43 protein-coding genes and 1 tRNA gene are annotated in these 57671 nt (G+C 65.4%); 22 read left to right on the forward strand and 22 right to left on the reverse strand.

Annotated features, from left to right (window positions below; genetic code table 11):
- Positions 1-1172: 1172 nt before the first annotated feature.
- Positions 1173-1727, forward strand: coding sequence for a nucleoside 2-deoxyribosyltransferase (locus tag DVT68_RS09765; RefSeq protein WP_114824879.1), 555 nt, complete (start codon positions 1173-1175; stop codon positions 1725-1727).
- Positions 1728-1751: 24 nt separating this feature from the next.
- Here the strand turns inward: DVT68_RS09765 and DVT68_RS09770 are convergent, their stop codons facing one another.
- On the reverse strand, positions 1752-3320 hold the full coding sequence (locus DVT68_RS09770; protein WP_114824880.1) for an alpha/beta hydrolase: 1569 nt from the start codon (positions 3318-3320) through the stop codon (positions 1752-1754).
- A gap of 723 nt (positions 3321-4043) precedes the next feature.
- On the opposite strand from DVT68_RS09770, the gene DVT68_RS09775 reads away from it, so the two are divergent.
- From DVT68_RS09775 to DVT68_RS09790, 4 genes are all read left to right on the forward strand, one after another.
- Positions 4044-6371 (forward strand): TonB-dependent receptor, encoded by a 2328-nt coding sequence (locus DVT68_RS09775; RefSeq protein ID WP_158543487.1) that lies wholly within the window; start codon positions 4044-4046, stop codon positions 6369-6371.
- Between the two features lie 247 nt (positions 6372-6618).
- Positions 6619-8037, forward strand: a complete 1419-nt coding sequence (locus tag DVT68_RS09780; RefSeq protein WP_114824882.1) for a metallophosphoesterase family protein — start codon at positions 6619-6621, stop codon at positions 8035-8037.
- A gap of 301 nt (positions 8038-8338) precedes the next feature.
- Positions 8339-9103 (forward strand): SDR family oxidoreductase, encoded by a 765-nt coding sequence (locus DVT68_RS09785; protein ID WP_114824883.1) that lies wholly within the window; start codon positions 8339-8341, stop codon positions 9101-9103.
- Positions 9104-9201: 98 nt separating this feature from the next.
- Positions 9202-10137, forward strand: coding sequence for an alpha/beta fold hydrolase (locus DVT68_RS09790; protein ID WP_114824884.1), 936 nt, complete (start codon positions 9202-9204; stop codon positions 10135-10137).
- 174 nt (positions 10138-10311) lie between these two features.
- Here DVT68_RS09790 and DVT68_RS09795 read toward each other — a convergent pair whose 3' ends face one another.
- The 9 genes from DVT68_RS09795 to DVT68_RS09835 all read right to left on the reverse strand — a co-directional run bounded on the left by DVT68_RS09795 (position 10312) and on the right by DVT68_RS09835 (position 24620).
- Entirely contained in the window at positions 10312-10752 is a 441-nt protein-coding gene (locus DVT68_RS09795) for a hypothetical protein (protein WP_147281702.1), read from the reverse strand.
- A gap of 98 nt (positions 10753-10850) precedes the next feature.
- A complete protein-coding gene (locus DVT68_RS09800) occupies positions 10851-11117 on the reverse strand; it encodes a hypothetical protein (RefSeq protein WP_147281703.1) in 267 nt (88 codons plus the stop codon).
- Between the two features lie 448 nt (positions 11118-11565).
- Positions 11566-12411, reverse strand: coding sequence for a sulfotransferase family protein (locus DVT68_RS09805; RefSeq protein ID WP_114824887.1), 846 nt, complete (start codon positions 12409-12411; stop codon positions 11566-11568).
- 51 nt (positions 12412-12462) lie between these two features.
- Complete coding sequence (locus DVT68_RS09810) at positions 12463-13470, reverse strand: LacI family DNA-binding transcriptional regulator (RefSeq protein WP_114824888.1); 1008 nt, start codon at positions 13468-13470, stop codon at positions 12463-12465.
- Positions 13471-13486: 16 nt separating this feature from the next.
- Positions 13487-16198: a glycoside hydrolase family 2 protein gene (locus DVT68_RS09815; protein ID WP_233523418.1), complete on the reverse strand. Its 2712-nt coding sequence runs from the start codon at positions 16196-16198 to the stop codon at positions 13487-13489.
- A 4-nt stretch (positions 16199-16202) separates the two neighbouring features.
- Positions 16203-17591 (reverse strand): APC family permease, encoded by a 1389-nt coding sequence (locus DVT68_RS09820; protein WP_114824890.1) that lies wholly within the window; start codon positions 17589-17591, stop codon positions 16203-16205.
- Positions 17592-17752: 161 nt separating this feature from the next.
- A complete protein-coding gene (locus DVT68_RS09825; protein WP_114824891.1) occupies positions 17753-21037 on the reverse strand; it encodes a TonB-dependent receptor in 3285 nt (1094 codons plus the stop codon).
- A 197-nt stretch (positions 21038-21234) separates the two neighbouring features.
- Entirely contained in the window at positions 21235-23571 is a 2337-nt protein-coding gene (locus DVT68_RS09830; protein WP_114824892.1) for a beta-N-acetylhexosaminidase, read from the reverse strand.
- The gene (locus DVT68_RS09835; RefSeq protein WP_233523419.1) at positions 23568-24620 is read right to left on the reverse strand and encodes a glucokinase; all 1053 of its coding nucleotides are present in this window, start codon (positions 24618-24620) and stop codon (positions 23568-23570) included. The genes DVT68_RS09830 and DVT68_RS09835 overlap by 4 nt, the downstream gene beginning before the upstream one ends.
- A gap of 331 nt (positions 24621-24951) precedes the next feature.
- On the opposite strand from DVT68_RS09835, the gene DVT68_RS09840 reads away from it, so the two are divergent.
- Positions 24952-25209, forward strand: coding sequence for an FxLYD domain-containing protein (locus DVT68_RS09840; RefSeq protein ID WP_114824893.1), 258 nt, complete (start codon positions 24952-24954; stop codon positions 25207-25209).
- Positions 25210-25603: 394 nt separating this feature from the next.
- Here the strand turns inward: DVT68_RS09840 and DVT68_RS09845 are convergent.
- Positions 25604-25679 (reverse strand) — tRNA-Ile (locus DVT68_RS09845).
- Positions 25680-25848: 169 nt separating this feature from the next.
- Here DVT68_RS09845 and DVT68_RS09850 point away from each other — a divergent pair.
- The gene (locus DVT68_RS09850; protein ID WP_114824894.1) at positions 25849-26220 is read left to right on the forward strand and encodes a nuclear transport factor 2 family protein; all 372 of its coding nucleotides are present in this window, start codon (positions 25849-25851) and stop codon (positions 26218-26220) included.
- Between the two features lie 159 nt (positions 26221-26379).
- Here the strand turns inward: DVT68_RS09850 and DVT68_RS09855 are convergent, their stop codons facing one another.
- A complete protein-coding gene (locus tag DVT68_RS09855) occupies positions 26380-30954 on the reverse strand; it encodes a DEAD/DEAH box helicase (RefSeq protein ID WP_114824895.1) in 4575 nt (1524 codons plus the stop codon).
- A 483-nt stretch (positions 30955-31437) separates the two neighbouring features.
- Between DVT68_RS09855 and DVT68_RS09860 the strand changes: the two genes are divergently transcribed.
- Positions 31438-32262 carry an alpha/beta hydrolase gene (locus DVT68_RS09860; protein WP_114825327.1) on the forward strand — a complete coding sequence of 275 codons (825 nt, stop codon included), beginning with the start codon at positions 31438-31440 and terminating at the stop codon, positions 32260-32262.
- A gap of 42 nt (positions 32263-32304) precedes the next feature.
- Here DVT68_RS09860 and DVT68_RS09865 read toward each other — a convergent pair whose 3' ends face one another.
- Both DVT68_RS09865 and DVT68_RS09875 read right to left on the reverse strand, forming a co-directional pair.
- Positions 32305-33207, reverse strand: a complete 903-nt coding sequence (locus tag DVT68_RS09865) for a cation diffusion facilitator family transporter (protein ID WP_114824896.1) — start codon at positions 33205-33207, stop codon at positions 32305-32307.
- 331 nt (positions 33208-33538) lie between these two features.
- Positions 33539-34474: an AraC family transcriptional regulator gene (locus tag DVT68_RS09875; protein ID WP_114824898.1), complete on the reverse strand. Its 936-nt coding sequence runs from the start codon at positions 34472-34474 to the stop codon at positions 33539-33541.
- Positions 34475-34604: 130 nt separating this feature from the next.
- Between DVT68_RS09875 and DVT68_RS09880 the strand changes: the two genes are divergently transcribed.
- Positions 34605-35141: a carboxymuconolactone decarboxylase family protein gene (locus DVT68_RS09880; protein ID WP_114824899.1), complete on the forward strand. Its 537-nt coding sequence runs from the start codon at positions 34605-34607 to the stop codon at positions 35139-35141.
- A gap of 269 nt (positions 35142-35410) precedes the next feature.
- Positions 35411-36430, forward strand: coding sequence for a glucokinase (gene glk, locus DVT68_RS09885; RefSeq protein WP_114824900.1), 1020 nt, complete (start codon positions 35411-35413; stop codon positions 36428-36430).
- A 25-nt stretch (positions 36431-36455) separates the two neighbouring features.
- On the opposite strand, the gene DVT68_RS09890 is transcribed toward glk, so the two are convergent.
- Complete coding sequence (locus DVT68_RS09890) at positions 36456-36755, reverse strand: hypothetical protein (RefSeq protein ID WP_114824901.1); 300 nt, start codon at positions 36753-36755, stop codon at positions 36456-36458.
- Between the two features lie 237 nt (positions 36756-36992).
- Between DVT68_RS09890 and DVT68_RS09895 the strand changes: the two genes are divergently transcribed.
- Complete coding sequence (locus tag DVT68_RS09895; protein WP_114824902.1) at positions 36993-37676, forward strand: HAD family hydrolase; 684 nt, start codon at positions 36993-36995, stop codon at positions 37674-37676.
- A gap of 122 nt (positions 37677-37798) precedes the next feature.
- A complete protein-coding gene (locus DVT68_RS09900; RefSeq protein ID WP_114824903.1) occupies positions 37799-38122 on the forward strand; it encodes a hypothetical protein in 324 nt (107 codons plus the stop codon).
- A gap of 707 nt (positions 38123-38829) precedes the next feature.
- Here DVT68_RS09900 and DVT68_RS09905 read toward each other — a convergent pair.
- From DVT68_RS09905 to secB, 3 genes are all read right to left on the reverse strand, one after another.
- Positions 38830-41856, reverse strand: coding sequence for a DEAD/DEAH box helicase (locus tag DVT68_RS09905; protein ID WP_114825328.1), 3027 nt, complete (start codon positions 41854-41856; stop codon positions 38830-38832).
- Positions 41857-42024: 168 nt separating this feature from the next.
- Positions 42025-43050, reverse strand: a complete 1026-nt coding sequence (locus tag DVT68_RS09910) for an NAD(P)H-dependent glycerol-3-phosphate dehydrogenase (RefSeq protein ID WP_114824904.1) — start codon at positions 43048-43050, stop codon at positions 42025-42027.
- A 10-nt stretch (positions 43051-43060) separates the two neighbouring features.
- On the reverse strand, positions 43061-43552 hold the full coding sequence (gene secB / locus DVT68_RS09915) for a protein-export chaperone SecB (RefSeq protein WP_114824905.1): 492 nt from the start codon (positions 43550-43552) through the stop codon (positions 43061-43063).
- A 312-nt stretch (positions 43553-43864) separates the two neighbouring features.
- Here secB and rpmB point away from each other — a divergent pair, with 312 nt between their 5' ends.
- Together rpmB and rpmG are read left to right on the forward strand one after the other, a co-directional pair.
- Entirely contained in the window at positions 43865-44101 is a 237-nt protein-coding gene (rpmB, locus tag DVT68_RS09920; RefSeq protein ID WP_026033649.1) for a 50S ribosomal protein L28, read from the forward strand.
- A gap of 10 nt (positions 44102-44111) precedes the next feature.
- The gene (gene rpmG / locus DVT68_RS09925; protein ID WP_008211962.1) at positions 44112-44279 is read left to right on the forward strand and encodes a 50S ribosomal protein L33; all 168 of its coding nucleotides are present in this window, start codon (positions 44112-44114) and stop codon (positions 44277-44279) included.
- A gap of 439 nt (positions 44280-44718) precedes the next feature.
- On the opposite strand, the gene DVT68_RS09930 is transcribed toward rpmG, so the two are convergent.
- A complete protein-coding gene (locus DVT68_RS09930) occupies positions 44719-45912 on the reverse strand; it encodes a DesA family fatty acid desaturase (protein WP_114824906.1) in 1194 nt (397 codons plus the stop codon).
- Positions 45913-46088: 176 nt separating this feature from the next.
- On the opposite strand from DVT68_RS09930, the gene DVT68_RS09935 reads away from it, so the two are divergent.
- The 6 genes from DVT68_RS09935 to mutM all read left to right on the forward strand — a co-directional run bounded on the left by DVT68_RS09935 (position 46089) and on the right by mutM (position 51939).
- Complete coding sequence (locus tag DVT68_RS09935; protein WP_114824907.1) at positions 46089-46844, forward strand: ABC transporter ATP-binding protein; 756 nt, start codon at positions 46089-46091, stop codon at positions 46842-46844.
- Positions 46841-47635: an ABC transporter permease gene (locus DVT68_RS09940; RefSeq protein ID WP_114824908.1), complete on the forward strand. Its 795-nt coding sequence runs from the start codon at positions 46841-46843 to the stop codon at positions 47633-47635. Before DVT68_RS09935 ends, DVT68_RS09940 begins: the two co-directional genes overlap by 4 nt.
- A complete protein-coding gene (locus DVT68_RS09945; protein ID WP_114824909.1) occupies positions 47635-48993 on the forward strand; it encodes a GldG family protein in 1359 nt (452 codons plus the stop codon). The genes DVT68_RS09940 and DVT68_RS09945 overlap by 1 nt, the downstream gene beginning before the upstream one ends.
- The gene (locus DVT68_RS09950; RefSeq protein WP_114824910.1) at positions 48990-49481 is read left to right on the forward strand and encodes a hypothetical protein; all 492 of its coding nucleotides are present in this window, start codon (positions 48990-48992) and stop codon (positions 49479-49481) included. The genes DVT68_RS09945 and DVT68_RS09950 overlap by 4 nt, the downstream gene beginning before the upstream one ends.
- A gap of 158 nt (positions 49482-49639) precedes the next feature.
- Positions 49640-51049, forward strand: a complete 1410-nt coding sequence (gene gndA / locus DVT68_RS09955; RefSeq protein WP_114824911.1) for an NADP-dependent phosphogluconate dehydrogenase — start codon at positions 49640-49642, stop codon at positions 51047-51049.
- A 62-nt stretch (positions 51050-51111) separates the two neighbouring features.
- Positions 51112-51939: a bifunctional DNA-formamidopyrimidine glycosylase/DNA-(apurinic or apyrimidinic site) lyase gene (gene mutM / locus DVT68_RS09960; protein WP_114824912.1), complete on the forward strand. Its 828-nt coding sequence runs from the start codon at positions 51112-51114 to the stop codon at positions 51937-51939.
- 270 nt (positions 51940-52209) lie between these two features.
- Here mutM and DVT68_RS09965 read toward each other — a convergent pair whose 3' ends face one another.
- Entirely contained in the window at positions 52210-52974 is a 765-nt protein-coding gene (locus DVT68_RS09965) for a hypothetical protein (protein ID WP_114824913.1), read from the reverse strand.
- A gap of 29 nt (positions 52975-53003) precedes the next feature.
- The gene (locus DVT68_RS09970; RefSeq protein WP_114824914.1) at positions 53004-53636 is read right to left on the reverse strand and encodes a thymidine kinase; all 633 of its coding nucleotides are present in this window, start codon (positions 53634-53636) and stop codon (positions 53004-53006) included.
- Between the two features lie 135 nt (positions 53637-53771).
- Between DVT68_RS09970 and DVT68_RS09975 the strand changes: the two genes are divergently transcribed.
- On the forward strand, positions 53772-55751 hold the full coding sequence (locus tag DVT68_RS09975; RefSeq protein WP_114824915.1) for a UvrD-helicase domain-containing protein: 1980 nt from the start codon (positions 53772-53774) through the stop codon (positions 55749-55751).
- Between the two features lie 5 nt (positions 55752-55756).
- Entirely contained in the window at positions 55757-56470 is a 714-nt protein-coding gene (gene bluB / locus DVT68_RS09980; protein ID WP_114824916.1) for a 5,6-dimethylbenzimidazole synthase, read from the forward strand.
- A gap of 15 nt (positions 56471-56485) precedes the next feature.
- Here bluB and DVT68_RS09985 read toward each other — a convergent pair whose 3' ends face one another.
- Positions 56486-57514 (reverse strand): AI-2E family transporter, encoded by a 1029-nt coding sequence (locus tag DVT68_RS09985; protein ID WP_114824917.1) that lies wholly within the window; start codon positions 57512-57514, stop codon positions 56486-56488.
- Between the last annotated feature and the right edge of the window lie 157 nt (positions 57515-57671).

Here is a 57671-nt window from a genome sequence, read left to right on the forward strand (position 1 = left end):
ACCGGTCACGGTGATGGTTTCGAGCTTCTTGGCCGAATCAGGGTTGGCCTGGGTGTCGCCCGCATCTTGTGCGTACACCGAACCCGCGACGGCGATGGCGCCCATCGCAAGGCCAAGACGGATGGCCGTCGACAGCTTGCTGTTTCCGAAATGCTTCACGTATTTACTCCCCTAAACGACGTGTTCGACTGAAAGTAAGGAGCCAGGCGTCGTCCTGGCTTTTCGAGCGCACAGGTCCCCGCGGCGCTGTCCGTGAAGACAGCCCCGTCGCCCCATAAATCAAGCATGAACTTGCGGATTCTCCTGCCGCCTGTCGTCAAACTTACGCAGCGTCATCACAAAAAGTCAACGAATTTCGTCAGGCCGACGTAAGCTGCATTGTAAACAATTGCTTACGCAGCTACTTGTGGGGCTGAAAACGCACCAAATTTCAATGAAACCTCTGCTTTCGGCGGGGGCTTACGTCGCTCATAAGGCAAGTTGGCGTCGCAAGAATGTGCCCACCCCCTGGGGCGACCGAAAACTTGCGACCGCCTTGCATGGCCCGGGCTTGCTCCGCCAAGGAGGCGCGGCCAGTACAGGAAAATCCGGCGACGGATCGGTCTCAACAAACCCGTCGTGACGAGAAGTGCAGGTCCAGCGAAGCTCGAATGGCGTTCGCCGAACCAGGTAGAGACGCTCGTCCCGCGCAACGACGCGAGCGCGTACGGCCGGGGGCGGACTTCATTGGGGCCTCGCCAGCGGCCCGACCGAAACGCGCTTTTACCGAGGGCTCGGGGACTTCGTGCTGGCGTGGTCGCTGGGTGCCTGGCGCTGCCCGTGATCGAGTCGCTGGCCTGCGCAACGGCCTCACCAACGCCTGCAGCTCGCTTTTCCAACCAAGTGGCGGCCGAATCACTGCCAGCTACGGCGACCGTCAGGAATACGTCCGGAAATTTCTCCAGTGCAAAAGTTCACTCGGATGCCGACGCTTTGGAGCCCTGCCATAGATAGACCTGGCTGCACAGTCGTGATGAACCACGTTGGAGGCAAGGGACTCCATGACCGACGCACCGTTACCACCGCACGCCTGCCCCGCGCCGGATTGGATCCAGGTCAGTGGAACGACGCCGAACTGTCCCTATGCTCGTATCACCTGAAGACTTTTCCTGGCGATACGCCAATTTCAAGCGATGCCATCGATCAAAGCCTATATGGCCGGCCCTGACGTGTTCCTGCAAAACGCCCGGGAGAGAGCCGACGAGGTACGTGCACTGTGCAGGCAATACGGCGTTGTAGCCTTGCTCCCTGCCGACAACGATGGCGAGGCCGCCGAAACTCAGGCGCCATCCGACGAAGCGCTGTCTCTCCAGATCTTCCGAAAGAATGTGGCTCTCATTGATCGGGCCGATCTGGTGATCGCCAACCTGGAACCGTTTCGCGGTCCTTCGGCGGACGTAGGGACGGTCTGGGAAATCGGCTATGCGTTCGCTCAGGGGAAGAAGATCTTCGCCTACTCATCGGCCATCTCCCATTACCTGAGCCGTGTCAGCCCGAAGCAGAGCCTTCAAGCGAAGGGCTGGGTCGACGAGGAAGGCATGCTGATCGAGAACTTCGGCTTGTTTGACAACCTCATGATCCACCACTCGCTGGATGGCGTCTTTCCCAGCCTGCAAGCCTTGCTGCTCTCCAAAGCGGTTCAAGCTCTTCTGGGCCACACGGTGCAACAGAGCGGTTGGGCGGGATAGGCCTGCGGGCAATGAAGGTGCGCCCTACCAAGGCAGCTGCGCGCCGCCGGCGTCAATGTCGCCGTCCTCCTCGAATTCTCTTTCCATGGCTTCCATTTCAGTCTCCGAGGGCGGCTTCTGGTCCCTGGTTTCGCCGTGGGACGGCGGAGGCGCCGGGCTGGCGATCTGTTCGCGAACGCGATCCAGCACGTAGCTGAAGAAGGGATTCGATGCCATGCGCATCATGGCGTCAATATTCAGCACGAGCGTCCCGCGCTCACCACGAGGTGTCTGGACGCCAAGATGGGTGCCGTAGAACTCATCCGGATTGGGTGTCGTTCCGTAGAGCGAATCGTCCAGCGGAAACGGCAGCGACACGTGCGACATGGAGAACACGCCGGGCGGGTAGTGCAAGGACAAGGGCCGTATGCGCTGCTCGGTCGTGTGGGGTGCGATGGTTATTTCCGCGATCTCGTTATCCGGCGGCACGCTCCCCAACACTGTGATGCGGAAGCGCTGCGGCCCGTTGGGCAGCACACGGGTCAGCGCGGTCGACGAAGACCTGCGCATCAGCACGTCAAACAAATGATCCCGATTGACGTCGAACAGCACGATCTCACTGCCGTTGTCAGGCAGCAGCCCGTACAGGGAGCGTATGACGGCACGTGTGCTCACCGTGAAGTCGACCACCGACTGGAAGGTCAATATGGGCGCGATATCGCCCAGTTCGTTGTCCCGCGCCAGGCGTTGCAGCTGGCCCTGCAGCGCGTCGGTGAGCCGATAAGCCTGGCGCGCACCGTTGACCGGGAAGGAGTTGTACTTGAACGGGTTGAATTCGGGGACCACGTCCAGCCATGAGGCCCGCGCAAACGGTGGCAACATGGCGGGCAAGCCTGCGATGCCGGCGAAACGGGCAAAGCGCGTGATGCCGATCATGGGCGATATGAGGATCAGGCGATCCGGCCGGGCGAGCCGATGGTCTTCGATCGCGTCGAGCGCGTATTTCAGCGCCAGCGAACCACCATTGGAGAATCCCACCAGGTGCAGAGGCGCATGGGGGTCGGTATGCGTGCGCGCTTCGCGCACCGCCAGTCGCGTTGCGGCCGCCCAGTCCTGCCATTGCACATGGCTGAGCCCGGCCGGCACCGTGCCATGTCCGGGCAGACGTATGGCGACGACGTAGAAACCGGCGTCATGGTAGACGCGGGCGATGTGGCGAAGGCTGTACGGCGAGTCGGTCAGCCCGTGCAGCAGCACCACGGCGCCGACAGGTGTTCCCGTCGGGGCCATCTGATAGGAGCGGTTCCAATCGGTGGCGAAATGCCCCGGGTAGATAGGGGCATTGGCGTAGTAACGATTGGTCGCAACCTGGTCGCTAGCCGGAAGCTTCTCGGTGACGTTGCGCCTCACCTGATCAAAGATCGCTTGTTCAGCGGCGAGGTAGCCTTTCCAGTCGGTGGCGTCGAGCTGAGCGGCGGTCAACTCGCGCGGCTCAAAGGTGTGCCAGGCGTGTAGTGGCGGGCCGCGCCACGCATCCCATGCGCGCATGCCGACCGCGGTGGCAAGCACCACCAGGAGCAGGATGACCAACCGCTTGAGAGCCCGAATGATCATGTCGTTTGAGGCCTACGGCGATGGACGACGTCAGCGTTGCCCGGACGATACGCTTCAACTCCCCTGCGCCGATGTTGCCATGCCGGGCGTCCGATGCGGAGATCAAAGCCTCCAAAACGTCCTCACGCACTACAGCGGCTCGACTCCTGGAGTCGACCTAACCGTGGAATGTGGCGACTCTCGGGGCCTGTACCCGTCAACTCACCAGACGCCAGGCCGCAGTGTCGCGAAGGCGCCCTGCCCGAGTGCGCATGAGGCGAGTGATGGCGAAGCCGACCGAGGTGCGCCCATGAAGATGTCGTCATGTCACTGCGCTGGCGGCGCCAGAGATCACGGCCACACCCCTGTCCGCGAACCCGTGAAGTCCCTTCTCGATTAATGGCGCCCAATGAGCCGACTTAGTAACGTCTTGGGCAAATCGTCGATTTACGATTTCCAATGACACGAATTACAAATGACCTGGCCTGAGAGCGACGATATCCAAGATATTCCGGCGAATGAACAAACTTAGGAAGTACTTAGAAAACCCCTGAAATATGGATGCCTGGTGACAAGAGTTACGAACGACTTAGCTCGAATCAGGCGAACCACGATAATCAGACGCGCGTCATTAACTTCGATAAAGAAGTCGATTATTTAATAATCCATTTGTTACGAAACTGTCATGCAGCCCTCCTAGCGTTGCAGGCCTTCACGCCTTATCAACAATCACAAGGGCTTCACATGACACCGCACTCCAGGGCGCTCCGTCTGCGCTCTCGCACGACGCTCGCTCTTTGCCTGGCTTCCGCGCTCGCAGCGCCCGTCTGGGCCGCCGATGTCGCGACGACCGACGTCGCTACCGGTACCGCGCTAACCCAGGGAACCGAGGGCAGTGGCCCCAGCGACAAGAGCGGCGCTGCATCGAATGTCACCGATCTCGGTTCGGTGAACGTGCAGGCGACCACCAGGAAGGACACCGCGGCGGCGGTGGCGCCGACGCAGGCTTCCTTGACGATCACGCAGCCGCAGTCGGTCATCAGCCGCGACTTCATTGAGAACTCGAAGTCGCCGGTCGCCGACTTTTCGTCGATCGCCGCGATTGCGCCGAGCGTGACCGGCGGCATCAGCTCGAACGGCCCGGGCCTTGGCGAAACCAAAAACAGCATTCGCGGCTTCCAGGACGGTCAGTTCAACATCACCTGGGACGGTATTCCGTTCGGTGACACCAACGGCCCGACGCACCACTCGACCGCGTACTTCCCGGCTTCGGTCATCGGCGCGGTGGTGGTCGAGCGCGGCCCCGGCACGGCGAGCGACATCGGCCAGGCGACGTTCGGCGGTTCCATCAACCTGCTGTCGCGCGAACTGCTCAACGAGCAGAACTTCGAGGCGTACACCGCCTACGGTACCTGGAACACCCAGCTCTATGGCTTTCACGCCGACACGGGCGCCATTTCCGCCTTTGGCGACACCAAGATCGGCGTGAACCTGCAGCATCAGAGCACCGATGGTGCTCGCACCGACAACTCGGTCAGCAGCAACAACGGCTCGCTGAAGATGGAAACGCCGCTCGGCGACAAGACGCTGCTCACGGTCAACCTGAACTACAACCGTGAATCCATGAACGCGCTGGACAAGGACAACGGCCTGACCATGGCGCAGGTGGCTCAGTGGGGCAAGGACTATTCGCTGAGCGGCAACTCCTTCCTGGCGAACTGCACCTGCTACAACCCGATCCAGAAGACCACGACGATGGACTACGTGCGTCTGCAGAGCGATCTGGGCAACGGCTGGGGCATCGACAACCAGACCTACTACTACGACTACACCAACAACACGATTTCCTCCAACACCGGCAACGTGCCGGGCAGCGGCCTGGGCAGCGTGACGAACTCGGCGGGCAAGAAGATCGCCAACCAGATGCCGGGCTACGTCAAGCTCAACGCATACGATGTGTGGGGCAACGTTTTCCGCGGCACCAAGCAGTTCGACGCCGGCCTGGCGCGCGCCGGTATCTGGCTGGAGTACTCGGACACGCACCGCGCCCAGTCGGACTACAACCTGCTGGACATGACGCCCAACTACGACCAGAAGGCCATCCCGGGCGTCATCAATGGCATCAACAACATCAAGTTCGACCAAAAGTCGAACTGGTTCATCACGCAGCCGTTCGCCGAATTCGAATGGTCCGTCACCAAGGACCTGACGGTGACGCCGGGCGTGAAGTACAACTCGACGAAGCTTGACGTGGACGCCCCGGTCAACCAGACCGCGCGCATCCCGATGAACTTCTCCAAGACGTTCGACGCCACCCTGCCCTTCCTGACGGCCAACTACAAGCTCAACGCGAACTCGGCGATTTACGCTCAGTACGCGCAGGGCATGCTGGTGCCGGACGTCAGCCTGTTCCAGAGCACCAATGCCACGGAAACCAACATCAAGCCGCAGCGCTCCACCAACTACCAGTTCGGTTACGTGCGCCAGACCGACCAGTGGGTGTTCGACACCGATGTGTACCTGATCGACTTCAGCAACAAGTTCGCCGTGGTTCCGGGCACCACTTCGCAGCCGGTCTACTACAACCAGGGCGGCGTGCGGTACAAGGGCATCGAAGGCCAGATCACCTACATGATCGGTTACGGCTTCTCGGCCTACGCCAACGGCTCGATCAACCGCGCGACCTCGAATTCGACTGGCCAGACCATCGCCAACGCACCCGACTCGACCGCGGCAGCCGGCATCCTGTACAACCAAGGCAACTGGAATTCCTCGCTCATCTGGAAGCGCACGGGCACGTACTATGCGCTCGATAACAACGCTTACAAGATGAACGCCGTGTCCCAGGCTGACTTCAACATCGGCTACACGTTCCTGCATCCGGGCCTCGGCGCCAAATCGCTGAAGGTGCAGCTCGGCATCTTCAACATCTTCGACAAGCAGGACCCGATCGCGGTCAACCCGGTCAACGCGACGGCTGGCACCGCCACCTACGGTCAAGCCAACGCCGGCGATACGTTCCTGTTCCAGGCGGCACGCAGCTTCATGCTGCAGCTCAAGGCCGACCTGTAATTGAGGCGACACCGGCCCCGGGGCGATAGCATCGCCTCGGGGCCTATTTTTTTGGACATCGAAGGGATGGGCCGCTTCGGAAGCGCCGCTATCCGGGCGTTCTCGCGACGATCCATTCAAGCGGCCAGCGCCGGCCGCCGTCACCAACGCCGCCGTGCCGCGCATCCCGCAGCGCTTCAAGGGAAAACCATGACGCATCAGGTCACGGCCCTACTCCAGTCGAACACCCGCTGACATCGAAGGTCGCATGACATCGTCCACCCTTTTCAGCCGCTTGGCCGCCGTCGCCCTGTCACTCGCCTTGTTCGGCTGCGCGCCGACCACCCGTACGGCGCACCAGGAAGCGCAAACGTTTTCCGCGTTCGTGGTGCTGGGCGAAAACGGCGTCCCCATGGCGCGCGTACTGACGTCTGCAGGGCAATGCCCCAAGCTGACCCTGGATGGCCGGGACACACCCATGCACGTGCGCGTGGGCGCGCAAATCATTCCGCAGCGACCGACGCGCTCCGCTCCCGAAGATTCCAAGCCCTCGGATTTTCCGCTGCTGACCTGCGAACTTGCGATTCCGCCACACACCATGACGGCGCAAGTCGAGGGCCGGACACTGCCGCTGCCGCGTGCGGAAATCAGGCGCATCGTCGTGATCGGCGATACGGGGTGTCGGCTCAAGAAGAGCGACCACGCCTTCCAGTCGTGCAACGACCCGGTGCAATACCCGTTCGCCAGGGTCGCCGCGGCCGCCGCGGCGTGGAAGCCTGACCTCGTGATCCATGTCGGCGACTATCTGTACCGCGAGAATGCCTGCGGCGCCGACCACCCGGGCTGCGCCGGGAGCCCCTGGGGTTACGGGTGGGATGCCTGGCACGAAGATTTCTTCACGCCGGCTGCTCCCCTGCTGCAGGCCGCGCCGTGGGTCGTGGTGCGCGGCAATCACGAATCGTGCGAGCGCGCCGGACAGGGCTGGTGGCGCATGATGGATCCGCGCCCGCTGGCGCCCGGCCGCGACTGCAACGACGCCGCCAACGACGACATCGGCGACTACAGCGATCCTTATGCCGTGCCGTTGGGTGGCGACGCCCAGGTGATTGTGCTCGATACGTCCAACACGGCCGGCAAGCCGATTCCTGAAGGTGACGTGCGCGCCGCGAAGTATCGCGACATGTACCGCAAGCTCGATGCCTTGTCGCAACAGGCGTCCTACAACATTGGCGTCAACCACCACCCCATCCTCGGCTTCGAAACGGCGCGGGATGAGTCGGGCAAGGTCAAGGTGCTGACCGGCAACCGTGGCCTGCAGTCGGTGTTTGGCGCGATCAATCCGCTGTTGCTGCCGCCGGGTGTCAGCGTGATGTTGTCCGGCCATGTGCACGCCTGGCAGGAAGTGAGCTACTCCACGCCGCATCCGACCCAGTTTATCGCCGGCTTCTCCGGCACGCAGGAAGACGTTGTGCCCTTGCCGGCGAGCCTGCCGGCCGATGCGACACCCGCCGCGGGCGCCGTTGTCGAACATCACAGCTCCTGGGTGGACGCGTTTGGTTTCATGACGATGGAGCGCAGCGGCGCCAGTACCTGGACCGTCAAGGTGTGGGACCCCGATGACCGTCTGGTCAACACGTGCCACATCGATGGGCGCAAGTCCCAGTGCGATCTGGACCTGGCGAAATAGCGGCACCGCCACGAAGGAACGCGAAAGGCGCGTTCCCTCTGGATAGCAGGGGGTCGCCATAGCCCGGGGCGCCCCTGGCCATTGGGGCCTCACTTGTAGCCGAAGCAAAACGAACCTGCGAACTCCTGTCGACGGCGATGGCGCCGCCGTCGACCGGGCAAGGTACGGCCACCCGGTCTGAACTCGTTCGAAACATTCGAACATCTCCGTCGCGCGCCTGGCACGTCATCGGGGTGGTCCGGACGCAATGTATCTCGAGCGCCGCCACAGGCGTTCATCGTCCACCTGCTGGAGAACCCACATGTCGCGTCTGAAAGATAAGGTTGCACTCGTCGTTGGCGCCAGTTCCGGCATCGGCCGGGCCACCGCCAAACTGTTTGCCGCAGAAGGGTCGAAGGTCGTGCTCGGTGCGCGCCGCGATACGGAACTGCAATCGCTGGTCGCCGAGATCGAGGCGGCCGGAGGTTTTGCCGTGGCCCTGGCGGGCGACGTCCGTTCCGAGGCCTACGCCAAGGCGCTGGTTGATCTGGCCGTGGCGCGCTTCGGACGGCTGGATATCGCCTTCAACAATGCCGGCACGCTGGGCGAGACGGGAACGAGTACTGACGTAAGCGAGGGTGGCTGGAGCGATACCCTGGCCATCAACCTCACCGGATCGTTTCTCGGCGCGAAGCACCAGATCGCGCAGATGCTGAAGAACGGTGGCGGCTCGGTGATCTTCACTTCCACCTTCGTCGGCCACTCCTTTGCGTTTCCCGGCGTCGCTGCCTATGCAGCCAGCAAGTCCGGGTTGATCGGGCTTACCCAGGCCCTGGCCGCGGAGTTCGGGCCGCAGAACGTGCGCGTGAATGCGGTGTTGCCCGGGGCTGTGGACACGGACATGTATCGGGACATGAACGATACGGCCGAATCCCAGGCATTCGTGACGAACCTGCATGCGCTCAAGCGTGTCGCCACACCGGATGAGTTGGCCCGCGCGGTGCTGTACTTCGCGTCCGACGACTCCGCCTTCGTCACCGGCACGGCGTCCCTGGTGGACGGCGGAGCCTCGATCACGCGCACATAACGGGCCCTGCCTTGAACTAAACCCTGGACGAGGTTGCCAGCGGCTTCGTCCATCCAGGGGAACCAGCCAGCCCAACCTTTTCTTAGGGAGTCATATCGATGATTCGCCTGTTTGTTATGGCGTGCCTGCTTGCGGGCCTCAGCCTTCCCGCCGCCGCAACCGTTCAACCCTTTCCTCCTTCCTTCAGGGTCCAGGATCTCAAGACAGACGGGGCCACCATCCATGTTCGCGTCGGCGGCAAGGGACCGGCGGTCGTCCTGCTGCATGGCTTCGGGGATACCGGCGACATGTGGGCGCCGCTGGCGACCGATCTGGCTCGCGACCACACCGTCGTGGTGCCCGACCTGCGTGGCATGGGCCTGTCCTCGCACCCGGAAGGCGGTTACGACAAACGGACGCAGGCCGCGGACATCCGCAGCGTGCTAACCCAGTTGGGCATCGACCACGCCGTCGTGGTGGGGCACGACATCGGCACCATGGTGGCGTACGCCTATGCTGCGCGTTATCCCGACAAGACGGATCGTCTCGTCGTCATGGATGCGCCCGTACCCGGCATCCCGCCCTGGGACCAGATCGTGCGCCTGCCCGCGCTTTGGCATTTCGACTTTGGCGGTCCCGACATGGAGCGCCTTGTTGCCGGCCGCGAGCGCATCTACCTGGATCGCTTCTGGGACGAGTTCGCCGGCGATCCTTCCAAGGTCGACGAAGCGACACGGCAACACTACGCCGAACTCTACGCCAGACCGGGCGCCATGCATGCCGCCTTCGCGCAGTTCCGCTCGATCCGGAAGGACACTGAAGACAACAAGGCCGCGATGGCGACCAAGCTCACCATGCCGGTGCTTGCCATCGGCGGCGAAAAATCATTTGGCGCGAACGAAGCCATCGTCATGCGCAATGCCGCCACCAACGTGACGGAACTCGTCATCCCCAATGCAGGGCACTGGCTGATGGAAGAGGCCCCGGGCGTAACCATTCCCGCGGTCCACCACTTCATTGATGGCAAGCCGCTGGACTCACCCGCAACGAAGTAAGGCACGAACCTGGTGAGCGTCCGCTTCGATCGGAAGCGGACGCTCACAGCTCCGGATTCACTCTGCGCGATGGAGTAGCCTGGAGGCGCCACGGCCTCTTGCCGGACAGGCCGATCACTTTCTCGAGCAAGGCTGATGCAGCCATCAACACCTGCCGAGTCCGACTGGCGCCCATCAAGCCGACGGCAACACCGTGAAGCGGTTACAGAGGAAGGTGTTTCCCGTGGCATCCTTGGTCTTGGCATAGGTGCTCTGGCGTAGCGTCAACACCTCGCCCTGAACGCAACGCTGGTCCTCATGCAGGAGGTCGGCGAAGCTGCCCGTACGCGGCGGCGTATCACCTTCCGCCCGCTTCTCTTCGCCGTAGCCAAGCCAGTAACTGACCCAGTCCGTCGGCTTCTTGGCGGCGTTTTCGCCCGACTTGCCTGCTTCGTACCCCAGGTCGTAGCTGGCGCGATCGATGGGTACGAACTTGAGCGCCGCCAGCGGCAAGGCGTTCTTCTGAGGATCTGGTTTCCTTTCTGGCTGCGCGTTCGCACTGTGGCTACGCAGCACCAGAAAACCTACGACGACAACGAGCCCAACCGTAGCCAACACCAAGCCTTTCGACTTCATAGAGTCTCCCCCCTCTTTGTTGGTAGATCATTTCAAACCGACGAGTGTGTCGTTTCGCTAACCCAATCTCTCTCCGCTTTCGGCTGCTGGCGCGGCGCCTAGGCCCAGGAAACGTCGACGACGTCGACTTCCATTCCCGGCGCAAAGGCAACCTCGTTGATTTCCTCGGCATGGATGACAGCCTCGGAATCGGCAGTTCGATGGCGCTGCGCCACTTCCGGCCAGTGTCGTGCAGCCAGATCGATGGCCTTTGAAAGCGCCGAATCCGAATCGTCCGCAGAGACGACGCCATAGAGCTCGAAGCTGCCGGTCCCATCAGGACGCAGAAATCCCTGCCCCACAGCCAACACTGACCAAAGCCCCATATTTCCCCCTGACTGTCGTCCGCCTTCCCCACAAAGGCGGACACACATGGATTCCCCTGTGCGCGCGGCGCCAAACTGTGTGGCAGCCAGCACTGGGCGCCGGCCCGTCCCCCTTGCGCCAGGCCGCGGTGCGCAATGCATCACACCGCGGACGCTCAGCCAGGCCGTCGCGGACACCTCGATATCACCCCGCCCAGGGGACCGCAATCGGAAGTTTTCCGATGACGGGCGCGCCCTGCGGCAAACGCGAGCGGATGGGCACACGAGGATCGCCGGCAAAAACCGTGACTTATCCGGACCTTGCCCTACTGCCCGCGTGGCGTGAACCAGGGCTTGTACGCCATCAGAAGAGGTGGACCGCCGAGGGCGCTGGCGCCGGATCGCTGCCCTTCCACATACGACAAAGGCCGCGCTGGCGGCCTTTGTTCATTCCTGCGATGACGAGCCCTTACACGATGGGTACCTGGTTGACGTTGTTCTTGGGATCCATCCAGAACGCCTCGTTCGCGAAGCGTCCGAAGATCTCCCGAGGAAGAATGGGCTGGCGCTCGACCAACTCCACTTTCGGTCGAACGGAGTGCAGGCCGGGCATGCCAACACGGGCATCGAACTCGTCCGCGTTGTATTCGATGCGGTCGAAGTCGTGTTCGAACCAGGGCTCGCCGAGGAACTGGTAGACCGCGCGCACGGCCGTGGCCGGATCACGCACCAGGTTTTCGTAGGTGAGCATCAACAGGTGGTCTTTCGCGAACTGGCCGTAAAACGCCTCCTTGGTGGCCTGGTAGGCAAAGCCCACCATGCCCCGGGGGTCGGTCAAGGCCTCGATGCGCGAATACACCGTGGTATTGGTGTCGAAGCGGAACACCTTGCTGACGCTGACCGGCTGCTTCTGGACCAGTCGCTCCATGCTGTCCAGCACCCAAGCCAGCTGGCGCACGCAGGCAATGACCTTCACTCCGGGGAACAGCGTGTTGAGCAGCTGCATCCGGCTGCACCACAGGCGACTGGTGTCAAACACCACCTCGGAGCCGCCCTGGACGGAATAGAAGTTCTCGACCAGTCCGCGCAACAGCGCGACGCGCTGCTCATCGGAGACATCAAACGAAAAATCGTTCTTGCTGCTCGCCTCGGCGATTACCACGCCCATGATGTCGGCCAGCGGGCTGGTCATGCCCGCGCGGAAGCGTGGATTCTGGTTGAGGATCGCAGCCAGCAGCGTGGTGCCGGAGCGCGGCAGCCCGGAAATAAAGTGGAACTTCCGTGGCGGGTTGCTGGCGTCTGGCGTGACTGGCATGCAAGTACTCTCCTTTCGATCGGTGTCGTGTGCTGCAGCATAGCGCCCTGTTCAGGGCGCGGGAGCCGTTGATGCGCGCATGCGCATTTCGTAGCTGACTTCGACCATGCGTGCATCTCCCTTGCCCAGCACGCGAAGCAGAAGTTCTTCGGTGGCGCGCTTGCCCATTTCCCGCACGGGCTGGTGAACCGTAGTCAGGGGTGGCCACACCTGCGTCGCGATGGTGGTGTCGTCGAAGCCGCAAATGGAAATGTCGCGAGGGACCGACACCCCGGCCTCCGATGCGGCCCAGATGGCGCCGACGGCCATGTCGTCGTCGGCCGCAAAGATCGCCGTCGGTCGCTGTTTCAGCGCGAGCAACTTGCGAGCCGCGGCCACGCCGGATTCGAAGGAAAACTGGCCTTGAACCATGTATGCCGGGTTTTCCTTCAACCCCGCGCGCTGCAGGCCGTCACGGAAGCCGGCAAGGCGCCAGATGCCTGCGCCGTGCTTCGGATCACCCATGATGTGGGCGATGCGGCGATGACCCAGCGACACCAGGTGTTCCACCATGGCTGCCGCCGCTTCGCGCTCACGCAGCATCACGCCGATGCAGCCCTTGGGTTGGCGCGGGGCAATCGAGGCGAACGGCAGGTCACTCTCACGCAGGTAATTGAGCAGTTTCGCATGGTCGGTGATGGGCGGCGTAAGGATCAGTCCATCCGGCTGGTGCCGCGACAGGATGCCCTCGACGCGCTCGACAAAGTCGCGCGCCGTCGAGACCAGCGGCTGCACCATCATGCTGTACTGCCGCGCCTCGCACGCCTCCAGCACGCCCGCCTGGACTTCCATGATGTAGCTCGGGGACAGGTTGTCGTAGAGCAGGCCGACCATGAACGAGCGGTTGGTCGCCAGGCTGCGCGCCGAGGTGAGCGGCCGGTAGTTGAGTTCGGCTACAGCCGCCAGTACCCGCTCCCGGACCGAGTCGCGCACGTTCGGCTCATTGTTGAGCACGCGCGACACGGTCTTTTTCGAAGTGTCAGAGGCACGGGCGACATCGTTGATGGTCACGCGTGACATGGATGCCTTTGCGTATTCAATGGTCTGCCCCCTGCGCGGCGGTAGCCGGAACGTTCTGGGCGGGAACGTTCCACCCGCTGACTTCGACTACAGGCACGGCCGTTCCCTGCGATGCATATCGCGCGGTCAGGGTCATCGACTCGCCGGGCCAAAGCGTGACGTCATTGTCAGTCCACCTTATAGGCAGCGCAAGATCGCCATGCGCGCCGCGCTTGATCGACACATGCTCGAACAGCGCCACCGCCTTGGACGAGGCGGGTACGGTCAGCGTGACGGTGGTGACGTCTTCTTTTCCTTCGCGCCTCGTCGTTGCACGGATCTCGCTCGTCGCGGCCGGCAGCGAGCGCAGCGCCGTCAGGTCTCCGTACTGCGTCACTGGGGTTAGGTACCAGTTCGACTTCGGCCAGTTGAGCACGTCCGCCCGGGTGGACAGCCAGTAGACGTTGCGGCTGACCGGCTTGCCATCGAAAGAAGCGAGATCGAGCTCGACAAAGTACGTAGGCGACAGGCCGGCGATGGCCGGCAGCGTCAACAGCGACCCCGTGTGGTTCCCCGCGACGTCGATGCCTTTCAGTTGCTTCTCGAAACGCACGCTGCCATCCAGGTTGCGCACACGGATGCTCGCCTGCAGGCCATGGGCATCGTCAAGCGTGTGGTTCACCAGCACGATGCCCTTCGTGTCGTACGAATACTGGATGTGCACCAGTTCGTTGGCTTTCTTGGCGCCGAAATAGGCGCCGGCCGGATTCATGAAGTAGTCGTACAGATGCCAGTGCAACGAAGGCCAGGCGTTATTGAGCATCCAGTAGATCACGCCGGTTGCGGGCTTGGCGGCGTCCATGTGGGCGTTGAACGCCTCGAACTGCGCGCGCACATTGTCGTAATTGTCGAGCTGGGCCTTGGCGACGTAATCGGCAAGACTCGTGGGCGCCCCATAGCGGGCGGCCAGCGCGTTGTCGAACGGCGTGAGCACGGAGAATGTCGACCAGTCCGCCGACGCGTGGTATTGCCTCGCCTCGGGGTACTTCCACAGCGCCTCCTGCTCCTGCGGCGACAACATCCGCTGGATGTCTTCCAGTCGCGGGATGTCGGCGCCCGCACTGACTTCGGAATCGAAGCCAAATGCTCCGCCGAGCTTGTCGGCATACCAGTAGGCTGGCGGTATCCAGTCATACGGACCAGCCATCTTCATGCCGGATGGGCCGGCTTCGGCAGTCGCTTGATCGACGGCAGCCGAAATGATGGGCAGCGACCAGTTCGCGGTGCGCAGCGTATCGGTGTACATCTTCGCGAGCGGCGGCGGCGGCGCATTGTCGCTGCCGATGTAGAAGCCGATCACCGAAGGGTGGTTGCGAAGCAGGCGCGCCTCGCTGGCCATGGATTCCTCGGCCACCTTCTTGTCGGCGTCGCTCCAGGGTTCGCCGCCGGTCTTCGCCGCGGACTCCCATTTGTCGCAGCATTCCCAGCCGGCGAGAATCATGATGCCGTTGCGATCAGCGAGGTCGTAGAAGTGCTGGTTCTCCAGCTTGCCTTCGCTGCGGATGGCATTGAGGCCGAGATTGAGGACGTAGCTGAACTCGGCCTCCATGCGGGCGGGATCATCACGCAGGAACATGTCCGGCGCCCAGCCGCCGCCGCGGATCAGCAGCGGCTTCCCGTTGATGAAGAACTGCCGATAGCCCTGCTTGGTCAGGCTTGAGGTGACGCTGCGTATGCCGAACGTCGTGGTGGTGCGGTCGGAGGTAGCGCCGTCGACCGCAGCGGTCATGTCGAGCTGATACAGCGGATGTTCGCCCATGCCGGCCGGCCACCAGATCTTCGGGTGATCCAGTGCGAGGCCAGGGGTGGTCGTGGGTGAGAACGAGACAGTCTGCGTTTGACCGGGCGCGAGGTGGACGGATTGCTGCACGGGAACACCCGCCACCGTGCCCTTGATCGTCGCGTCATGGGCCACCGTGTCGAGGTTCTTCGCCTCCACCGTCACGGCCAGCGTGGCGCGCGACAGATCGGGCAGCGGCAGCGTGGAGAGTACATGCGGGAAACTCAGTTCCACGGGCCCGGTCTGCGCGATGTCCACGCCGCGCCACGGGCCCATGTTGTTGTCCGGAGGCGTCGGGTTCCAGTCCACCCAGCCAATCGACAGGCTCTTTCTGGGGTCGCCCGGGTGCACCCGCATGGCGAGGACGTTGGCGCCTTCGTGCATCCAGCGCGTCACGTCGAACTCGCGCACCGGATAGGCACCGGCGACATCGCCGTGGTCGGCGACCAGGTGTCCGTTCACCCACAGGTCGGCGCTGGCAATCATGCCGTTTGTGCGCACCAGCGCGTGCCGTCCTGACGGGCCTTTCGGCAGCACGAACTCGGCGCGATACCACCAGGGCGTCACGAACAGGTTGCCGCTCGCGTCCGGCACCTGCACCGCGCGCAGGTTGTCGCTGTAGAAGACGTCGTTCTTGAACGCGCCGTTCTCCAGCAGACCGGCCATGACCGTCGCTCGACCACTAACCGGGTACCACTCCTTGGTGGTGAAGCCGGTGACGGAAATGTCGGCGCCACCCTGCGGCGCCTTGGCCACGTCCTGAATCTGCCAATGTTCGATGGCCGTGACGGAGCCGACATCCGGCGCCAGCCGAGTGGAAGCGTAGGGAGTTTGAGTGTGCGCGGCCGGAGCGACCGATGCCGCCATCGCGGCCATCATCCAAAGCGCGAGCCTGGTGGGAGTTTGCATGGGGTCACTGTCTCTCGAGGTAGGTTTCGCGGATTTCAACCGGCGCGAACGGCCAGGATTGGTTGACCCTGGCCCACACCGCAAACACCACGAGGCCAGCGAGGATCCACAGGCCGGACAAGACCAGTGACAACGTGGAGGCAGATACGTACACGTAGACCCATCCCACCAACGCGATGATGCATGGCACGGGATAGAGCCATTGCTTGTACGGGCGCTGAAGGTTCGGCTGGCGCTTGCGCAGCACGATCAACGCGGCGATCTGCGCGAAGGACTGCACGATGATGGTCGCGGCCAACAGCATGTTGATGACTTCGGTCAGGTCGAAGAACGTGCCGATGGCAGTCACCACGCCCATCGTGAGCAGCGCCACGTGCGGAAACCCGTGCCTGGCGTGCAGGTGTCCGAACACCGACAGGAACACCTTGTCCTGCGCCGCCTCGAACGGCACGCGCGAGCCACCGAGCAGGCCGGTGAACACCGAGGCGAACGCGGTCACGATGATCAGGACGGTCATGACGGCGGCGGCCACATGGCCCCAGCTATGCTCCACCACCAGCGAAGCGACCGACTTGGACTGGGCGATTTCCTGCCACGGCGCCACGCCAAGCACGCTGATGTTGAGGAGAAGGTAGATAAACATCATCGCGATCACCGAAACGATGATGGAGCCGGGCATGGTCCGGCCCGGATCGCGCAACTCATCGCCGATGTAGGCGGTCGTGTTGTATCCGAGGTAGTCGTAAATGCCGATCACCAGCCCCGCGCCAAGTCCCACGAAGAAGTGGCCGCCAAACGTGTTGGATGGGTAGGCAAAGGCGAAGCTCGCATTGAAGTGCGAGAACCCCGCCGCCGCCACGCCGGCGACGGAGACAAGCATGATCACCCACAACGCGATGGTGATCGCACGGACCGATTCGATGCGGCGATATAGCAGCCAGGTGACGATGGCGGTCGACGCCAGGCCGATCAGATGTACCGGCCACCAGCCAAGGTGGGGAAAGAAGAATTCCAGATACTCCACCATGCCGATGATGCCCGTGGACATCAGCAAGGGAATCGCCAGCAGCATCGTCCAGATGAACAGGAATGGCATCAGTTTGCCGGTGCGGTACTGAAAGGCTTCGCGCAGGTACACGTAGGTTCCACCGGAACCCGGCATGGCCGCCCCCAGCTCAGCCCACACCAGGCCGTCGGCCATGGCCAGGATGGCGCCGGCGATCCAGCCGATGATGGCCTGCGGTCCGCCCATCGCGGCGACCATGATGGGGATGGTGATGAACGGCCCGATGCCGCACATCTGGGTCATGTTGATGGCGGTTCCCGAGAACAGGCCGATGGAACGATGGAAGGCGCTGTCGCTGACGGGCTGGGGCTTCCTGGAATCCTGCATGCTGGCCTTGTCGTGGTGGGTAGCGAACGGGGCGCCGATGGATGCGCCCCAAAGAATGATTCGGTGACTCCGGGCTCAGCCGGCGTCGCGTTGATCCCAATCCCGCGAAAGCGGGACTGGGACCAGCGTCGAGCCTGGGGCGCCGAGGGGAGCCACTCCGGTTACCACTGGCCGCGTACGCCCAACATGACCATGCGCTCGGAGAAAGTCGAGTGCGCAGGCTGGTCGGGCCACACGAGGTAATACTTCTGGTACTCGTTGGTGAGGTTGGTGCCGTCGAGGAATACCTCGGCGTACTTGTTGAACTTGTACGAAACCGACGCATCAACGTACCGCTGCGGCGCCTCGTACATCTCCATGCCCGTGATGCCGCCCACGCTGTCCATCACCGCGCGCCGCGAACGGTAGTTGTACGCGACACGAGCCTGGAAGTGATCGTCCTGGTACCACAGGATGAAGTTGCCGGACTTGGTGGAGTTGTCCTGAAACGGGATCTTCGCCCCGGACAAGTCTGTTTCGCCCGAGTTGCTTGGCGCATAAGTGGCGTTCACCTCCATGCCCGTCTTCGACAGGAAGCTCGGCAGGAAGGTGAAACCCTGGCGGTAGTCGAATTCCGCGCCATGGATGCTGTTGCCCGTGCCCTGCACCGGCTGGTTGATCACGATGCAATGATCGCGGACCACGCCGTCTTCGTCCGGCAGGGTGCAGTTGGTCACGCTGCCGTTCTTGATGAAGCTGTCGACCTCGATGCGGAACAACGCGAGGCTCACCATGCTGGTGGGGTTGATGTAGTACTCCAGCGATGTGCCGTAGTTGGTGGAGCGCCACGGGTTGAGGTTAGGGTTGCCGGTCGATGTGCCATTCGACACTCGGAAGATCGGACCCTGCGGCGTCTCCATCAGCGAGTAATTGAGCTGCAGACCGCCGGCCCAGGTGCTGAGGTCCAGCGGCATCATGTTCTTCGAATAAGCCAGTCGCCACTTGAAGCTGTCGGTAATATCCAGCGAGAAATTGGCCGAAGGCAGGACATCCTGGTAACTGCGTTTGGTGACGGCGGTGCCGACGTCGAGGGGTTCGTCGCCGTAGGCGCCCGGGTCGCCGCTGAGATGCTGGGTGACGTCCAGATTGGTATGGATCAGCCGCACGCCGACGTTGCCGCTGTAATTCATGTCCCACATCGTGCCGTTGAAGTTGCCCTGCAGGTAGCCGGACAGCTCTTTCAGCCTTACCGCCCAGGTCGTCCCTGGCTCACCCACCTGGACGGTGTCGGGGTAGAGCGACTTCCAGTAGGAAATGGGATTGACCATGGCGTTGGGATCAATCGCCCAGAAGTTGATGCCCGAGCCAAGCAGGTTGGTGTAGTACTTGAAATTGTTCGCCAGCGGCGCCGCGGTATTGGGCATCTGCAGTGCAGAGAGCGGTCCTGCGCGGAAGTAGCCAAGACTATTGCCTGCGGTGCACGACCCGCTGTTCAGGACCACGTCGGCGCCGACATAGCGGACCAGGCATCCGTTCGGATCGCTGGCTCCCATGCCCGCATACACCGGTGTTTCCAGCGTCCAGCCGTCGTTGCTCGCGTCGCGGATGCTGTTGCGCACACCGAACACGAGCTGGAAGCCGTCCTGGAAATCGTATTTGCCGTCGAAGCGCAACGCGTTCAGCGCCACCTCGCGGTTATAGTCGCCGGAGGATTCCAGCGTCTTCATGGTCCAGCCGTTGGGATCGGCGAATTGCGTCGCCAGCGAGGAAGGAAGGTTGACCGTGATGTAGCGACCCGTGAAGTTGGCAATGATCGGGACCGTGTTCTGAGGCATGCCGTTGGCATTGAACACGCGGTTCCCGCCCAACTGCGCCGGGTAGACCATGGTGCCTGGCGGCACGGCGTCGTCGGGCACGCCGTCCATCAACACATTGGGCCAAAGGGCGCCGTCGGAATTCGAAATGTTGACGTCAGTTTCCTGGTTCGACTGGGACGCCGTGTCATGGATGCCGCGCACGCTCGCCGTGAAGGGGCCGCCGTCGTCGTAATCCATCTGCAGGTTGAAGTTCTTGGCGACGGAGCTCTTCTGGACGATCTGTGAGTACGACTCCACGTCGCCGGGCCACTTCTCATAGACCTGGGTCGTGAACATCTGCATGCCGTCCCAACCCGGCTCCGGCGTGCCGTAGGAGCCGAGGACGGGACTGCCGGTGTTGCGCGATTGCAGCGGCACGTAGGTCGCGCCCTGCCAGTTGGTGGAGTTGAACTGGATGCCGTAGTTGCGGTCGTACTCGCGCTGCTGGGAGTAGAAGAAGTCGCTGGTCATGGTGAAGCCGCTGCCCAGGTCCATCTGGAACGAGGCATTGGCGGACTTGCGCTTCCGTTGGGTAATGATGTCGTTGAGCCCGATGTCCTGGCTGCCCATGAAAACGCCATTGGACTTGCCGTCGCCATTGACGTCCACGCTGCCATCCGCGTTCTGGACGATCCTTGAAGGGATGGGCGCGCCGTTCCACCCGGACAGGAAGCCGTTGTAGCTGCCTGCGCTGGCTGCGTTCTCGCCATTCAGCACCACGCCGTACTGGTCGAGACCTTCCGTCGAGTTCATCCGGCGGGTGTCGGAATAGTCGGCGGAGATCAACAGGCCCCAATGACCTTCATCGTTGAACGAGATGAGACCGTTCGCCTCGGGCCCCCAGTGGTTGGTCGAGGAACCACGCTGTCCGTTGGCGGAATAGCTGTAGGTGAAGCCGTTGGGGAGGTCCCACGGACGGTAGGTGTGCAGGTCGATGGCGCCACTGATGCCGCCATCCGTCGTGCTCGCGGTGGGCGACTTGATCACGTCCACGCCGTGGAACAGCGTCGACGGCAGCATGGTGAAGTCGGGCTGCTGCGAGTCGATCTGGTCCGCCGTGATGAACACTTCGCCGTTCAACATCGTGCCGACCTGCGGCAGGCCGCGCACGTCCACCGAGGTGCCCACGCCAGCGTCGCGGTTGATCTGCACGCCGGTGACTCGCTGCAGCGAGTCGGTGATCGTGGTGTCAGGCAGCGCGCCAATGTTTTCGGCGGTGATGCTGTCCTGGATGTTCGGCGCCTCGCGCTTCAGGTCGATGGCGCGAATCTGCGATGCGCGCACGCCCGAGACACTGACGGTCGACAGGGTGGTCGCGTTCTGCTCTGCGGCGGCGCTACCTGTACCTGTGCTGCCGGCGTCAGTACTGCTGGCGTCGGTACTCTTGGCGTTGGCGTCGGCTTTCTTTGCGTCAGTTTTCTTGGCGCCTGGCGCCGGTGTTGCTGGTGTTGCTGGTGTTGCTGGTGTCGTTTGCGCCGTAGTGGCTTGCGCCGCCGGGCTGCCCGTTTGGGCATCGTCGAATGGCGATGCGACGGCCGGCGTCGACACGACGGCGAGCAGCGACATGGTGATGGCAAACGACAAAGGATGCTTGCGATGTACGGTGGACATGGGCTTTAGCCTCGTTGCTGGTGCCTGTCGAACCTCAAGTGCTCCGGGAATTTCAGAAAAAAGCGTGTAACTCGACGGCGTCTGCGCGTTTCGCGCCCCGTCGTGATGCAATCTCTCGATGTCCCCCGCCCATGGCTCAGCGAGCCAAGGCGATTCCACTCACTGCCACTGCGCGGTACGCGCGCCCCGCGTACCGCTTACTTCGAAAACACCATTCGCGCCAACGCCCACTGGCCATCGCGAGGATCGCCGGTAGCGAAGACACAGAGGTCGCGAACACCGGCCCCCACCGGCATGGCAACCTTTCCATCAAGCCGAACCTGCCCCCTGGCCTGCACCGCGTTGTCCAGCGGCAAGCTCGCAAGCAGCGGCCCCGTGCAGGAATCGGCATGGATCTCGAACTCACCCGCTGCGCTGGCCTTGCGCCTCACCACGGCATCCTTGGCCTCATCGCCGAACCGCCACGTCATACGCTCGACCGTCATCGCCACATGGGTGATGCCATCCAGCGGAGCCTTCGGCCACAGCCAGCACGCATTGCCGATGTCCACGGAGTAGATCGGCCTCGGCCCTTGCGGCGGCCGGCTGCCATCTAGGCGCGTGGCTGGTTGCCTGGAGCACGTTGCAAGCGCACTACCGTCGCGGCCCAACAAGGTGTTTTCGTCCAGCACCTGCGTTCGCGGCGCCGCCAGTTCGAAGCCATTGGCGGCAAACGTCGCAGCGCGCAGGGTCGTGTTGGCCGACAGCGTCAGCGGCTTCGCGTACGCGTCGGACTGGCTGGTCGGGAGCGAGCCATCCGTCGTGTAACGGATCGTCCCGAATGACACCTGATTGGACAGCTCGATGCGGAACGCGCCATGGTCGGCGGCGGTCACGTGGAAGGCGGGTGCGAATGCGCTGTCGGCATAATCGATGCCCAGAGCGCGGTAGCGCGCCAGCTCAGCCGGCATGCGCTGCAGGAAGTCGTTCCAGTCGCGGGCAGTCGCGGGCGACCAGCCAAGCTCGGACAGCGCGGCAATCCGCGGAAATACCGCATGCTGGTCATGCGCAAAGGTTGGCATCTGCTCGGCCCACAGGCCCGCCTGCACGCCGATGACGCGCCGGGCTTCGTCCGCGCTGGCGCCGTCCGGAATGACGACCGTGTCATAAGCCTGCCGCAACGTCGGGGCCGGCGGCGGGCCCGGCCATTCGTCGGGCAGGTCGGACTGGTAGTGGTCAAAGTACAGGGACTCCTGTGGCGTCATGACGACGTCATGGCCTTGCCTCAGCGCAGCCAGCGCCACGCGCTCATTGTCATCGCCGTGCCAGGACATCACGACTTGCGAAGCAGGGAGCTTCGCGCCGGCGACAAGCACGTCGTCCCAACCCACCGGCGTGCGGCCGTGCTCGACAAGGTGCGCCGCGACCTGATTCATGAACCAACCCTGCAGCTGATCCATGTTCGCCAGACCAAGCTTGTGCATCTGCGCACGCACTTCAGGCGATGCGTTCCACTGCTGTTTGTCGGCCTCGTCGCCACCGATCGAGATGTATCGCGAGGGGAACAGCTGCATCACCTCATCGAGCACGTCGTCGACGAACTGCAAGGTCTTCTCATCGGGCTTGATCAGCCACGGACTGACGCCCCAGTCCGTCCACACGGCCGGGCGCTTGCCAGTGACCCCCAGCCACGGATAGGCGGCGATGGCTGCCTGTGAATGACCGGGCAAATCGATTTCCGGCACCACATCGACAAAGCGCTCGGCGGCATAGCGCACAATCTCGCGCGCCTCGGTCTGGGTGTAAAAGCCGCAATAGGGCTGGTCGGGGGAGCCGGTCAGCTCGCTGTCGAGGCCTACCGCCTTGCGGCATGCACCCACTTTCGTCAGCTCGGGATACTTCGGAATCTCGAGGCGCCAGCCCTGGTCTTCGGTGATGTGCCAGAGCAAAACGTTGAGCTTGTTGAGCGACATCCAGTCGATCAGCTTCTTGATGTCCGCCACGCTCTGGAAGTGCCGCCCGGAGTCCAGCAGCAGAGCGCGCCACGCAAAACGCGGGTGATCGTCGATGACGCCATCAGCAACCTGGACGGGCGCGCCGCGCGTCCAGCCCGGTGGCGTCAGCAGCTGCCACAGGGTCACGCTGCCATAGAAAGCGCCGCGCGGCGTGCGTGCCGTGACCACGATGCCGCCGTGGTCCACCGTGATGCGATAGCCAGCGTCATCCACGACATCGGCGTTCGGGTTCACATCGAACGTGATCGCCGCATGTGCGGCGTCCGCAGTCGCTACGCGCAAATGCATTCCGTTGGTGTCGGCCACGCGTTGCACGAACCGTTCCGCCACCGCCTGCACTTCTTGGCGATCCGCGCCATGCACCGAGACCACTGCGCCATCCGCAATTTCAACGGCGCCCGATCCAACCGGACTGGCCTTTACCGGCTGCGGGAGTAACGACCACTGCGGGACGGCCGGCGCCGCAACGGCGACACCCGTAGCCACCAGCCACGCGATGGCCAGGCGACAGAAGAATCCCGACAGCGCGATGCGGCTCATGCGCCCTGCCCTCCTGCTTCGGCGCAACGCGACGCACCCGACGCGACGCGCCTGAGGTACCACTGGGCGGCGCCCTGCACGCCATGAAGGCCATGCTCCGTCACCCGCACCGGCACCAGCGACAGCAGTGCGCGCGCGCTTCGTCCGTGCAGGAACCGCTCCTCGAAGGCGCTGCGCTGGAGCAGCTCGAAGATGGAAGACAAAAAACCGCCGGCCAGATACACGCCGCCCGTGGCCATGAAGGCCATCGCTAGATTGCCGGCGAAGCTCCCCAGCGCCGCACAGAAAATTTCCACAGCTTCCGTAGCCTGCGCATCACTGCACGCAACGGCCGCCCGGGTGACTGCCTCGGGTGTCGCCAGCTTAGGCGCCACCCCATGCAGCGCGCACAGGGTCACGTAGAGGGTCAGCAGACCGGGGCCCGACACGACGTGTTCAAACGCCACGTAACCGCCATTCGGCGCCAGGTGCGCCAGAACTTCACGCTCCCGTACCGAATTCGGCGCGAAATCCATCTGGCCGGCTTCCGTCGCCAGCACGAAGTCGCCGGCAGGTCCGGGAACGTGCACGGCCGCGCCAAGGCCGGTGCCCGGCCCGATCACCAGGGTCGGGCCGCTGGAATGCGTGTCAGGCCCACACAGGTGGCGTCCGTCGTCCGTGAGGGAGCCATCGAGCGCGTATGCCAGCGCCTCGAAGTCGTTGAGGACGGAAATTTCGTCCAGGCCCAGCGCCTGGCGCAGCTCCGTCAGCGGGATGGGCCAGGCGAGATTGTCGTTCACCACCTCGTTGCCCATGATCTGGCCCGCGCAAGCGAGCACGCAGTGCTTCACCGGGACTTGCACATCGGTATCGACGAAGGCGCGCAACAGTTCCGACAGCGTCGAGAACTGCGCGCACGCGAAGGTGCGAAAGCCGAGCGTTTCGACCCCGCTGGCCGCGCCGCCTGAGGCGCGCATCAGTGCAACACGCGCGTGCGTGCCGCCGATGTCGGCCGCCAGAAACGGCGTTCCTGGAATCCCCGCCAGTCGATCCGAATGCTCGATCGCCACGTCCAACCCGCCCCCGCAGTGGAACCGTTATCAGCCTGTAACGCCATTGACACCGGTGTCAAGCCGTGGCGCAACATCGGCCGAAGAGCCCCGGGACACCGGGGGCGCCTTACCGGCGAGGGCGGTCACCCCGGCTACTTTCGGCGCGCCGGAGGTCGGACTGGACATCGGACGAGCGCACTTCGGGCGGTGTAACGGCTTATGCTTGCCGGCTTATTTCTATCGCCTCTTCAATCGCCCGATGAATCTCCGTACCGCACTTCTGTACTCTGCGTTCGCCTGTTGCCTGGCTTCACCTTCTGCATGGGCCGGCACATCACCTGCGCACGCAGTGCACGTCGGACCCTACCGCGTAGAGCGCGATGTAAAGCCCGGCCGCAACAAGGTAGTGGGCACGCTGTCCAATGTTGGCCATGCGCGCGTGCGCACCGCCAAGGTGAGCTTCCGCCTGTTCGATGCAAATGGACGCGCGGTCGGCCGCGCCTCTGATGAAGTGCACAACCTGAAGCCGGGACAGACCTGGAAATTCCACGCCTTCGCACGCGGCAACGTCAGCCGAGCACGCCTACTCAAGGTCGAAACGAATTAGCCGCCCACTCGGTCTCCTGGATGTTGCGAAGCCCGGCGGCGATCGACTTTCACTATCGCTCATCAAGCGCGGCGCTGCCTTGTGGCCCTTGTGTCGGCAGGGAGCCTCGCACGTGCGGTCACGCGGCCTGCCGAGGGACAGATACGTTCGCGCGGCAAGTCTGGTTGCATGACCACTGGAGTCAGACCGGCGCCATTGGCATGCGCTGACAGGCTCCAGAGGCAGCCTAATTAGTTGGTTATCTGAGTTGGCCGGGCGACGCGAGACAGCAGCGTGAAACTACCGGGAGATCTCGCACCAAGCCGTGCCCAAACAATGTTTTGTGCTCAATCACAAGTTGGCCAAAACGGCCAACTTATGCTTTCAGCGACACGCAGACCCCGATCCATGCAGATGGTGGGCCCACCAGGATTCGAACCTGGAACCAAGGGATTATGAGTCCCCTGCTCTAACCGTTGAGCTATAGGCCCATTGCGTGCCGGCGTTGCGCCGGCTGGGGTGGGACATGGTAGCCGGGCGGGGCGGGGGCGTCGACCGGAAGAGCTTCCCGGCGGCGCGAATAGCGGCTTGGAGTGGCGAGTAACGTAGAATTTGCGCCGCCGCGCCTTGTCTTTGGCGCCCAGACCTGAAGGATGCGCCATGCGCGAGCTGATCGAACGTTACCTGGCCGCGTACAACCGCATGGACGTGGACGGCATGCTGGCGACGATGCATCGCGAGGTGGTGTTCGAGAACTACACGGCCGGAGTGCTGAGCGTGCGCACGCAGGGCGCCGACGAGCTGCGCCGCCTGGCCGAGAACTCGCGCTACCTGTTTTCCGCGCGGCGGCAGTTGATCCTGGTGTATCAGGAAGCGGATGGCACGGCCACGGCACAGATTCTGTTTGACGGCACGTTTGCGGTGGATTTGCCCAATGGCGTACGCGCGGGACAGTCCATCACGATGAACGGGCGTAGCCAGTTTCGGCAGCGGGATGGGTTGCTGGCTTATATCGCGGACTACAGTGAGTGAGGGCGCCAGCTGTGTGGCTCGCTCGGACCTGCGTATAAGGCACTGGATGACTCGCTACGCTCGCCCCTTTGGGGCCGCCTTTTAGGCGTTCTGCGCGCTTCGCGCTCCGTCCCGCTCTTGCCCCCTTTGGGGGTTCGCGGGAATGACGAGCAAGTCGGGTCACGGGCTGAGGCTAGCGGTGCGGGCGTCGGCTATGAGGTGGTCAGCGTCGGCGCGGCGCAGCAGGGCGTTGCGCCAATGCTGCTGTCGCGACGAATCCGCTTCCTGCAACCAGTGGTTTTTACCCGCCACCAGTGCGGCGACGGGCACGCCGTCCTCATAGAGCACGCGGGTGCCGGCTAACGCTGGCAGCCTGTTCCCGGCCAGCACGGTACCCACCAGGTTGAGCGGATCCGCGCCGCTGATGCAGACGAGTTCGCCACCCGGCTCCTGCTGCCGCACTGCGCGCAGACGGGCAATCGCTTCGGGGAGGGCGAACTGTTCGCCCACCAAGCCTTCGACGAAGCGGCCGCCACGGATTTCGCCTCGGGCTTCCAGGCGGTGGTACACGCGAATGAGTTCGCGCCAGCTGGGGAGCCAGGGGGCTTCGCGTTCCAACAGTTTCCAGAAGACGACGCCGTAGCGGCGCAGGAGGCTGCGGGCGATATGTTCGAGGTGGTCGGGGTCTTTGGACTGAGCACTAGGCGGCGCCTTCTCGAGCACCCGCCCCTCATCCGACCCTTCGGGCCACCTTCTCCCCGGAGGGGAGAAGGAACGAATGAGGGACCAGCGGCCGGCGTCTTCGATGCCGGTGAGCATGTGGCGGCGCAGGCGGCGATGACGATGGGCATCGCGCTTGGCGGCGGGCACCAGCAGGGCGCGCAGGCCGCCGAAACTGTCGGCGGTGACGCGACCGGCGGCCACAAGTTCGCCCAACGCATCTTCCAGTTCGGTACGCAGCAGGTGCGTAGCGCCCATCAACTCGTCGAAGAACAACGCTCCCTCGTTGCGCAACGCATCGAGCACGGCCTGCGCACGTGACGACACTGCCGCCTCCTGCAGCCCGTCGCCTGCCGTGGCCATGCTTGTCCACACCGGGAGGCTGCGGCGCGGGAGCAGCACGATGGGCGTGGCGCGCACGGGACCTCCGCCACCGCCGACGCCGCTGCGCAGACGGCTCCAGCTCACGCGACCGGCGCGGCACAGTTCATCCAGCCAGCTGATGGCGTAGTCGTCGATGCGCGCCGGCAACAGTTCGGTTTCCCATGCGCCCGCGGCCGCCTCATACCCTTCGAGCTGGGTGAGAACGGCGGGCAAGGCATCCGGCCCGCTCAGCCGCGCGCCCTTGGTAACGTGCTGCCATTCGAACAAAAAGCGCATCAGGTCGCGGCGGCTCACCGGCTCGATCTCGCGACGCAGGCGGCCGATGGTGTAGCGGTGGATGCGCGCAAGCAGATGGCGCTCGCACCATTCCAGCTCCGTCGCGCCGGGTGTGAAGTGGCCCTGCATGACGTAGCCCTCCGATTGGAGGCGCAGCAGGGTGAGATCGATGTCGCTCACGGGAACCCCGAGCGAGGCCGACAGCGCAGGCACGGTGACGGGGCCGAGGCCAGTCAGGCGGGCGCGGATCAGTTCAAGCAGGGCGTCGTCGTGGGTCCACGACTGCGCGGCGTACTCGGCGGGAGCGGCGATGGGTGGCTGAAGGGAGGCGTCGGGATGGATGGCCTGCCATTGGGGGAGTTTTTCGGCGGTGGTCCAGAAGTGGCACTGTGGCAAGAGTGGCCCCTCACCCCGGCCCTCTCCCCGGAGGGGAGAGGGAGTTAGAAGCGTCGCGCGATGGTTGTTGGCGAGGGACTTGAGCCAGTCGTTCCAGCCTTCGTTGCTGTCGGCTTCGTGTTGGGTGGTGCCGCCAAGGATGCCAAGCGCTTCGTGCATTTCATCGGCGCTGCGCACCTGCGGCCAGGCTTCCTCGCGCACAGCGGCAATGGCGTCGGCGTCCAGTCGACCAAGATCGTCGGCGCTTTCCGGGTCGGACCAGCGTCGCGACTGCACGGCCTGCGTGCGGCGCTCTTCAAGAGGCGCGTCGTCGAGATAGGCGTATGGAGCAGCGTTGAGCACTTCACCCGCGAGCGGGCTCGGCGCTGCAAGGTCGCGCGCGACCACGGTGATGGCGCCCTCCTCCAGCCCGCGCAGGATATGCAGAAGGCCGTCGACATCCATCGCCTCGCGCAGGCAGTCGTGCAGAGTCTGGTTGACCAGCGGATGGTCGGGTATCTCACGCTCGCCCACGATGTTCTCCAGGCACGCAACCTGGTCGGGAAACACGGTGGCGAGCAGGTCCTCGCTCTTCATGCGCTGCAGCTGCGGTGGCACCTTGCGGCCGCCCTGGAAACGCGGCAGGGCCAGCGACGTCGTCGCGTTCCAGCGCCAGCGCACGGGGAACAACGGAGCGTCCAGCAGGGCCTGTACCAGCACGTGCTCGGCCGAGGCGGAGTGCAGGTACCTGGCCACCTCGTCCAGGGGGAAGCTGTGGCTGGTGGACAGCGAGAGCACGATCGCGTCCTCGGTGGCCGCGGCCTGCAGCTCGAAGTTGAACTGGCGGCAGAAACGCTTGCGCAGCGCCAGGCCCCAGGCGCGGTTGATGCGGCTGCCCCACGGCGTGTGGATGATCAGCTGGGTGCCGCCGGACTCGTCGAAGAAACGCTCGAACACCAGCGTGTGCTGCGTAGGCAGCACTCCCAGTGCGGCCTTGGCCGCGCCAAGGTAGTCGGCCAGCTGTTGCGCGGCGTCCTCGCCAAGGCCGAGCGTCTGCATCAGCCAGTGCATCACTGCGGCGATGGCGCCTTCATCGAGCCGCGTGGCGATTTCTTCGCGAAGGCGCGACACGCCGTGCGACAGCTCGGCGCTGCGTCCCGGCGCCTCGCCGAGCCAGAAGGGAATGTTCGGCGGCACGCCCTGGGCATCTTCCACGCGCAGGCGGTCGCGCTCGATGCGCTGGATGCGGTAGCTGGCGTTGCCCAGCTGGAACACATCGCCAGCGAGGCTTTCGACGGCGAAATCCTCGTTCACCGTGCCGATGATGGTGGCCTGCGGCTCCAGCACCACCAGGTAGTCGGCGGTATCGGGTATGGCGCCGCCCGAGGTGACGGCGGTGAGGCGCGCTCCTCGGCGGGCGCGCAGCTGGCCATGCACGGCGTCGCGATGAATGTACGCCGCGCGTGCGCCGCGCCGCGTGGTGAAACCATCGGCCAGCATGCGCACCGTCGCGTCGAACTGTTCGCGTGTGAGCTGGCGATAGGGATAGGCGCGGCGCAGGGTGTCGTACAGCGCATCCTCGCTCCACTCCTGGCAGGCCACCTCGGCCACGATCTGCTGGGCCAGCACATCCAGCGGCTGAGGTGGCTGCACCAGCGTATCCAGTTCCCCGCGGCGCACGCAGTCGAGCAAGGCGGTGCATTCCACCAGGTCATCGCGCGTGGTCGGGAACAGGCGCGCCTTGGGTGTGCCATCCACCGCATGCCCGGAACGGCCCGCACGCTGCAAGAAGGCGGCGATCGACCGCGGCGAGCCCAGCTGGCACACCAGATCCACGTCGCCAATGTCGATGCCCAGCTCCAGCGAGGCGGTGGCCACCAGCACCTTGAGGTCGCCACGCTTGAGGCGCTGCTCGGCATCCAGACGCTGCTCCTTGGCGAGGCTGCCGTGGTGCGCGGCCACGGCCTCCTTGCCGAGGCGCTCGGAGAGATGCCGCGCCACACGTTCGGCCATCCGGCGCGTGTTGACGAAGACCAGCGTGGTGCGATGGCCTTCGACGAGTTGCGCGAGCTGGTTGTAGACCAGCGCCCAGCAGTCGTTGGACATCACCGCTTCGAGCGGTACTGGCGGCACGACGATGGCGAGGTCGCGCGCGCGGGTGTGGCCGACGTCGATGATGGTGACTACGTCTTCCTCTCCCCTGCGGGGAGAGGATTGAGGTGAGGGGGCGGGGCTTGCGGCTGGGGTTGGTAGAGCGGTCTTTTGCTTTGACGCGGCGCTTTCGCGAGGTTGGCCCCTCACCCCAGCCCTCTCCCCGGAGGGGAGAGGGAGAACGGCGTGGCTGCCGACAAGGAATCGGGCGACTTCCTCGATGGGCTTTTGCGTCGCCGACAAACCAATACGCAACAACCGCCGCTGGCACAGCGACTCCAGACGCTCCAGCGACAACGCCAGATGCGCGCCGCGCTTGCTCGAGGCCATGGCGTGGATCTCATCCACGATCACGGTGCGGGCGCCGGCCAACATGCGGCGGCCGGATTCGGAGCCGAGCAGGATGTACAGCGATTCGGGCGTGGTGACCAGGATGTGGGGCGGCTGCTTGCGCATCCAGTTGCGCTCGGCCTGCGGCGTGTCGCCCGTACGCACGGCGGTACGGATGTCCACGTCGGGCAGGCCCTGCTTGGCCAGTTCCGCGCGGATGCCTTCGAGGGGCGCTTCCAGGTTGATACGGATGTCGTTGGACAGCGCCTTCAGCGGCGAGACGTAGACCACCGTGGTGACATCGGGCAGCACGCCGCCATGGGCGACACCCTCCCGCACCAGCGCGTCGATAGCCGACAGGAAGGCGGTAAGCGTCTTGCCGGAGCCGGTCGGGGCCGCCACCAGCGTGTGATGGCCGGCGCGTATGGACGGCCAGGCGGCCGTCTGCGGCGCCGTCGGTGCGGCGAAGGCGCCCTGGAACCAGGCGGCGACGGCGGGATGGAAATCGTGCAGGGGCATGGACTTGAGTCTGTCGCAGTCGCCTCTCAGAGCCTCAGACATGGGGTTGCCTGAGCCAATGCCAATCACCGCAAGATACTGCGATTCAGTGACCAACAACACTGCGTGGCGGTAGCGCCGTGGCGACTCAGGCATGAGCGAAGTCGACCTCAACGCGTCGTAGCCGCTATCAAAGATGTACGACGACCTCGTGGGGAAAACCCGAGCACGAGGGACGCTTCCCGCGGTTCGACATCAATCAGGCGGAAGCGTTGCCCGTCCCTACACTGCGAGGTACGGCGGCTACCCGTTGTTTGAAGGCGATGCGCACGTGGGCCACCACGGGGATGCCGGCAGACGCGAGCCGCCCATGCCCTCTTTCTTATCCGAACCGGCGAGCCCCCACGACGGCCCGGCTTGGTGCAGAATCCCGTCTTTTCCCGTCGAGAGCGCGCAGTGAGCCAACCGGGTGACCACGGCAACGGCAGTTCCCACTTCCTGGCGATGGGCGATGGCCAGGAGCTGTTCGTGCGCGACTGGCCGCATCCCCGCGCCCAGGACGCCGTGCTGATCGTTCACGGCCTCGGCGAACACAGCGGTCGCTACCAGCGACTGGCGACCTGGTTCCACACCCGCGGCTACGCGGTGCGCAGCTACGACCAGCGCGGACATGGCCGCACCAGCGGCATCCGTGGCGCCATGAGCCACCCGGACGACCTGCTGGAAGACCTGGCCACGGTCTACGAGGACTACGCCTCCGCCCTGCCGCGCCCGCCGCTGCTGCTGGGCCACAGCATGGGCGGCCTGGTGGCGGCGCGGACCGTGCTGGACCGGCGCATCCAGCCGCCAGCGATGGTGCTTTCCTCGCCCTCGCTGCGCACCTGGGAGCCGGCATGGAAGCAGCGCCTCGCCGGGCTGGTGGCCAAGGTGCTGCCCAACCTGCCGCTGCCGAACGGGCTGCCGTTCGACAAGCTTTCGCACGATCCCCAGGTGGAGCCCGCCTACCGCAGCGATCCGCTGCGCCATGGCTGGATCACGCCGCGACTGGCCGAATTCATCTTCCGTGCCGGTGCGGCCACCGTGAGCGACGCCGTCCAGCTGCGCGTGCCGACCCTGCTGCTGGTGGCCGGCGCCGACAAGCTGGTCAACCCTTCCGGCAGTCGCGATTTCGCCGCGGCGGCCTGGGCCGGGCCCTGCCTCACCACACGCTACTTCGACGCGCTCTTCCACGAGCTGTTCAACGAGGCCGAACCGGCGCGCAGCCAGGTGCTCAAGCAGCTCGGTGACTGGCTTCAGAAGCGCAACGTGGAAGCGGCGGCCTCCCGCTAGGACGATCGCGTGCGGGGTGCTCCCCGTGACGCGTGAACCGCGCTAGAGCCATTCGCGCTTGCCGGTGAACACGATGGTCAGCCACTCGGCGCGAATGTCGCTGCCCAGCCGGTGCGCGATTTCGCTGCGCACGTCGTCGATCTGGGCCATGGCGCCCAGCGGCCGGGAGGGATCGACCAGGATGTGGATGTCGATGAAACGCATCCGCCCGATCTTGGCCACGTAACTGGAAAAACCGAGATAGCCCCGTTCGTGCACCAGCGCGCCCATCACCGCGCGCACGCGCGTGTCGAGGTCGTCCGGCGCCACCTGCAGCACTTCGCGCAGGGCGTGCCAGAGGCTTCCCAGCGGCAGCGGCAACAGCACGACGATGATCAGCAGCAGGACGGTTGAATCGATGTAACGCGTCCACGCGTCCAGCGAACCACCCTCGATAACGAGGCCGATCGCAAAGCCCACCAGCACGGCGACACTGATGCCGCCACCGATGAACCAGCCATTGGCGTCCAGTTGAAGCAGCGCGGAACTCAGCTGGACCGCGGAACGATGCATGTAGATGGCCATCGCCAGGCTCACCACGCCCATCACCGCCGCCCATGCAACGCCGAGGCCGAAAGCCAGTTCATGGCCGCCGGTCAGCAGGCCATGAAGGGCGGTGTACGCGGCGTAGCTGCAGATCGCGGTGAGCACGCTCGCGTTGAACACCAACAGCAGCGGTTCGAGGTGCCAGTAGCCGAACTGGAAACGGCGACTGCCTTCACTGGTCACCAGATGCGACACCATCAGCGAACCAGCCGTGAGCACCACATCCACCAGCGAATAGAAGCCGTCGAAGGCGATCGCCTGGGAACGCATCCACAGGCCAACGGCCACACATGCGGCGCCGACGATGAAGGTCACGACGATCGACAGGCGGAGCAGACGCTGTTCGCGGGAGTTATCCATGCCACGAGTCCGAGCGGAGCGTGGCGTCATTATGGAGGAGGTCGCCCCGTGCACCACAAGCCTTCCGATGGGATACCGGATGCGGCGGCCGCATGTCGACCACAAGGCTCAAGTGGCGATCACGTCGAGACACGCGATGCGAGCACACGCGCCGATGCACGTTCGCGTCGCGGTTGACACTCTCATCCCTTCGGCGTCGATGCATGCGGGGGAGATAGTCCAGAGAACGTGAACGCATCGTGGCGCTTCGCACGACAAGAGGCTCGTCTGCAGCCCACACAAGCCGCGCCGCAACGTGTAGCGCAAGTGGAACCTCCCGATGGCGTTGCGACTAGGCGCCTGGCGCAGCGGTGCTCCGCGCACGCTGGAACTCGCGCCGAAACACGCCGGGGCTCGCCCCGTGATGACGGCGGAAGATGCGACCGAAGGCCGCCTCGGAGGCGTAGCCGCAGCGTTCGGCGACCTGACCCGCGGTGAGCTTCTCGCGCACCAATAGACGCGCGGCCAGTTCCATGCGCACTTGGGTCACCCACTCCATCGGCGTCATGCCGCTGAGCTGCGCGAACTGCCGTGCGAACGTCGCGCGCGACATCAAAGCCAATCCGGCGAGATCCACCAGGGTCCATGGCGTGGCGGGCGTCTTCAGCACGGCTTCCACCACGCGCGCGAGCCGCGTGTCCGCCATCAGCGCGAGCACGCCGGTGGCCAGCGCACGATCGGCCATCAGGCTGCGCAACACCAGCGTGAACAGCGCCGTGGACAACTCGCGCACCACGGCCACACTGCCGGGCCGGGGCTCCACGCTCTCGGCGCGCATCATCGCCACCACCGCCAGCAGGGCGGGGCGATCAGCGGTATGCACGATCACCACGTCGGGCAAGGTCCGCAACAGCGCACTTCCGCTATCGCCCAGCAGGAAGCTGCCGCACAACATGTCGAAGGCCGGTCCCTCGCCGCCGCGGGATACTTCAACGAGCACGCCATTGAAGCTGCGGGTTTCCTCCACCTCATCCCCGTCGTCGGGCGGCAGTTCGCTCAGCAGCGTGTGCTCGATGCCGCGGGGAAACACCACCACATCGCCACTGGCCAGCGTCAACTCCTCGCCACCGGCGCGCAGGCGAGCGTGGCCCTGCAGCACCACGTGGTAAGGCAGATAGCCCCGGCGCGTCGGCAGGTTATGCACCGACCAGCCGCCGGCGTAGCGGCAGTGCAGCTCCACCGTACCGGCGGGATCAAGGTTCTGCACCAGCTGGCTGAGGCTGTCCATGGGCGAGCCTGCGAGACGATTGAGCAATAAGACAAGACTCTCATATGCGGATCGTGTCAAGCATCGACCCTAGAGTGTGCACACGGTCCGGCCACGGACCATCCCACTTATCTGCTCAGGAGTCTCAACCATGAACCGTCTGCACACCCTCGACACCCACCAAGCCTCGGGCGAACTCGGCCAGATGTTCGCCGCCATCAAGAGCGCGGTCGGCAAAGTGCCCAATGCCTACGCCACCATCGGCAGCAATGCCCCGGCGGTGCTGGGCCACGTGCTGGCGACCGGCGCGCTGCTCAAGCAAAGCAGCCTGTCCGATCGCGAGCTCGAGGCGATCAACCTCTCGGTAAGCGAAGTATCCGGCTGCGATTACTGCCTGGCCGCGCACAGCCTGACCGGCAAGATGGCCGGCTACAGCGCCGCGCAGATCCGCCAGCTTCGCGACGGCGCGTATCCCGAGGACGCCAGGCTCGACGCCCTGGTGAAGTTCGCGGTGCGACTGGTCCGCACCAGCGGCACCTTGCCGGCCGCTGCGGTCGAAGAGCTCTGTGCCGCCGGCTACACCGACACGCAGGTCATCGAAGCCGTCATGGCGGTGAGCGCGATCCTGTTCACCAACATGGTCAATCGCGTCAACGATACGGTCCTCGACTTCCCCAAGGCCGCCTGAGTCTTGCTTGCCAGCGACTGCGGCAGGCCGCCCGCGGGCAGCCTGCTGTGGGCTTGTGGAAGCGGTCAAGGCGACCCATCCGTGACGCCTGCCTTTGCATACCAGCCATTGATGACTGGCTAGTAGCCGGGGGCGGCGAGGCCTGGCCGCCTGGAAGGCCGATCGCCAAGCCACGGATGCCACCCGCCCGGCGCTTTTTTGCGGCGCACCACTGGACGAACCGGCCCGGGGGAGTCACGCTTATTGTCTCCCTCAAGCCAGGACTGTCCATGAGAACGCCAGACCGTGCCGCCCCGACCTTGCTTGCTGACCTCGGCGGCACCAATGTGCGTTTCGCTCTGGCTGATCCGGGCCGCGCCGCGCCGCTGATGGAAGACAGCGTGCGGCGCTATCGCGTCAAGGACCATGCCTCGCTGGCCGAAGCCATCCGCCAGTATTTCGCCGACACCGGCCTCACTGCGCCGCGCGCGGTGATCGCCGCCGCCGGTCGCGTGAGCGAGGGTGAGACGGTGAAGGTCACCAACAATCCCTGGCTGGTCTCCGCGCACGCGCTGCAGGCCGAGCTCGGCATGGAGGCGGTGCACCTGGTGAACGATTTCGCCGCGCAGGCGATGGCGGTGCCGTTATTGGCGCACGACCAGCTCTCCTCGGTCGGCCCGCAGGCGATGCCCACGCAGGGCGCGAGCGCGGCGCAGACGTTCGTGGTGATGGGGCCCGGCACGGGCCTTGGCGTGGCGGGCCTGCTGCGCCGCGAAGGCCATTGGATCGTGCTCGAGACCGAAGGCGGCCATGCCGGCTTCGCCGCACACACCGCCGAAGACGTGGAAATCCTGCATCGCCTCAATGACCGCTTCGGCCGCGTTTCCAACGAACGCATGATCTGCGGCAACGGCCTGGTGAACCTCTATCTCGCGCTGGCGGACATCGCCGGCCAGCCCGCCGAGGAATACACGCCCGAAGACATCACCGCCCGCGCCGAGGCCGGCACGGACCCACTGTGCGTGCGCACGGTGGAAACGCTGGCCGGCATCTTCGGCAGCGTGGCTGGCGACCTCGTGCTCAGCCTCGGCGGCTGGGACGGCGTCTACCTCACTGGCGGCGTGCTGCCGATCCTGCTGCCGTGGATCAAGCGCGGCGGTTTCCGCGAGCGCTTCGAGGCGAAGGGCCGCTTCCGCGAAACCATGGAGCAAGTGCCGACCGTGGCGATGATGCATCCGGAGCCCGGCCTGCTCGGCGCCGCCGCGCTGGCGGTGATCGACGCCGGCAAGCCACTGGTACCGGCGGGCTGACGTTGCCGCCAGCCGTTGCTGTCACTCAACGGTACTGGCGCATCAGCGCGAACTTGGCGTCACCTTTCGTGCGCTCAAGGAAGTAATCGAACATGGCGCTGTCGGCGGCAAGAGCTGCCGGCGTCATGCGTTCCACGTCGATCGTGCGTACACCTTCCTGACTGCAACCATGGCCGCGCGCCACGCCGAGCACCCGGTGTTCGGCGCTGCAGGTCGACTGGACGATGCGGCCCTCGAAGGTGAGACGGCCATTCGTACTTTGCGCCGCTGCCGTGCCGATGCATGCGGCCAGTACCGCGAGAGCAAGCAGACGTTTGCGTGCCATGATCTTTCTCCGACTGAATGATCGTGCGTCGCGCGTGCCATTCGTCGAAGTCGCCGGTGGCGACGTGCCGATCCCGGCGAATGAGCTCGGTCGACAACAGCAGCATGCGCTCTCCGGACCGCGCTGACTGTCAGTCGCACCGCGCGCCTACAGCGCCGCGTGCCGCGAATCACACGGGCGTGGGTGACCCTGCACGGGTGCTACTCTGTGGCCCCTCCCCGGCCGAGCCCATCCGCCATGCCCCGCAGCGACACTGCCTTTCTGTTCGACCTCGACGGCACGCTGGTCGACAGCGTGTACCAGCACGTGCTGGCCTGGAAGGAAGCGCTCGATCGTGAAGGCGTGGAACTGTCGGTGTGGCGCATCCATCGCAAGATCGGCATGAGCGGCGGACTGTTCACCAACATCCTGCTGCGCGAAACCGGCATGGAGATCACCGAGGAACGCCTCACGCGCCTGCGCACCTGGCACGCCGAGGCGTACAACCGCCAGGCCACCCAGGGTTCGGTGCGCCCGCTGCCCGGCGCGCGCGAGTTGCTGGCCTTCCTCACCGAAGAGGAAATCCCCTGGGCCATCGCCACCAGCGGTCGCATGCAGACGGCGGCGCACAACCTCGAGGCGCTGGGCGTGGATCCCTCGAAGGTGCCGGTGGTGACACGCGACCAGGTGCGTTACGCCAAGCCTGATCCGGACCTGTTCGTCACCGCCGCGCAGCGCCTTGGCGTGGACATCCACCACAGCCTGGTGGTGGGCGACAGCATCTGGGACATGCTCGCCGCCCAGCGCGCCCGCGCACTCGGCGTAGGCCTGCTTTCGGGTGGTTATGGCCAGGAAGAGCTGGAAGATGCCGGCGCCTTCCGCGTGTATGAAGACCCCGCCGATCTGCTCAAGCACATCGACGAAGTCGCCGCGCGACGCTGAGTGCAGTGCGGGTCGCGCAGGCGCGCCGATCCGCTCCGCTGTACCCATGTCAGGTTAGATTCATCGCCTTCACGCCCGCAGCGGGTAGTCTCTGAATCTGGTTCCGTAGTTTGGAGGCCGCCATGCGCCGTTTTCTCGCCATGCTTCCTCTCGCCCTGATGGTCGCGTGTTCACCCACTTCGCCACCGCCATCGGAAAAGCCGCCCAAACCGCAGTCGGAGCTGAGCGCACCCGACAACGCGGCGCTTGGCTCGCCCGAGTGGTACGACTGGGTCGACCAACGCCTGCAGATCAGCCACGACGGCCATGGACCCGACCATGGCTCCTACGAATGGAACCGCGCCGTGCAGTTCAGGCTGGGGCAGGAAGCGCCCCAAGCGCCGCTGGGTTCACCGCAGTGGCAGCAGGCGGTGGATGCGCTGTTGCGGACGAGGCCGGCGATGTGAGGGTTTTGCGTTGGCGCGGATTGTAGGTCGTTCGCGAGGATAGACGTCGGGCGGTCGATGGACGGAATTCAGACTTCACGCGCTGACGCAGCCTTCCCGCGAGATTGGCCCCTCACCACCGTGAAGGTGGCAATGCCCCAACCCTCTCCCCGCAGGGGAGAGGGAGCAAAAAGCGAATCGGAGAGGCATGCTGTTTTAAGTCCTCAGTACAACGACGCCCCGCGGGGTAGCCGCGGTCCGTGAGGTAGCACGCGACGAGTTCGGCTTGCTGCGGTCATCAAGGCTTGTATGCCAGGCAGTGCTGGGACCCCTCTCCGCTTCGGCGCGTTGCGGGTTAGCCGCTGTCCCTGAGGTAGCACGTCACCGATCCGGCTGGCCGCAGTCGCCCAAGCTTCTATCCAACATATCGCTACGAGCCTGTCAGGCCATTTTCTTTGGGTTACTTTTCTTTTGGGCCAGCAAAAGAAAAGTGACTCGCGCGTCGGCAGACGACATTGCCACCTTCACGGTGGTCGAAACGCCCGCCGTGTAGGCGGCACGCTGGCGGGAAGGCCAAAGTATCCAAGAGCCAAAGTCACTGGATCCCAGCTTTCGCTGGGATGACGCGCAGGAATATCTGAGGCGAAACGAGTGAGTCGCGCTTAGGGGGCGCTACTTCGGAGGGAGAGGGAAGCCATAGGCCTCGCAGCACTCAACAGCACAACCCATCACCCCGGCGCCAACAACGCATCCAGATCCGCCTGATCAAAGCTCAGCTTCTCGCGCGTGCCACCGCCCTCCAACACCGCCTCCGCCAACTCCGCCTTGCGCGCCTTCAACTCCTCGATGCGCTCCTCCACCGTACCCCCGGTGATCAGGCGGAACACGAATACCGGCTTGTCCTGGCCGATGCGGTGGGCGCGGTCGGAAGCCTGTGCTTCGGCGGCAGGGTTCCACCACGGGTCGTAGTGGATCACCGTGTCGGCGGCGGTGAGGTTGAGGCCCACGCCGCCGGCCTTGAGCGACAGCAGGAACAGCGGCGCCTCGCCTTCCTGGAACTGCCGCACCGGTTCGGCGCGGTCGCGCGTTTCGCCGGTGAGCGTCACGTAGGGAATGCGCTGACGGTCGAGCTCATGCGCGATCAGCTTGAGCATTTCGGTGAACTGCGAGAACAGCAGCACCTTGCGGCCTTCCGCCAGCAGGGCGGGCAGCATGTCCATCAGCAGCTCGAACTTGGCGGAGTCGCGCACGCCGCGCGCGGCCTCCAGCTTCACCAGCCGCGGGTCGCAGCACACCTGGCGCAGCTTGAGCAGCGCGTCGAGCACCACGATGCCGCTGTGCGAGATGCCGCGCTGCGCGATCACCTCGCGCAGCTCCTCGGCCAGCGACAGGCGCAGGCTTTCGTACAGTTCGCGCTGGCGGCCTTCCAGCACCACGCGACGGGTGATCTCGGTCTTGGGCGGCAGCTCGTTGGCCACCTGCGACTTGGTACGACGCAGGATGAAGGGCGCAAGGCGGCGGTTGAGGCGGTCCTGGCAGTCGGTGTCGCGATGACGCTCGATCGGGATGCGGTAGTGGCGGCGGAACGCGCCTTCGTCACCGAGCAGGCCCGGCACGGCGAGATCAACTTGCGACCACAGCTCGCCCAGATGGTTTTCCAGCGGCGTGCCGGTGAGACAGATGCAACGTGGCGCGCGCAGGCTCAGCACCGCGCGGCGCGCCTGCGTGCGCGGGTTCTTCACCTGCTGCGCCTCGTCCAGCACGATGACCGAGAACGCCTGCTTGCGCAGCGTCACCACGTCGCGCGGCAGCAGCGCATAGCTGGTCAACACGATGTCTTGCGTGCCCAGTTGCGAGAAGTCGCCACCACGCTGCGGTCCGTGCAGCGCCAGCACGCGCAGATCCGGCGCAAAGCGCGCCACTTCGGCCAGCCAGTTCGGGATCAGGCTGGTGGGCACGACCACCAGCGCCGGTTGGGCCAGCGCGCCGCGCTGCTTGAGCGCCAGCAGATGGGTGATCAGTTGCAGCGTCTTGCCCAGGCCCATGTCGTCAGCGAGCACGCCGCCGACACCGGCCTCGGCCAGGGCATTCAACCAACGCAGGCCTTCACGCTGATAGGGACGCAGTTCGACGGTAAGGCCTTCGGGCACCGCGTCACTGGCGCGCTCGGCCGCATCGCGCAGACGCGCGGTGAAGCCGCGCAGCGCTTCGGGCGCCTCCAGCTCGGCGCCGGTCGGCAGGGCCTCGACCAGTTCCTCCAGGCGTCCGGCCTGGACGCGCGGCAGGTGCAGCTTCTTGCGCGGGCGTTCCAGGTATTCGGCCAGCGGCGCCAGCAGGCCGCGCAGCTCTTTCAGGCGCACCGGCACGCGGCGACGCTCGTCCACCGGTGCGTACCACACGGCGTCTTCCGGTTCGTTCGGCGCCGGGCTCAGGTTCAAGGTGTGCTCGGCCAGCGCCTGCGCCACGGCGGGCAGCAGGTTGTGGCGCACGCCCTCCAGCTCGATGCCGATCTCCAGGTCGAAGGCGTGGTCGTCGGTGTCCTCCACCGCGTTGCCGTACCAACGCACCGGACCTTCCAGCACCTCGAACGGGAAGCTCGGCGCGTAGTCGAGCACGAAACCTTCCGCCTCGAGCTTGGGCCGCAGCGCCAGCCAGCGCGCGGGGGTGTTCACTTCCAACGCCCCCGCGTAACCCTTGCCGGGGAACAGCCAGGCGTCGTCAGGCAGCGTGTCTGCCAGGTCCCATGGCAAGCCCTCGGTATCCACGCCCGGGGTGAGGCCCGCGCGCTCGAGTTGCTCCATTGCGGACAGCTCTTCGGCGCGACGACGGATGATCTCGACCAGGTGACCGTTGCGCACGCGCCGCACCAGCGGCTCGCCGCCGCGGCCGGGCAGGCGTTCGCCAGCGTAATCGAACGCCAGTCGTGCATAGGCCAGCGGCGGCGTGCCCGCGGCCAGGCGGGCGTGGCGGGTCAGCGCGTGCAGGGTCAGCACCGGCTTTGGCGCCAGTTCCGCGCGACGCATCTCGCCCAACACCTGCGGCAGCGGCAGGCGGTGCGACAGGCGGCTATGCGGCAGCGCATTGCGCAGGCTCTGGCTGTACTCGTGCTTGAGCGGCGGCAGGTCCAGCCACGCCGCCTCTTCCGGCGGCGCCTCCAGATGGCCGAGCTCGGCCCGCTCGGCGTCCAGGTACCAGAGGCTGTCGAGCCTCAGCAGGCGGTGATTAGCCGGCAGCGAGGGCAGCAGTCGTTGGCTGCCGTCCTTCTCCAGCTGCCATTGCCAGTTGAGCTGATGAGCCTTGCCGCGCGACAGGCGCAGGCCGGCCAGGCCACCGAGGAAGCATGGCGAGGTGTCGAGGATCTCGGCCAGCAGCACGTCGCCGACGTGGCCGGCCAGGCGCGCGTAGCTGCGGCTCTTGCGCAGGGTCTGCGGAAGTCCCAGCACGGTGGCGGCTAGGCGCTGCTCATGCGGCGCCAGCGGCTGCTGGGCCAGGTGCTTGCTCTCCAGCGGCGCAGGGCGCACGTAGCGCCCCTGCTCGGCCACGGTCAGCAGCACCGGGGCCACATCCAGGTGCGCGAACGGCACGCCCTCCTCGAGCATCACCTCGAGGAAGAAGCCCAGCGCGGTCGGGTCGTGCGGCGCCCCGGTGGCCGGCGCGGCCAGCAGCTTGCGCCAGACGCCGGACAGCGGCTCGCCGCCGCTCTCGCTGCGTTGCTGGGTCAGACGGTCGTGCCGTTTATCGTCCGGTGACTGCATGCGCATTCGGTCCGCTGTGGCGACCAAAAGATTCAGCTTAGCAAGGGTCTTGCACGTGTGCGCGTCTCATCGTCCGGTTTTTCACCGGACGATGAATCAACGTGCTGGAACCGCATTCTCATGCGCCCGGCGCCGCGGGTTACCCCCGTGCGGCGGGGGGGAGCGCCATCAGAACGGGCCGAACAGGCCCTTGGGGTATTCCGGCTTCTGCTGGCGGCCCATGAGCAGCTTGAGGCCCTCGGCCGGCGTCACCTCGCCATGCAGCACGGCGCGCACGCCGCTGCTGATCGGCAGATCCAGGCCGTGCTTGGTGGCCAGGCGCACCACTTCGTCGGCGGTGAGCACGCTTTCCACCACCTGGCCGATCTCGCGCACGGCCTCGTCGATGGCCTGCCCGCGACCGAGCGCCAGGCCCAGGCGGCGGTTGCGCGAGAGGTCGCCCGTGCAGGTCAGCACCAGATCGCCCAGGCCAGCCAGTCCCATCAGGGTTTCCGGACGGGCGCCCAGGGCCATGCCCAGGCGCAGCATCTCGTTCATGCCGCGGGTGATCAGGCCGGCGCGGGCGTTGAGGCCCAGCTGCATGCCGTCGGCTACACCGGTGGCCACGGCCAGCACGTTCTTCATGGCGCCGCCCAGTTCGGCGCCCAGCACGTCGCTGCCGGAGTAGGCGCGGAAGTTCGGCGCATGCAGCAGCAGGGCCAGCTCGTGCGCGAATGCATCGTCATCCGAATGCACGGTGACGGCGCTGGGCATGCCCGCCGCGACTTCCTTGGCGAAGGAAGGGCCGGTAACCACCGCGGCCGCGCGACCCGGGAGGCGCTCAGCCACCAGTTCGTGCAGGAAGCGGCCCGTGCCCGGCTCGAAGCCCTTGGTGGCCCAGGCGATGCGGGCGTCGGGCGCCAGCCACGGGGCGATCTCCTCCAGGATGGAGGCGAACGCATGGCTGGGCACCACGATCAGCACCACCTGCGCGCCGCGCAGGGCCGCAGCCAGATCCGGCTCGTAGGCCAGTTCGGGCGGCAGTTCGACATCCGGCAGGTAGCGCTGGTTGCGATGGGTTTCGGCCATCCTGGCCAGCGCGGAGGCATCACGCCCCCACAACCGGGTCGGTACATGGTTGCGGGCTGCAAGGGCCGCCAGCGCGGTACCCCACGAGCCCGCGCCGAGGACGGCCAGGGTCGGACGCTCGACCATGTCGTGTGCTTTAGCTGTTGAGCGTCGGCGCGGCGCTGCCGCTGAGGATGCGGCGCTGCTGCTCGGCATACAGCGCGTCGAAATTGATCGGCTGCAGCAGGAACGGAGGGAAGCCGCCCTCGAGCACCAGCGAGGACAGCATCTGGCGCGCGTACGGGAACAGCAGGTTCGGGCAGTAGCTGTTGAGGATGCCGGCCAGGTCGTCCTCGGGGAAGCCTGCGATGCCGAACACGCCGGCCTGGTGCACCTCGGCCAGGTAGGCGGTCTTGTCGCCCAGCGAGCAGGTCAGGGTCAGGCTCAGCACCACTTCATACAGGTCATTGCCCATGTCCGTGGACTTCTGGCCGAGGTTCAGCTGGACCTGCGGCTGCTGCTCGGTCTCACCGACTTCCTGGAAGATCACCGGGGCGTTGGGGGCCTCGTAGGACACGTCCTTGATGTAGATCTTCTGCAGCACCAGCTGCGGCTGGCCGGCCTGGCCGTTGGCGGATACATCTGCCATGGGGTATTCCTCGTAAAAGTATGCGGTGCGTGAAAACGCAAAGGATTGGATTGTTCCATACATCCCTGCGGCCCGCCATGCGGTGTCCGGCCCGAATGGGCAAATCTTGCGCACAACCCTGTTTTTCTGAGAGAATCGCCGGCTCGAACATGCCGACCCGACCTATCGGGCACGCCCGCAACGCGATGCGGACCTCACGGCAGACGCGAAAAGCTCCATCTCCAGCATCGCGTGGCGCTTGCGCCGCTGGGCCGATGCCGCCCTGGCTAACGGGTGGCAAACGCGCCCCAGGGCGCCTAACAGGAGGTCATCATGGCCCGTATTTGCCAAGTCACCGGAAAGGGTGTGCGGACTGGTAACAACGTCTCGCACGCTAACAACAAGACCCGTCGCCGCTGGTTGCCGAACCTGCATGAGCGCCGCTTCTGGGTCCCGAGCGAGAACCGCTGGGTGAAGCTGCGCGTTTCCAACCACGCCCTGCGCACGATCGACAAGAACGGCATCGAAGCCGTCCTCGCCGACCTGCGCGCCCGCGGCGAAAAGATCTGAGGATTGAGCCATGGCTAACAGCAAGCAAGACAAGATCCGCCTGATCTCTTCGGCCGGCACCGGCCACTTCTACACCACGCAGAAGAACAAGAAGAACACCCCGGAAAAGTTCGAGTTCAAGAAGTACGATCCGGTTGTTCGCAAGCACGTGATCTACAAGGAAGGCAAGATCAAGTAAGCCCTTTGGGGTTTGCTGCTTCCACGAAGAACCCGCCGCAAGGCGGGTTTTTTGTTGCCCGCTTGGTGGCGCGGGACGCCATCGGCTGAGTGACCAGCCAGTGCTTCCCGTGTCGCCACTTGGTGGTGGATGCCGGGCAAACAGGACGGAGCGCGAATCCCCAAAGACGGCAGGAGGAAGCTACCCGTCTGCCTGTGGATTCCCTCGACGTCATCCCAGCGAAGGCTGGGATGACGAGCTAGGAAGTGTGCGCGAACGGTGCGGGTCGCGCTCCGCTCTGCTTCCACGCGGATGACGGGTAGGAAAGGCTTCCTCTGTGTGGCGACGCTCAAAGAAGCTTCCGGATGAGAAGCATCTGCTACACACACCCGCCGCATATCGCACAAAAAAAGCCCGCCATGCGGCGGGCTTTTCTCACTCAAACGCGAACGTCACCGACTCAGGCGCTAGCCACCGAATAACTCTTCAGGCGACCCGCAAACTCCTGCAATGCGCGAATGCCACTCTGCTCGGCTTCCGCAATCCACTGCTGCAGTCCCTTCAGCGCCTGGTCGGCGCCACGCTGCTCCATCAGGGCAGCGAGACGGGTGCGGAAGTCGCACACGGTGCTCAGCGTCGGGCGCTTGGCCAGCACGGCCTGCATGCGATCGCGGCCCTCGCTGTCCAGCCAACGGCCACCATCGGCCAGCGCGCGACGCATGCGGCGCGGCACCGACTTGATGTTGTCGCCGGCCTGCTGCGCTTCGTCGCGCATGGTCGGGATGATCACGTTGCGGTAGTAGTCGGTCATCGCGGAGAAGCGATGGGTGAGCACGCCCTTGAGCGTCTCGGCGTCCGGCAGGTGCACGTTCGGGCGCACGTCGAGAGCGGGCGCCACACGCAGCACCTTGGCCAGGCCGACCTTCTGCAGACCGCAGATCACCACCCAGCCGATGTCGAACTCCCATTTGCGCAGGGCGAACTTGGCCGAGCTCGGGAAGGCGTGGTGGTTGTTGTGCAGCTCTTCACCACCGATCCAGAAACCCCACGGAATGAGGTTGGTCGCGGTGTCGGCGCTTTCGAAGTTGCGGTAGCCCCACCAGTGGCCGATGCCGTTGACGAAGCCGGCGGCCCAGAACGGGATCCAGATCATCTGCACGGCCCACAGCGCCGCGCCGATCACGCCGAACAGTGCGAGGTTGATCACCAGCATCAGCGCCGGGCCCCAGTACGGATGGCCGGAGTAGAGCTTGCGCTCGATCCAGTCGTCCGGGGTGCCGCGGCCGTACTTCTCCATGTCGGCCTTGTTGTAGCTGGCGTCGCGGTACAGCGACACGCCATCCCAGAAGACCTTCTTGATGCCGAAGATCTGCGGGCTATGCGGATCTTCCTCGGTCTCGACCTTGGCGTGGTGCTTGCGGTGGATGGCCACCCACTCCTTCGTCACCATGCCGGTGGTGAGCCAGCCCCAGAAACGGAAGAAGTGCGAGATCGACCAGTGCAGGTCGACGCCGCGATGCGTCTGGCAGCGATGCAGGTACAGCGTCACCGTGAAGATGGTGAGCTGGGTCATGACCAGCATGTAGATGAGCTTGCCCGTCCAACTGGCATGCGCAAGGCCGTTGGACAGGAAATTGAGTACTGCGTCGAGCATCGGGAAACACCCAAGTATTTGAAAGTGCAGTCTATGCGAGAGTTTTCCGTACCCGCCAGCATGGACAGTACTGAATATTGTCGCATGTCATTGGCGCGACAAAGTTAATGTGCTGTGCCGCGCACAAGCGCCCTCACCCAGTTGTGTGGAATTGGGGGCGCCGTGACAATCATGCAATGAGCGCGCCTACCGCCGTATTGCAACTGGATCACATAACCCGTCATCGCGCCGGGCGCCCGGCCGTGACGGATCTCAGCCTTCGGCTGGACGCCGGGCAGGTGCTGGGCCTGCTTGGCGTCAACGGCGCCGGCAAGTCCACCACGCTGGCGATGATCGCAGGCGCGCTGATACCCGACAGCGGGGCCATACGGCTGAACGGTCAGGACTTCCTTGAGCAGCCCGAGCTGGCGCGCCGCGCCATTGGCTGGCTGCCCGAACGTGCCCCGCTGTGGCCAGAACTGACCGTGAGTGAACACCTGGACGCCCATGGCCGCCTGCGTGGGCTGACCGGCGCAGGCCTGGCGCAGGCGCGCAGCAAGATCATCGAGCGGCTGGAACTGGGCACGCTGTCGCGCCGCCTGGCCAGCGTGCTGTCGCAAGGTCAGCGTCAGCGACTGGGGCTGGCTTGCGCGCTGCTGCACGAACCGGACCTGCTGGTGCTGGACGAGCCGGCCAATGCGCTCGACCCGGTGCAGGTGGCGGCGTTGCGCACGGTGATCCGTGAGCAGGCAGCGGCGGGTACCGCCATCATTCTCTCCACGCACCTGCTGGCCGAGGTGACCGCCGCCTGCGATCGCGTGGCGATCCTGCACGAGGGTCGTCTCCGCTACGACGGCGCCATCGACGGCGGCGACCACAAGGCGCTGGAACAAACCTTCTTCGACATCGCCATGCGCGGCAACGGGAGTGACGACAGGATGCAGGCTGCATGAGTGTGCTTGCCGTGACGCGGCTGGAGCTGCGCCGACTGGTTGTCCGTCCTCTCGCCTGGGTGCTCGCCGCTTTGTCGGTGGCGCAGCTGGCCGGACGATTCATGCTGCTGCTGCAGATCTTCATCGCCAACCAGATCCGACTGGCGGCGCAACCGGGCGGCCCCGGCTACACCGACCTGGTCGGCGTGCCGATGCTGAGCAGCATCCTGACCAGCGGCATCCTGCCGATGCTGCCGTTCGGGCTGGCCGAACTGGCGCTGGTGGTGGTGCCGCTGCTGACCATGTCCAGCCTCGCCGGTGAGCGCAGCCAGGGCACGCTGCCGCTGTGGTTCGCCGCGGGACTGCCTGCGTGGCGCATCGTGCTGGGCAAGTATTTGGCGCTGATGTTGTGGCTCACGCTGTGGCTGGCCATCACGCTGGCGATGCCGCTGAGCCTGGCGCACGGCATCACGCTGGACTGGGGCAAGCTCGCCAGCGCCACGCTGGGTCTGTGGCTGATGCTCGCCGCACTGGCCGCCATCGGCATCGCCTGTTCGTCGTTCGCCTCGCATCCGGCGATCGCCGCCACCACCAGCCTCATGCTGGGCCTGGCGCTGGTCAGCGTGAACGTCGGCGCGATGATGGCCGGCGTCAACAATGGCTTCTTCAACTGGCTGTCGATGAACGCACACCTCGACTCGATGATCCGCGGCCTGGTCTCCAGCGCCGACGTGGTGTGGTTCCTGCTGGTCGTGGCGGTGGCGCTTGCGCTAGCCGCACAACGGCTGGCGGCCGAACGGGAGCGCGGCTGATGGTTCGCCTGTTCCGACGCCTGAATGGTTGGCTTGTCGCGCTGTTGCTGCTGGCCTGCGCCGGCGCCATCGGCTACTTCGCCGCGCGCTACGACCGCGTGGCCGACTGGACCTACGAGGGACGCGCCACGCTCTCCTCGGAGAGCCGCGCCGTGCTGGCCGCGCTCGACGGTCCGGTGGAGATCGTCAGCTACGCCAATCCGCAGGACGACCTGCGCAACACCATCGCCAGCTTCATCCAGCGCTACCAGCGCCTCAAGCCAGACCTGACGCTGCGCTTTGTCGATCCGCAGCAGGATCCGGCGCAGATGCGCGAGCTGGGCATCACCGTCGATGGCACGCTGATCCTGCATTACCGCGGTCGCGAGCAGCGCCTGAGCGAACTGTCCGAGCGCAGCCTCACCAACGCCTTCGAGCGCCTGCTGCGTGGCAGCGATCGCATCGTCGCCTTCGTCACGGGCGACGGCGAACGCAGCCCGTCCGATCAGGGCAACGCCGACCTCGGCACGTTCATCGCGCAGATGGAAGGCCGCGGCATGCGCGCGGTGCCGCTCAACTTCGCCCAGGCCACCGCCGTGCCGCTGCACACCGACCTGGTGGTGCTGGCCAGCCCGCAGCGCGCCCTGCCCGAGGGCGCGGTGCAGGCACTGACCACGTACGTCGCCAACGGCGGCAATCTGTTGTGGCTGACCGACCCGGGTAACGAAGACCTGCACCTGCAGCCACTGGCCGATGCGCTTGGCATCCACGTGCTGCCCGGCGTGCTGGTGGACGGCCAGGGCGCGGCGCTCGGCCTGAACGACCCGCGCCTGATTGCGCTCGGCGATTATCCGAAGCACGCGATCACCCACGGATTCAACCTCACCACGCAGTTCCCGCAGGTCTCCGCGCTGGCGCTGGCGGCGCGCACCGACTGGCGCGTGAGTCCGTTCCTGCGTTCGGGCGTACAGAGCTGGACCGAGTTCAAGCCGATCGACAACGCACATGCCTCGACCATCGCCTATGACGCCAGCGCCGGTGAGCTGAAGGGCCCGCTGGATTTCGGCCTGGCGCTGGCGCGGCTGTCGCCCAGTCCCGACAAGGCCGAGCAGCGCGTGGTGGTGGTCGGCGATGGTGATTTCCTCTCCAACGCCTTCCTCGGCAGCGCCGGCAACCGCGCACTGGGCGAGCGCATCTTCGACTGGCTGCTCGGCGACGATGTGCTGGTCAACCTGCCGCCGTCGCATGGCGCCCCCGATCGCGTGCTGCGCATCTCGCAGGCGCAGCTGAGCGCGGTCTCGCTCGGTTTCCTGATCGTGCTGCCGCTGCTGCTGTTCGCTCTGGGCGGCTGGATCACCTGGCGGCGCCGGCGCGCATGAAGCGGTCTGCACGCCAACGCCTGTGGCTGATCGGCGCGGCCGTCGCACTCGTCGGCGCTGCCGCATGGCAGTGGCGGCACGACAGCGACGCGGCGCCGGGCGCGCTGCTGGGCACACCGCCGTCCGCCGTCACCGATATCTCGCTCAGTATCGGCAAAGGCCCGGTCGAACATTACAGCCGGCGGGACGGCCACTGGTGGCGCACCGACGGCGTGGCCGTGCGGGCCGATGACGGCCGACTGGGCGAACTGTCCGATACCGCGGCCGCCGAGGTGCTCAGCTGGCGCCCTGCCACCGACTTCGACCCGGCCCGGATCGGCTTGGCGCCGCCGGTCGCGGTGCTATCGCTCAATGGCCAGTCGCTGGAATTTGGCGAAACCTCGGTGACCGGCCCGCAGCGCTACGTGCGGGTGGGCGATCGGGTGGCGCTGGTGTCGGTGCGCTATACGCCGCGACCCGCGACGACCCAGGCCACCAAGGCGCCCTGAACCGCCCCCTCCGGCGACGCGCCGCGTTGCCTTGACCGTCGCCGCCCCACGGTCTGGATGGCCACAACGGAACGCTCCGCAGGCCGGTTGGCGAAAAACCACTTGCGCCAGCCGCACCCTTCCCCATATCTAGGCCAATCCCAGACAGGAGCGACGAGATGGCTCAGCAGGCGATCGGTGTCATTGGCATGGCCGTGATGGGCAGCAACCTGGCCCTGAATATCGAAAGCCGCGGCCACGCGGTGTCCATCTTCAACCGACATCGCGAGCGCACCGACGAAGTCGTCGCCGAGAACCCGGGCAAGCGGCTGGTGCCGACCTATACGTTGCAGGAGTTCGTCGATTCACTGGAGAAGCCGCGCCGCATCCTGCTGATGGTCAAGGCGGGCGACCCGACCGATGCCACCCTGGCGCAGCTCAAGCCGCTGCTCGACAAGGGCGACATCGTGATCGACGGCGGCAACACCTTCTTCAAGGACACCATGCGGCGCGAGAGCGAGATGAGCGCGGCTGGCCTGCATTTTATCGGCACCGGTGTCTCCGGCGGCGAGGAAGGCGCGCTGCACGGGCCGTCGATCATGCCCGGCGGGCCGCGCGAAGCGTATGACCTGGTCGCCCCCATCCTCACCGAGATCGCCGCGCGCGCGCCCGACGGCGAGCCCTGCGTGGCCTACATGGGCCCGAATGGCGCCGGCCACTACGTGAAGATGGTGCACAACGGCATCGAATACGGCGACATGCAGCTGATTGCCGAGAGCTACTCGGTGCTGCGGCATGTGCTGGGCCTCGGCAACGAGGAACTGGCCGAGGTCTATGCCGACTGGAACAAGGGCGAGCTGGACAGCTACCTGATCAGCATTACCGCCGCGATCTTCGCCAAGAAGGATCCGGAAACGCACAAGGCGATGGTCGACATCATTCTCGACCGCGCCGCGCAGAAAGGCACCGGCAAGTGGACCAGCCAGAGCGCGCTGGATCTCGGCGTGCCATTGCCGCTGATCACCGAATCGGTGTTTGCGCGGCTGTTGTCCGCACTCAAGGACGAACGCGTGGCCGCCAGCCGCGTGCTGCCCGGACCGGGCCCCACTCATTTCCAGGGCGACCGCCAGACCTTCATCGAAGCGGTGCGGCGCGCGCTGTACTTCAGCAAGATCGTCTCCTACGCGCAGGGCTTCGCGCAGCTTCGCGCAGCCTCCGACGAGTATCAGTGGGACCTGCCCTACGGCACCATCGCGCGCATCTTCCGCGCTGGTTGCATCATCCGCGCGCGCTTCCTACAGAAGATCACCGATGCGTATGCGCGCGACGCGCAGCTGAAGAACCTGCTGCTTGATCCCTACTTCCGCGACATTGCCGCGCAATACCAGAGTGCGCTGCGCGAAGTGGTGGCCGCTGCTGTAAATGCGGGTGTGCCGGTTCCGTGCTTCTCTTCGGCCATCGCCTATTACGACGGCTACCGTGCCGAACACCTGCCGGCCAACCTGCTTCAGGCGCAGCGCGACTACTTCGGCGCTCACACCTTCGAGCGCGTGGACAAGCCCGGCAGCTTCCACGCCGACTGGAGCTGACGATTCTCGTTGCAGGAGCGCACAGCTCGCCCTCCTGCAGTCATCGAATACCGGATGCCACCGTGCCTGAATTACCCGAAGTCGAAACCACCCGGCGTGGCATCGCCCCGCATCTGATCGGACGCAGCGTCACCGGCGTGACGCTGCGCCGCCCGGACCTGCGCTGGCCGATCCCGCCGGAAATCACCGGGCTGCTGCCGGGCCAGCGCATCCTCGATGTCGAGCGACGCGCGAAATACCTGCTGCTGCATACCCAGGTCGGCAGCGCGCTGTTGCACCTGGGCATGACCGGCGTGCTGCGCGTGCTGCCACCGGACGCACTGGTCGGCAAGCACGACCATGTCGACATCGCGCTGGAGGCCAGCGCCACCGAAGGCCCGCGCGTGCTGCGCTTCACCGATGCACGACGCTTCGGTTGCCTGCTGTGGCAGCCGCCCGGCGAAACGCATGAGTTGCTTGCTGCGCTAGGCCCCGAACCGCTGACCGACGACTTTGACGGCGACCTGCTTTGGCGACTGTCGCGCGGACGCACGGCGGCAGTGAAGCTGTTCCTGATGGACAACGCGGTAGTGGTGGGCGTGGGCAACATCTACGCCAGCGAAGCGCTGTTCGCCGCGGGGATCGATCCTCGCCGTCCGGCTGGCGAAGTTTCGCGTGCGCGCTATGCACGGCTTGCCGCGGAGGTGAAACGCATCCTGGCGTGGGCGATCGAGCGCGGCGGGACCACGTTGCGCGACTTCATCAAGCCGGATGGCGCGCCCGGGTATTTCTTCCGGGAGTTGCAGGCGTACGGACGCGAGGGTGAGCCGTGCCGGGTGTGTGGAACGCCGATCCGGCAGGTGGTGCTGGGGCAGCGGTCGACGTTCTGGTGCCCCAAGTGCCAGCGGTGAGGGACCAACCTCATCCTCACCTACCCGTCATCCCTGCGAACGCAGGACGGAGCGCGAAGCGCGGAGAACGCCCGAAGGGCGGCCCCGAAGGGCGGCCCCGAAGGGGCGAGCGTAACGAGTCATCCAGTGACTTGGCTCTTGGGCCTGTCTTTGGCGATTTGCCCCACGTCTTGCCAGCCACACAGCCAGTGATCTGTCGACAGCGTCACTCTCAAGGGTGAAAGGCGCTGGATCACTGCGTTCGCAGGGATGACGGGCGTGAGGCGCGGGTCACTCCGGCCAGCGGAATTCCACAAACGTATTGTTGAACTCCGGGTCCTCGTAGCCGCCGCCCAGTCGCGCCACGAGCCCAGCCGGCAGGCCTTCCGCCTCCAGCTCCTGGCCGTCGGCGAAGTGCGCGCCCAGCGCCTGGATCTCCACCAGCCGCTCGCACAACAGACCGGCGCGATCGCTGTCGGCTTCGGGCACGTTGCGGACGCTGATGTCCGGGCGGCCGAACTTGCGCATGCCGCGCGTGTGCACCCAGTACCGGCCCTGCTGCTCATCCGTGTCACGCAGGATCAGCACGTGGTTGCGGATCGGGGCGCCGTCGCGCACCACGAACTGGCGGCGCCAGCCGGCGGCGTCGTTCAAGCTGAGGGTCTGCGGATCGAGAATCGCGACGCCGCCGACATCGAGCAGCGCCGCGAGCACGCCCAGCGTATCTCGCAGATAGCCGGTATCCGCGCTGTCGGGCAACCGACCGCGCACCACCAGCACCTCCGGCGCGTCCACCGCCTTCTGGTAGGCCTCCGGTGCGTCGTCCTTGAACATGCGGCCGAGCCCGCCCTTCAGCGGGTAACCCTCCCACGCGCGCAGCGAACTGTGGCTATGGCTGGTCAGCTCCACCCCTTCCGGCAGGCCTTCGCTGCCATAGTCCAGCGACGGCGCGCGCCCCGGCAGGAACTTGCCGAACACGTAGAACTGCAGCAGTGCTTCCTCGTCGCTCGGCTGCCAGTGCGGTCGTTCCCAGGCGGGAAAGGGGATCTTGGACATGCCTGTTCCTTGTAGTGAATGCGAGGGGCTCAGCGCCCTTCGCCCAGCGGCAGCACCGGCTGCTGCAGTTCGATCCTGCCGTGCCCTTCCGTAATGTTCTTGAACTCGGCGCGGCTCACTGAGACATAGCGGTCATTGCCCCCGATCTCAACCTGCGGCCCCTCGGTCACCGCGCGCCCCTGCTCGTCCACGCGCACCACCATGGTCGCCTTGCGGCCGGTGTGGCAGATGGTCTTGATCTCTTCCAGGTTGTCGGCCCAGGCCAGCAGGTAGCGGCTGCCCTCGAACAGCTCGCCGCGGAAGTCGGTACGCAGGCCGTACGCCAGCACCGGGACGTTGAGCTTGTCCACCACGTCGCTGAGCTGCCACACCTGGGCCTTGCCGAGGAACTGCGCCTCGTCGACGAACACGCAATGCAGCGGCCCGCGCGCGGCGATGTCTGCCTGCACCAGGGCCAGCAGGTCCTCCTCGGCGCCAAAGCGGCTCGCGCTCGCCTTCAGGCCGATGCGCGAGGCCACCACGCCCTCGCCGAAGCGGTTGTCCAGCGCCGGGGTGAGAATGAGCGTGCGCATGCCGCGCTCGTGGTAGTTGTAGGCGCTCTGCAGCAGGGTGGTGGTCTTGCCGGCATTCATTGCCGAGTAATAGAAGTAAAGCTTGGCCATGGATGATCCCGGTCGTGGCCACGCATGGTAACCCGCCACCGCCCGGAGGCGGGGGCAACCCGGCCCACGCGGAGGGGGCCCCGGGCCCCGGCGTTTGCTACCATCGCGCCTCGTCCAGCCCACCGCCTTTCGCCCATGCTCAACCCCCAACAATTGGCCGCCGTCGAGCATTGCGACGGCCCGCTGCTGGTATTGGCCGGCGCCGGTTCGGGCAAGACCAGCGTGATCACGCAGAAGATCGCGTATCTGATCGCCCGCAAGAAGCTCGCCCCATCGAAGATCGCCGCCATCACCTTCACCAACAAGGCGGCGAAGGAAATGCGCGAGCGCGTGGCCAAGCTGATCAGCACCGAGGACGCCGCCGCCCTCACCGTGTGCACCTTCCACGCACTGGGCCTGAAGTTCCTGCAGATCGAGCATGAGCGCGCTGGCCTGCGCAAGGGTTTCTCGGTGCTGGATGCGGACGACAGCGAAGGCATCATCAAGGAACTCTCGCCCAAGGGCGTGAAGCCTGATGTGCTGTTTGGCATCCGCAACCTGGTCAGCCGCGCCAAGAACGCCGGCCTGTCGCCGGAAGAGGCGCTGGCGGCGGCGCGCAGCCCGCGCGAGCTGGATGCGGCCACCATCTACCAGCTCTACCAGCAGCGCCTGTCCGCCTTCAACGCGGTGGACTTCGACGACCTGATCCGCCTGCCGCTGCGCATCCTGGAGGAAGACGAGGCGTGCCGCACCGCGTGGCGCGAGCGCCTGCGCTACCTGCTGGTGGACGAATACCAGGACACCAACGACGCGCAGTACCGCCTGCTCAAGGCGCTGGCCGGCGAGCGTGGCCGCTTCACCTGCGTGGGCGACGACGACCAGTCGATTTACGCCTGGCGCGGCGCCAATCCGGAGAACATCGACCAGCTCGGCAAGGACTGGCCGTCCCTGCGCGTGATCAAGCTGGAGCAGAACTACCGCTGCGGCAAGCGCATCCTGCGCGCCGCCAACAAGCTGATCGCCAACAACCCGCACCTGCACGAAAAGAAGCTGTGGAGCGAGCACCCGGAAGGGGCGCAGATCCGCGTGCTGGAGTGCAAGGAGAACGAGCACGAGGCCGAGCGCGTGGCCGCGATCGCCGCCACGCTCGCGGAGAAGCACAAGGCGCGCTGGCACGACATCGCCATCCTCTACCGTGGCAATTTTCAGGCGCGGCCGCTGGAGAAGGCGCTGCGCCTGGCGCGCGTGCCGTACCACCTGTCCGGTGCGCTGAGCTTCCTCGATCGCGCGGAAGTGAAGGACCTGCTGTGCTACCTGCGCCTGCTGACCAACCCCAGCGATGACGCGGCCTTCCTGCGCGTGGTGAACGTGCCCAAGCGCGAGATCGGCGCGACCACGCTGGAGAAGCTCGGCCAGATTGCGCAGACCCGCCACGCGCCCTTGCTGGACGCCGCGCGCAGTGACGCCGTGTTGCGCCAGCTCACGCCCCGCCCGGCCGCTGCACTGGCTTCGTTCACGTCATTGATGGACGAACTGCGTAGCGCCTCGCTGCACCAGAGCGCCGCCGACCTGGTGGAGACGGTGCTGCAGCGCACCGGCTATGCCGCGCAGATCGCCGCCACCACGCCAGACGCCACGTTGCGCGAACGCCGCCTGGGCAACCTGCGCGAGCTGGCCGAATGGTTCCGCGCCATGCAGCGCAATGACAACACGACCGGCGACCTCGCCGCGCAGCTGGCCCTGCTCACCCACGCCGACCGCGACGAGCCCGGCAATGCGGTGCGCATGATGACGCTGCATGCGGCCAAGGGCCTGGAGTTCCGCTTCGTCTTCATCGTCGGCTGCGAAGAAGGCACGCTGCCGCACGACGGCGCCATCGACGAGGGACGCATCGACGAGGAGCGCCGCCTGATGTACGTCGGCATCACCCGCGCCAAGGAAATGCTCACGCTGTCGTGGTCGTCCAAAACCAAGCGCTATGGCGAAGTGCACAGCAACCAGCCAAGCCGCTTCCTGCACGAGCTGCCGCAGGACGACCTGCACTGGCAGGGCAAGGATCCGGAAGCGGACAAGGAAGTGGTGCGCGAAACGGCCGAGTCGCACATGGCCAAGATTGCCGCGATGCTGGCGGGCTGACCACGATGAGCGAACACGCCTTTTCCGAGGAACAACGCGCCGGGCTGTATCGCGCCATCCACGAGCGTCGCGACGTGCGTTCGCAGTTCCTGCCCGACCCCATCGCTCCCGATGTGCTGGCGCGCCTGCTGCGCGCGGCGCATCACGCGCCCTCGGTGGGCTTCATGCAGCCGTGGGATTTCATCGTTATCGACAGCCTGGCCACGAAGCAGGCGATGAAGGCGCTGTACGAGCGCGCCAATGCGGATGCCGCAGGGCGTTTCGAAGGCGAGCGCGCCGCGTTGTACCGACGGCTGAAGCTGGAGGGCATCGTCGACAGCCCGGTCAATGTCTGTATCACCTGCGATCGCACGCGCGGTGGTCCGCACGTGCTGGGCCGCAACACCATGCTCGAAGCCGACCTGTTCAGCACCTGCCTGGCGGTGCAGAACCTCTGGCTCGCGGCCCGCGCGGAAGGCATCGGCGTGGGCTGGGTCAGCATTGTCGATCCCGTGGAACTGGCCGCCCTGCTGGGTCTGCCGGACCACGTCGTGCCGGTGGCGTACCTGTGCCTCGGCTATGTCAGCGAATTTCTGGCGCGTCCCGAGCTGGAGACCGCCGGCTGGCGCACGCGCCTGCCGCTGGAAAGCCTGCTGCACGGCAATCGCTGGGGAGATCCGCTGGACAACGCCCCGCTGCTGGATGCCGTACTCGACGACGCCAACGGCAAGCCGGGCTGATCCGGCAGGCCGAGTTCAGATCAGCCGTTCGGCTTCCAGCTCGCTCTTGAGATAGGCGTAATAGATCGGCCCCGCGATGAGGCCGGGCAGGCCGAACGCCGCCTCCATCAGCAGCATCGCCACCAGCAGCTCCCACGCGCGGGCGCGGATCTGTCCGCCCACGATGCGCGCGTTGAGGAAGTACTCGAGCTTGTGGATCAGGATGAGGAAGCCCAGCGCGGCCACGCCGACGCCGAGCGACACCGACAGGCCGGCAATAGTGATCGCGGTGTTCGAGATCAGGTTACCGATCACCGGCAGCAGGCCGATGATGAAGGTGAGCACCACCAGGGTCTTGGCCAGCGGCACGTGGATGTCGAGCAGGGGCAGCACGCCCAGCAGGAAGATCGCGGTGAACACCGTGTTGATCAGCGAGATCTTGATCTGCGCGAACACGATGTTGTGGAAGGCTTCGGCCAGGCGTTGCGCACGCTGGCCCAGCGCGGTGGCCAGCGGCCCGACCTGATGCGCCGGACGCGTGCGGCTCAACGCCACCACCGCGCCCAGCACCATGCCGATCAGGATGTGCACGAAGACACGGGCCGCTTCCTTGCCCATGGCCTGCAGGCTCACCGAGTGTTTGCGGGTGAGCTCCATCGCCATCATGCGCAGATCGTCCACGGTGTCGGGCAACCAGCCCACCACACTGGACGGCAGCTGCTCGCGCGCCTTTTCCACCAGCGGCATCAGCTGCTGCTGCCACAGCACCTCGGGATTGCCGACCTCGTTGCGCACGAAGCTCACCGCACTGAGGATAAGCAGCACCAGCAAGCCGACCACGATGGCGCCCAGCAAGGCCACCACCAGCACCCGCGCGCGGTCGCTCGGCACCCGCTTGCCCAGCAGGGGCGCGGTGGACTGCACCAGCTCGTAGACCAGCAGCCCGGCGAACAGGGCCGGCAACAGGTGCAGCCCGAGTACCAGCAACAAGGAGGCGGCGGCCAGCAGGTAGCTGGTCAGACGGATGGCGTTCGAGGGCAGGCGGAGAGGTGGGTGAGGTTCCATGCAATTTCATGCGACCGGGGAGAGGCGCTGTGAGTCTGTCAGCAGACCCCGGGCAGCGGCTAGCCCTTTTGCTGAATCATCCCGCGCCGCGGCCGGACTGCGTCCCCACGCCGCAGCCGCAACGTCTGCCGTGCACCACCCGTCGTGGGATCGACAT

This window comes from Dyella solisilvae, assembly GCF_003351225.1.
Classification (GTDB): domain Bacteria; phylum Pseudomonadota; class Gammaproteobacteria; order Xanthomonadales; family Rhodanobacteraceae; genus Dyella; species Dyella solisilvae.

Excerpts from the sequence above, each read along its gene's own strand:
- DVT68_RS09765 (WP_114824879.1), top strand. The coding sequence starts at position 1,173 with ATGCCATCGATCAAAGCCTATATGGCCGGCCCTGACGTGTTCCTGCAA.
- DVT68_RS09770 (WP_114824880.1), bottom strand. The coding sequence starts at position 3,320 with ATGATCATTCGGGCTCTCAAGCGGTTGGTCATCCTGCTCCTGGTGGTG.
- DVT68_RS09775 (WP_158543487.1), top strand. The coding sequence starts at position 4,044 with ATGACACCGCACTCCAGGGCGCTCCGTCTGCGCTCTCGCACGACGCTC.
- DVT68_RS09780 (WP_114824882.1), top strand. The coding sequence starts at position 6,619 with ATGACATCGTCCACCCTTTTCAGCCGCTTGGCCGCCGTCGCCCTGTCA.
- DVT68_RS09785 (WP_114824883.1), top strand. The coding sequence starts at position 8,339 with ATGTCGCGTCTGAAAGATAAGGTTGCACTCGTCGTTGGCGCCAGTTCC.
- DVT68_RS09790 (WP_114824884.1), top strand. The coding sequence starts at position 9,202 with ATGATTCGCCTGTTTGTTATGGCGTGCCTGCTTGCGGGCCTCAGCCTT.
- DVT68_RS09795 (WP_147281702.1), bottom strand. The coding sequence starts at position 10,752 with ATGAAGTCGAAAGGCTTGGTGTTGGCTACGGTTGGGCTCGTTGTCGTC.
- DVT68_RS09800 (WP_147281703.1), bottom strand. The coding sequence starts at position 11,117 with ATGGGGCTTTGGTCAGTGTTGGCTGTGGGGCAGGGATTTCTGCGTCCT.
- DVT68_RS09805 (WP_114824887.1), bottom strand. The coding sequence starts at position 12,411 with ATGCCAGTCACGCCAGACGCCAGCAACCCGCCACGGAAGTTCCACTTT.
- DVT68_RS09810 (WP_114824888.1), bottom strand. The coding sequence starts at position 13,470 with ATGTCACGCGTGACCATCAACGATGTCGCCCGTGCCTCTGACACTTCG.
- DVT68_RS09815 (WP_233523418.1), bottom strand. The coding sequence starts at position 16,198 with ATGCAAACTCCCACCAGGCTCGCGCTTTGGATGATGGCCGCGATGGCG.
- DVT68_RS09820 (WP_114824890.1), bottom strand. The coding sequence starts at position 17,591 with ATGCAGGATTCCAGGAAGCCCCAGCCCGTCAGCGACAGCGCCTTCCAT.
- DVT68_RS09825 (WP_114824891.1), bottom strand. The coding sequence starts at position 21,037 with ATGTCCACCGTACATCGCAAGCATCCTTTGTCGTTTGCCATCACCATG.
- DVT68_RS09830 (WP_114824892.1), bottom strand. The coding sequence starts at position 23,571 with ATGAGCCGCATCGCGCTGTCGGGATTCTTCTGTCGCCTGGCCATCGCG.
- DVT68_RS09850 (WP_114824894.1), top strand. The coding sequence starts at position 25,849 with ATGCGCGAGCTGATCGAACGTTACCTGGCCGCGTACAACCGCATGGAC.
- DVT68_RS09855 (WP_114824895.1), bottom strand. The coding sequence starts at position 30,954 with ATGCCCCTGCACGATTTCCATCCCGCCGTCGCCGCCTGGTTCCAGGGC.
- DVT68_RS09860 (WP_114825327.1), top strand. The coding sequence starts at position 31,438 with ATGGGCGATGGCCAGGAGCTGTTCGTGCGCGACTGGCCGCATCCCCGC.
- DVT68_RS09865 (WP_114824896.1), bottom strand. The coding sequence starts at position 33,207 with ATGGATAACTCCCGCGAACAGCGTCTGCTCCGCCTGTCGATCGTCGTG.
- DVT68_RS09875 (WP_114824898.1), bottom strand. The coding sequence starts at position 34,474 with ATGGACAGCCTCAGCCAGCTGGTGCAGAACCTTGATCCCGCCGGTACG.
- DVT68_RS09880 (WP_114824899.1), top strand. The coding sequence starts at position 34,605 with ATGAACCGTCTGCACACCCTCGACACCCACCAAGCCTCGGGCGAACTC.
- glk (WP_114824900.1), top strand. The coding sequence starts at position 35,411 with ATGAGAACGCCAGACCGTGCCGCCCCGACCTTGCTTGCTGACCTCGGC.
- DVT68_RS09890 (WP_114824901.1), bottom strand. The coding sequence starts at position 36,755 with ATGGCACGCAAACGTCTGCTTGCTCTCGCGGTACTGGCCGCATGCATC.
- DVT68_RS09895 (WP_114824902.1), top strand. The coding sequence starts at position 36,993 with ATGCCCCGCAGCGACACTGCCTTTCTGTTCGACCTCGACGGCACGCTG.
- DVT68_RS09900 (WP_114824903.1), top strand. The coding sequence starts at position 37,799 with ATGCGCCGTTTTCTCGCCATGCTTCCTCTCGCCCTGATGGTCGCGTGT.
- DVT68_RS09905 (WP_114825328.1), bottom strand. The coding sequence starts at position 41,856 with ATGCAGTCACCGGACGATAAACGGCACGACCGTCTGACCCAGCAACGC.
- DVT68_RS09910 (WP_114824904.1), bottom strand. The coding sequence starts at position 43,050 with ATGGTCGAGCGTCCGACCCTGGCCGTCCTCGGCGCGGGCTCGTGGGGT.
- secB (WP_114824905.1), bottom strand. The coding sequence starts at position 43,552 with ATGGCAGATGTATCCGCCAACGGCCAGGCCGGCCAGCCGCAGCTGGTG.
- rpmB (WP_026033649.1), top strand. The coding sequence starts at position 43,865 with ATGGCCCGTATTTGCCAAGTCACCGGAAAGGGTGTGCGGACTGGTAAC.
- rpmG (WP_008211962.1), top strand. The coding sequence starts at position 44,112 with ATGGCTAACAGCAAGCAAGACAAGATCCGCCTGATCTCTTCGGCCGGC.
- DVT68_RS09930 (WP_114824906.1), bottom strand. The coding sequence starts at position 45,912 with ATGCTCGACGCAGTACTCAATTTCCTGTCCAACGGCCTTGCGCATGCC.
- DVT68_RS09935 (WP_114824907.1), top strand. The coding sequence starts at position 46,089 with ATGAGCGCGCCTACCGCCGTATTGCAACTGGATCACATAACCCGTCAT.
- DVT68_RS09940 (WP_114824908.1), top strand. The coding sequence starts at position 46,841 with ATGAGTGTGCTTGCCGTGACGCGGCTGGAGCTGCGCCGACTGGTTGTC.
- DVT68_RS09945 (WP_114824909.1), top strand. The coding sequence starts at position 47,635 with ATGGTTCGCCTGTTCCGACGCCTGAATGGTTGGCTTGTCGCGCTGTTG.
- DVT68_RS09950 (WP_114824910.1), top strand. The coding sequence starts at position 48,990 with ATGAAGCGGTCTGCACGCCAACGCCTGTGGCTGATCGGCGCGGCCGTC.
- gndA (WP_114824911.1), top strand. The coding sequence starts at position 49,640 with ATGGCTCAGCAGGCGATCGGTGTCATTGGCATGGCCGTGATGGGCAGC.
- DVT68_RS09965 (WP_114824913.1), bottom strand. The coding sequence starts at position 52,974 with ATGTCCAAGATCCCCTTTCCCGCCTGGGAACGACCGCACTGGCAGCCG.
- DVT68_RS09970 (WP_114824914.1), bottom strand. The coding sequence starts at position 53,636 with ATGGCCAAGCTTTACTTCTATTACTCGGCAATGAATGCCGGCAAGACC.
- DVT68_RS09975 (WP_114824915.1), top strand. The coding sequence starts at position 53,772 with ATGCTCAACCCCCAACAATTGGCCGCCGTCGAGCATTGCGACGGCCCG.
- bluB (WP_114824916.1), top strand. The coding sequence starts at position 55,757 with ATGAGCGAACACGCCTTTTCCGAGGAACAACGCGCCGGGCTGTATCGC.
- DVT68_RS09985 (WP_114824917.1), bottom strand. The coding sequence starts at position 57,514 with ATGGAACCTCACCCACCTCTCCGCCTGCCCTCGAACGCCATCCGTCTG.